At 56.3% G+C, this 55,417-nt stretch carries 60 protein-coding genes (2 of these 60 only partly in view); 28 read left to right on the forward strand and 32 right to left on the reverse strand.

Annotation, left to right across the window (positions count from 1 at the left end):
* The 4 genes from Q0778_RS11565 to Q0778_RS11580 form a co-directional block, all read right to left on the reverse strand.
* Positions 1–1,927, reverse strand: the 5' portion of a protein-coding gene (locus tag Q0778_RS11565; protein WP_298336256.1) for a polysaccharide biosynthesis tyrosine autokinase. It extends 275 nt beyond the left edge of the window; only the first 1,927 of its 2,202 coding nucleotides appear in the window; it begins with the start codon at positions 1,925–1,927; its stop codon lies beyond the left edge, outside the window.
* Positions 1,928–1,933: 6 nt separating this feature from the next.
* Positions 1,934–2,653: a polysaccharide biosynthesis/export family protein gene (locus Q0778_RS11570; RefSeq protein ID WP_298336258.1), complete on the reverse strand. Its 720-nt coding sequence runs from the start codon at positions 2,651–2,653 to the stop codon at positions 1,934–1,936.
* Between the two features lie 543 nt (positions 2,654–3,196).
* Positions 3,197–3,625 carry a glycosyltransferase gene (locus tag Q0778_RS11575; RefSeq protein ID WP_298337627.1) on the reverse strand — a complete coding sequence of 143 codons (429 nt, stop codon included), beginning with the start codon at positions 3,623–3,625 and terminating at the stop codon, positions 3,197–3,199.
* Between the two features lie 50 nt (positions 3,626–3,675).
* On the reverse strand, positions 3,676–4,134 hold the full coding sequence (locus tag Q0778_RS11580; RefSeq protein WP_298300695.1) for a glucuronosyltransferase: 459 nt from the start codon (positions 4,132–4,134) through the stop codon (positions 3,676–3,678).
* 150 nt (positions 4,135–4,284) lie between these two features.
* Between Q0778_RS11580 and Q0778_RS11585 the strand changes: the two genes are divergently transcribed.
* Both Q0778_RS11585 and Q0778_RS11590 read left to right on the forward strand, forming a co-directional pair.
* A complete protein-coding gene (locus tag Q0778_RS11585) occupies positions 4,285–5,364 on the forward strand; it encodes a CaiB/BaiF CoA-transferase family protein (RefSeq protein WP_298336260.1) in 1,080 nt (359 codons plus the stop codon).
* A 3-nt stretch (positions 5,365–5,367) separates the two neighbouring features.
* Entirely contained in the window at positions 5,368–5,820 is a 453-nt protein-coding gene (locus Q0778_RS11590; RefSeq protein ID WP_298336261.1) for a MaoC family dehydratase, read from the forward strand.
* Here Q0778_RS11590 and Q0778_RS11595 read toward each other — a convergent pair.
* Genes Q0778_RS11595 through Q0778_RS11610 form a run of 4 tightly spaced genes read right to left on the reverse strand, consistent with a single transcriptional unit; the run spans position 5,817 to position 10,190 of the window.
* Positions 5,817–7,253 (reverse strand): efflux transporter outer membrane subunit, encoded by a 1,437-nt coding sequence (locus tag Q0778_RS11595; RefSeq protein WP_298336263.1) that lies wholly within the window; start codon positions 7,251–7,253, stop codon positions 5,817–5,819. The two genes, Q0778_RS11590 and Q0778_RS11595, sit on opposite strands and share 4 nt — an antisense overlap.
* A 4-nt stretch (positions 7,254–7,257) precedes the next feature.
* Entirely contained in the window at positions 7,258–8,247 is a 990-nt protein-coding gene (locus Q0778_RS11600; RefSeq protein WP_298336264.1) for an efflux RND transporter periplasmic adaptor subunit, read from the reverse strand.
* Between the two features lie 38 nt (positions 8,248–8,285).
* Positions 8,286–9,041 (reverse strand): ABC transporter ATP-binding protein, encoded by a 756-nt coding sequence (locus Q0778_RS11605; protein WP_298300708.1) that lies wholly within the window; start codon positions 9,039–9,041, stop codon positions 8,286–8,288.
* A gap of 12 nt (positions 9,042–9,053) precedes the next feature.
* Positions 9,054–10,190, reverse strand: coding sequence for an ABC transporter permease (locus Q0778_RS11610; RefSeq protein ID WP_298336266.1), 1,137 nt, complete (start codon positions 10,188–10,190; stop codon positions 9,054–9,056).
* 131 nt (positions 10,191–10,321) lie between these two features.
* Here Q0778_RS11610 and Q0778_RS11615 point away from each other — a divergent pair, with 131 nt between their 5' ends.
* Both Q0778_RS11615 and ftsH read left to right on the forward strand, forming a co-directional pair.
* Positions 10,322–10,960 (forward strand): TetR/AcrR family transcriptional regulator, encoded by a 639-nt coding sequence (locus Q0778_RS11615; protein ID WP_298300713.1) that lies wholly within the window; start codon positions 10,322–10,324, stop codon positions 10,958–10,960.
* Positions 10,961–11,119: 159 nt separating this feature from the next.
* Positions 11,120–13,081: an ATP-dependent zinc metalloprotease FtsH gene (gene ftsH, locus Q0778_RS11620; protein ID WP_298300717.1), complete on the forward strand. Its 1,962-nt coding sequence runs from the start codon at positions 11,120–11,122 to the stop codon at positions 13,079–13,081.
* Positions 13,082–13,143: 62 nt separating this feature from the next.
* Here the strand turns inward: ftsH and Q0778_RS11625 are convergent, their stop codons facing one another.
* A complete protein-coding gene (locus Q0778_RS11625) occupies positions 13,144–14,211 on the reverse strand; it encodes a DUF3667 domain-containing protein (RefSeq protein WP_298300720.1) in 1,068 nt (355 codons plus the stop codon).
* 182 nt (positions 14,212–14,393) lie between these two features.
* Positions 14,394–14,738: a DNA-directed RNA polymerase subunit omega gene (rpoZ, locus tag Q0778_RS11630; protein ID WP_298300724.1), complete on the reverse strand. Its 345-nt coding sequence runs from the start codon at positions 14,736–14,738 to the stop codon at positions 14,394–14,396.
* Positions 14,739–14,848: 110 nt separating this feature from the next.
* Here rpoZ and Q0778_RS11635 point away from each other — a divergent pair, with 110 nt between their 5' ends.
* Positions 14,849–16,039: a phosphatidylserine/phosphatidylglycerophosphate/cardiolipin synthase family protein gene (locus tag Q0778_RS11635; protein WP_298336268.1), complete on the forward strand. Its 1,191-nt coding sequence runs from the start codon at positions 14,849–14,851 to the stop codon at positions 16,037–16,039.
* A gap of 3 nt (positions 16,040–16,042) precedes the next feature.
* On the opposite strand, the gene Q0778_RS11640 is transcribed toward Q0778_RS11635, so the two are convergent.
* Positions 16,043–17,560: a replicative DNA helicase gene (locus tag Q0778_RS11640; protein ID WP_298300731.1), complete on the reverse strand. Its 1,518-nt coding sequence runs from the start codon at positions 17,558–17,560 to the stop codon at positions 16,043–16,045.
* A gap of 175 nt (positions 17,561–17,735) precedes the next feature.
* Between Q0778_RS11640 and Q0778_RS11645 the strand changes: the two genes are divergently transcribed.
* Genes Q0778_RS11645 through Q0778_RS11655 form a run of 3 tightly spaced genes read left to right on the forward strand, consistent with a single transcriptional unit; the run spans position 17,736 to position 19,362 of the window.
* Positions 17,736–18,218 (forward strand): UPF0262 family protein, encoded by a 483-nt coding sequence (locus Q0778_RS11645; RefSeq protein ID WP_298337630.1) that lies wholly within the window; start codon positions 17,736–17,738, stop codon positions 18,216–18,218.
* Between the two features lie 41 nt (positions 18,219–18,259).
* A complete protein-coding gene (locus Q0778_RS11650; RefSeq protein WP_298300736.1) occupies positions 18,260–18,943 on the forward strand; it encodes a glycoside hydrolase family 25 protein in 684 nt (227 codons plus the stop codon).
* On the forward strand, positions 18,940–19,362 hold the full coding sequence (locus Q0778_RS11655; RefSeq protein WP_298300738.1) for a cytidine deaminase: 423 nt from the start codon (positions 18,940–18,942) through the stop codon (positions 19,360–19,362). Before Q0778_RS11650 ends, Q0778_RS11655 begins: the two co-directional genes overlap by 4 nt.
* A gap of 222 nt (positions 19,363–19,584) precedes the next feature.
* Here the strand turns inward: Q0778_RS11655 and Q0778_RS11660 are convergent, their stop codons facing one another.
* The 3 genes from Q0778_RS11660 to Q0778_RS11670 form a co-directional block, all read right to left on the reverse strand.
* On the reverse strand, positions 19,585–20,292 hold the full coding sequence (locus Q0778_RS11660) for a DUF4197 domain-containing protein (RefSeq protein WP_298300742.1): 708 nt from the start codon (positions 20,290–20,292) through the stop codon (positions 19,585–19,587).
* An 82-nt stretch (positions 20,293–20,374) separates the two neighbouring features.
* On the reverse strand, positions 20,375–21,508 hold the full coding sequence (locus tag Q0778_RS11665; RefSeq protein WP_298300748.1) for a M14-type cytosolic carboxypeptidase: 1,134 nt from the start codon (positions 21,506–21,508) through the stop codon (positions 20,375–20,377).
* 2 nt (positions 21,509–21,510) lie between these two features.
* Complete coding sequence (locus Q0778_RS11670; protein ID WP_298300751.1) at positions 21,511–22,155, reverse strand: hypothetical protein; 645 nt, start codon at positions 22,153–22,155, stop codon at positions 21,511–21,513.
* A gap of 59 nt (positions 22,156–22,214) precedes the next feature.
* Here Q0778_RS11670 and galE point away from each other — a divergent pair, with 59 nt between their 5' ends.
* The 3 genes from galE to Q0778_RS11685 all read left to right on the forward strand — a co-directional run bounded on the left by galE (position 22,215) and on the right by Q0778_RS11685 (position 24,208).
* A complete protein-coding gene (gene galE, locus Q0778_RS11675) occupies positions 22,215–23,237 on the forward strand; it encodes a UDP-glucose 4-epimerase GalE (protein ID WP_298300754.1) in 1,023 nt (340 codons plus the stop codon).
* A gap of 119 nt (positions 23,238–23,356) precedes the next feature.
* Positions 23,357–23,482 (forward strand): type B 50S ribosomal protein L36, encoded by a 126-nt coding sequence (gene ykgO, locus Q0778_RS11680; protein ID WP_007165381.1) that lies wholly within the window; start codon positions 23,357–23,359, stop codon positions 23,480–23,482.
* 123 nt (positions 23,483–23,605) lie between these two features.
* The gene (locus tag Q0778_RS11685; RefSeq protein ID WP_298336270.1) at positions 23,606–24,208 is read left to right on the forward strand and encodes an HAD family phosphatase; all 603 of its coding nucleotides are present in this window, start codon (positions 23,606–23,608) and stop codon (positions 24,206–24,208) included.
* A 171-nt stretch (positions 24,209–24,379) separates the two neighbouring features.
* Here the strand turns inward: Q0778_RS11685 and Q0778_RS11690 are convergent, their stop codons facing one another.
* Positions 24,380–24,721 (reverse strand): hypothetical protein, encoded by a 342-nt coding sequence (locus tag Q0778_RS11690; RefSeq protein WP_298300798.1) that lies wholly within the window; start codon positions 24,719–24,721, stop codon positions 24,380–24,382.
* 212 nt (positions 24,722–24,933) lie between these two features.
* Here Q0778_RS11690 and Q0778_RS11695 point away from each other — a divergent pair, with 212 nt between their 5' ends.
* Positions 24,934–25,485: a helix-turn-helix domain-containing protein gene (locus Q0778_RS11695; RefSeq protein WP_298336272.1), complete on the forward strand. Its 552-nt coding sequence runs from the start codon at positions 24,934–24,936 to the stop codon at positions 25,483–25,485.
* 234 nt (positions 25,486–25,719) lie between these two features.
* Positions 25,720–27,498 carry a DNA helicase RecQ gene (gene recQ, locus Q0778_RS11700; protein WP_298337633.1) on the forward strand — a complete coding sequence of 593 codons (1,779 nt, stop codon included), beginning with the start codon at positions 25,720–25,722 and terminating at the stop codon, positions 27,496–27,498.
* Here recQ and Q0778_RS11705 read toward each other — a convergent pair.
* Complete coding sequence (locus Q0778_RS11705) at positions 27,495–28,169, reverse strand: cyclic nucleotide-binding domain-containing protein (RefSeq protein WP_298336275.1); 675 nt, start codon at positions 28,167–28,169, stop codon at positions 27,495–27,497. The genes recQ and Q0778_RS11705 overlap by 4 nt on opposite strands.
* 34 nt (positions 28,170–28,203) lie before the next feature.
* Positions 28,204–29,700 carry a YifB family Mg chelatase-like AAA ATPase gene (locus tag Q0778_RS11710; RefSeq protein ID WP_298336277.1) on the reverse strand — a complete coding sequence of 499 codons (1,497 nt, stop codon included), beginning with the start codon at positions 29,698–29,700 and terminating at the stop codon, positions 28,204–28,206.
* 159 nt (positions 29,701–29,859) lie between these two features.
* Here Q0778_RS11710 and Q0778_RS11715 point away from each other — a divergent pair, with 159 nt between their 5' ends.
* The 6 genes from Q0778_RS11715 (at position 29,860) to yihA (ending at position 34,435) form a co-directional block, all read left to right on the forward strand.
* The gene (locus Q0778_RS11715; RefSeq protein WP_298336279.1) at positions 29,860–30,897 is read left to right on the forward strand and encodes an alpha/beta hydrolase; all 1,038 of its coding nucleotides are present in this window, start codon (positions 29,860–29,862) and stop codon (positions 30,895–30,897) included.
* 124 nt (positions 30,898–31,021) lie between these two features.
* A complete protein-coding gene (gene rpmH / locus Q0778_RS11720; protein WP_142787977.1) occupies positions 31,022–31,156 on the forward strand; it encodes a 50S ribosomal protein L34 in 135 nt (44 codons plus the stop codon).
* Positions 31,157–31,255: 99 nt separating this feature from the next.
* Positions 31,256–31,657: a ribonuclease P protein component gene (gene rnpA, locus Q0778_RS11725; protein ID WP_298336280.1), complete on the forward strand. Its 402-nt coding sequence runs from the start codon at positions 31,256–31,258 to the stop codon at positions 31,655–31,657.
* Positions 31,654–31,863: a membrane protein insertion efficiency factor YidD gene (gene yidD, locus Q0778_RS11730; protein WP_298300814.1), complete on the forward strand. Its 210-nt coding sequence runs from the start codon at positions 31,654–31,656 to the stop codon at positions 31,861–31,863. Before rnpA ends, yidD begins: the two co-directional genes overlap by 4 nt.
* A 70-nt stretch (positions 31,864–31,933) precedes the next feature.
* Positions 31,934–33,721, forward strand: a complete 1,788-nt coding sequence (gene yidC / locus Q0778_RS11735) for a membrane protein insertase YidC (RefSeq protein ID WP_298336282.1) — start codon at positions 31,934–31,936, stop codon at positions 33,719–33,721.
* A 3-nt stretch (positions 33,722–33,724) separates the two neighbouring features.
* Positions 33,725–34,435 carry a ribosome biogenesis GTP-binding protein YihA/YsxC gene (yihA, locus tag Q0778_RS11740; RefSeq protein WP_298300818.1) on the forward strand — a complete coding sequence of 237 codons (711 nt, stop codon included), beginning with the start codon at positions 33,725–33,727 and terminating at the stop codon, positions 34,433–34,435.
* Between the two features lie 425 nt (positions 34,436–34,860).
* Here the strand turns inward: yihA and Q0778_RS11745 are convergent, their stop codons facing one another.
* A complete protein-coding gene (locus Q0778_RS11745) occupies positions 34,861–35,280 on the reverse strand; it encodes a VOC family protein (RefSeq protein ID WP_298336284.1) in 420 nt (139 codons plus the stop codon).
* 115 nt (positions 35,281–35,395) lie between these two features.
* On the opposite strand from Q0778_RS11745, the gene Q0778_RS11750 reads away from it, so the two are divergent.
* On the forward strand, positions 35,396–36,052 hold the full coding sequence (locus Q0778_RS11750; RefSeq protein WP_298300824.1) for a glutathione S-transferase family protein: 657 nt from the start codon (positions 35,396–35,398) through the stop codon (positions 36,050–36,052).
* Here Q0778_RS11750 and Q0778_RS11755 read toward each other — a convergent pair.
* Positions 36,049–36,516: a cupin domain-containing protein gene (locus tag Q0778_RS11755; RefSeq protein ID WP_298300827.1), complete on the reverse strand. Its 468-nt coding sequence runs from the start codon at positions 36,514–36,516 to the stop codon at positions 36,049–36,051. The genes Q0778_RS11750 and Q0778_RS11755 overlap by 4 nt on opposite strands.
* A 29-nt stretch (positions 36,517–36,545) precedes the next feature.
* Here Q0778_RS11755 and dapE point away from each other — a divergent pair, with 29 nt between their 5' ends.
* From dapE to Q0778_RS11770, 3 genes are read left to right on the forward strand one after another with little or no spacing between them, the layout of a single operon-like run.
* On the forward strand, positions 36,546–37,703 hold the full coding sequence (dapE, locus tag Q0778_RS11760) for a succinyl-diaminopimelate desuccinylase (RefSeq protein ID WP_298336286.1): 1,158 nt from the start codon (positions 36,546–36,548) through the stop codon (positions 37,701–37,703).
* 6 nt (positions 37,704–37,709) lie between these two features.
* Entirely contained in the window at positions 37,710–38,966 is a 1,257-nt protein-coding gene (locus tag Q0778_RS11765) for a dicarboxylate/amino acid:cation symporter (protein ID WP_298300831.1), read from the forward strand.
* Complete coding sequence (locus tag Q0778_RS11770; protein WP_298300832.1) at positions 38,966–39,394, forward strand: GNAT family N-acetyltransferase; 429 nt, start codon at positions 38,966–38,968, stop codon at positions 39,392–39,394. Before Q0778_RS11765 ends, Q0778_RS11770 begins: the two co-directional genes overlap by 1 nt.
* On the opposite strand, the gene Q0778_RS11775 is transcribed toward Q0778_RS11770, so the two are convergent.
* The 4 genes from Q0778_RS11775 to dapB all read right to left on the reverse strand — a co-directional run bounded on the left by Q0778_RS11775 (position 39,383) and on the right by dapB (position 42,157).
* The gene (locus tag Q0778_RS11775) at positions 39,383–39,802 is read right to left on the reverse strand and encodes a hypothetical protein (protein ID WP_298336288.1); all 420 of its coding nucleotides are present in this window, start codon (positions 39,800–39,802) and stop codon (positions 39,383–39,385) included. The genes Q0778_RS11770 and Q0778_RS11775 overlap by 12 nt on opposite strands.
* 62 nt (positions 39,803–39,864) lie before the next feature.
* Positions 39,865–40,515, reverse strand: a complete 651-nt coding sequence (nth, locus tag Q0778_RS11780; RefSeq protein ID WP_298336290.1) for an endonuclease III — start codon at positions 40,513–40,515, stop codon at positions 39,865–39,867.
* A 10-nt stretch (positions 40,516–40,525) separates the two neighbouring features.
* Positions 40,526–41,389: an ion transporter gene (locus tag Q0778_RS11785; RefSeq protein ID WP_298336292.1), complete on the reverse strand. Its 864-nt coding sequence runs from the start codon at positions 41,387–41,389 to the stop codon at positions 40,526–40,528.
* A gap of 39 nt (positions 41,390–41,428) precedes the next feature.
* Positions 41,429–42,157, reverse strand: a complete 729-nt coding sequence (gene dapB / locus Q0778_RS11790) for a 4-hydroxy-tetrahydrodipicolinate reductase (RefSeq protein WP_298336294.1) — start codon at positions 42,155–42,157, stop codon at positions 41,429–41,431.
* Between the two features lie 34 nt (positions 42,158–42,191).
* Between dapB and Q0778_RS11795 the strand changes: the two genes are divergently transcribed.
* The gene (locus Q0778_RS11795; RefSeq protein ID WP_298300842.1) at positions 42,192–42,893 is read left to right on the forward strand and encodes an NAD-dependent deacylase; all 702 of its coding nucleotides are present in this window, start codon (positions 42,192–42,194) and stop codon (positions 42,891–42,893) included.
* 6 nt (positions 42,894–42,899) lie between these two features.
* Here Q0778_RS11795 and Q0778_RS11800 read toward each other — a convergent pair whose 3' ends face one another.
* From Q0778_RS11800 to mutM, 6 genes are all read right to left on the reverse strand, one after another.
* Positions 42,900–43,298: a DUF202 domain-containing protein gene (locus Q0778_RS11800; protein ID WP_298300844.1), complete on the reverse strand. Its 399-nt coding sequence runs from the start codon at positions 43,296–43,298 to the stop codon at positions 42,900–42,902.
* A gap of 17 nt (positions 43,299–43,315) precedes the next feature.
* Complete coding sequence (yaaA, locus tag Q0778_RS11805; RefSeq protein WP_298336296.1) at positions 43,316–44,134, reverse strand: peroxide stress protein YaaA; 819 nt, start codon at positions 44,132–44,134, stop codon at positions 43,316–43,318.
* A gap of 330 nt (positions 44,135–44,464) precedes the next feature.
* Positions 44,465–45,229 (reverse strand): HesA/MoeB/ThiF family protein, encoded by a 765-nt coding sequence (locus Q0778_RS11810; protein ID WP_298300848.1) that lies wholly within the window; start codon positions 45,227–45,229, stop codon positions 44,465–44,467.
* A gap of 168 nt (positions 45,230–45,397) precedes the next feature.
* Entirely contained in the window at positions 45,398–46,858 is a 1,461-nt protein-coding gene (gene dnaA / locus Q0778_RS11815) for a chromosomal replication initiator protein DnaA (RefSeq protein ID WP_298336298.1), read from the reverse strand.
* 446 nt (positions 46,859–47,304) lie between these two features.
* Positions 47,305–47,565, reverse strand: a complete 261-nt coding sequence (gene rpsT / locus Q0778_RS11820) for a 30S ribosomal protein S20 (protein ID WP_298336299.1) — start codon at positions 47,563–47,565, stop codon at positions 47,305–47,307.
* Between the two features lie 174 nt (positions 47,566–47,739).
* Positions 47,740–48,555, reverse strand: a complete 816-nt coding sequence (mutM, locus tag Q0778_RS11825) for a bifunctional DNA-formamidopyrimidine glycosylase/DNA-(apurinic or apyrimidinic site) lyase (RefSeq protein ID WP_298336301.1) — start codon at positions 48,553–48,555, stop codon at positions 47,740–47,742.
* A gap of 126 nt (positions 48,556–48,681) precedes the next feature.
* Here mutM and Q0778_RS11830 point away from each other — a divergent pair, with 126 nt between their 5' ends.
* Together Q0778_RS11830 and ubiB are read left to right on the forward strand one after the other, a co-directional pair.
* A complete protein-coding gene (locus Q0778_RS11830) occupies positions 48,682–49,437 on the forward strand; it encodes a class I SAM-dependent methyltransferase (protein WP_298300856.1) in 756 nt (251 codons plus the stop codon).
* Between the two features lie 4 nt (positions 49,438–49,441).
* On the forward strand, positions 49,442–51,013 hold the full coding sequence (gene ubiB, locus Q0778_RS11835; protein ID WP_298336303.1) for a 2-polyprenylphenol 6-hydroxylase: 1,572 nt from the start codon (positions 49,442–49,444) through the stop codon (positions 51,011–51,013).
* Here the strand turns inward: ubiB and Q0778_RS11840 are convergent.
* Complete coding sequence (locus Q0778_RS11840; protein WP_298336305.1) at positions 51,010–51,399, reverse strand: hypothetical protein; 390 nt, start codon at positions 51,397–51,399, stop codon at positions 51,010–51,012. The genes ubiB and Q0778_RS11840 overlap by 4 nt on opposite strands.
* A 149-nt stretch (positions 51,400–51,548) precedes the next feature.
* Here Q0778_RS11840 and Q0778_RS11845 point away from each other — a divergent pair, with 149 nt between their 5' ends.
* Both Q0778_RS11845 and dut read left to right on the forward strand, forming a co-directional pair.
* Positions 51,549–53,270, forward strand: coding sequence for a bifunctional phosphopantothenoylcysteine decarboxylase/phosphopantothenate synthase (locus tag Q0778_RS11845; RefSeq protein ID WP_298336307.1), 1,722 nt, complete (start codon positions 51,549–51,551; stop codon positions 53,268–53,270).
* Positions 53,267–53,725: a dUTP diphosphatase gene (gene dut / locus Q0778_RS11850; protein ID WP_298300864.1), complete on the forward strand. Its 459-nt coding sequence runs from the start codon at positions 53,267–53,269 to the stop codon at positions 53,723–53,725. Before Q0778_RS11845 ends, dut begins: the two co-directional genes overlap by 4 nt.
* A gap of 3 nt (positions 53,726–53,728) precedes the next feature.
* Here the strand turns inward: dut and Q0778_RS11855 are convergent, their stop codons facing one another.
* Positions 53,729–54,697, reverse strand: coding sequence for a TonB family protein (locus Q0778_RS11855; RefSeq protein ID WP_298336309.1), 969 nt, complete (start codon positions 54,695–54,697; stop codon positions 53,729–53,731).
* Between the two features lie 122 nt (positions 54,698–54,819).
* On the reverse strand, positions 54,820–55,417 hold the 3' portion of the coding sequence (locus Q0778_RS11860; RefSeq protein WP_298336311.1) for a DUF4136 domain-containing protein. The gene runs 92 nt beyond the window's last position; the window shows 598 of its 690 coding nt (coding positions 93–690); the start codon falls outside the window, past its right edge; the stop codon is at positions 54,820–54,822.

A 55,417-nucleotide genomic window follows, 5' to 3' on the forward strand; every position in this document is an offset into this window, starting at 1 on the left:
TCGCAATAAGCTCGCCAATATACGACTCAGCTAGCAATTCGGTTGGACTTGCTGGTATTTGGGCGACTGGGAGAATGTCGAGGTTCTCATGAACTCCTTTGATGATTGCATTCGCTAGCTCGGTGTGTCCAAGCAGAACTTCGACCAGACCCAGCTTTGGCTTCTCTAAATCGAGTAATTTTGCGATTGTTGGCCGACGTAAATCAGCGTCTATCAGCAAAGTTTTACGGCCCATGCGTGCGAACAGCTCTGCCAAAATGACCGCCGTTGTCGACTTACCTTCAGAAGCTTCTGTACTTGTGAATTGAAGCACATTGCGATCACGCGAGAGTGAGAAATCAATGCTCGATCGTATGGAGGCGTATGACTCCATAAGGGGGTTGAAGTCGTTACCGAACAATTCAATGTCGCCTTCGTCAACATATGGCGTTTGTCCAAACAACGGCAGACCGATCTTGTCTTCGACTTCTTCAAGCGACCGGATCCGATCATCGAAAGCTTCTCTCAGAAGGGCTAGACCGCCAGCCAAGGCGATGCCAGCAACGAGAGCTAGAGTGAGGTTGACCGAAAGACTGGGTGCGAACGGTGTTGAGGGCACAACCGCGCTATCGAGCTTGTCGAATGCCCCGGCATCCACGGTGGCAGCGCTGCTTACCTGGTTGTAGCGGGTGAGAAGTGACTCAAGCTGACTTTTTAAGGCTTCTGCCTCGCGCTCCAGCACGCTGAGTCGCACTTGGTCATCTTGTTCCCTCAGGGTTGCACCAGTCAGGCTGTTGCGTTCACTTTGAAGAGCCTGTTCTTGATTTCGAGCGACTATGTAGTCATTCCGAATGGAGGCCTTGATCGCTGTGCCACGCTCCTCGATTTGGTTATCCAAGATTGAAATCTGTTGCAGCAAGTTCTGAATCTGAGGGAATTCATCATTGTAACGCTGCCGCAGCTCGACAAGTTCGGTCTGCTTTGAGATCTTTTCTGAAACAAGACCTTGCAAGACAGAATTTGTCTGAACAGCAGGAAGTTGTTCTGCAGGAGCATTCTCAATTGAGCGCCACTTCTGCTCAGCTGCGATCCGATCAGCACGCGCTGCTGAGAAACGGGCATTGGCGGTCGCCAGATTCGTGCTGTTGAGAGTTGTCGGCGCCGCACCGTCACCTTCACCTGGCTGGACTATAATCTGAGCGCTACGCGCGTAATCATTCGCTGCCCCTTCAGCCTCTTCGAGTCGGCCTCGGATCAATGTGATCTGTTCGAGCAAGTACCCCTGCGCATATTCGTTTGTCTCGATCGAACTGCGTGTATCGGATTCCGCGAACGCATCGGCGTAGCCGTTTGCCAGCTCGGCGGCGAGAACGGGGTCGGGGGAACGATAGCTGATCGTAATAATCCAGTTATCGTCCGGGATTGAGGCGATAACGTTTTGCTGGATCGACCCTGCAGCTGCATTGTTCCTTGCCTGAAGCCACTGCTCGTCACTAAAATTGGGTGGACGAGACTGATCGAAGTCTGATCCAAGCAAAGCAGACCGATCACCAAGATTCAGGTTTTGCGCGACTAAGCTGGCAAGATTATGAGATTGAATTACGGCAATTTGCGTCTGCAGGAAATCGAACACCTGATTGCTGGCAATACCACTCTCGATATCCTGCCCTTCGACGATAAACTGTCCAAATGGCTGCACGCGGATGGTGGACCTTGCTTCGTACATCGGCGTTGACAGGATAGTGACAATCAAGCCGACGATCAGTGAGGCAATAACAACGCCTGTCAGAAGCCAGCGCTGACGGTAGAGCATGCCCCGGATAGCGGGAAGATCGAAAAGAGCGCGTGGAGCTTCGAAATGGCCGATTTGGCCATCGGGCATATGAGCGTCAACCCAACCCTGACGCGGATTTTGGCCAGGCGCCGACATGAGTGAGCGGTCATTCATGATGGCTCAGTTGTTATCCAAAGCGACAGTCGCGAACACCGCCAAAGCAGGAAGCGTTCTCAACAACTCCTGATAAAAAACTGCAAGGCCATCGGTGCCCATCACGACGCGATCGCCTGGTGCCAGAATTGGGTCAAGCATGGTGCCTTGACGCATTTGGTCGTAGTCGAACAGGGCGACCATCACACCATCGGGGCTCTCCCGGAAAACAGCTACCTGCTCGGTGTTGGCGGTCCGGGTCGGGCCACCTCCCATGGCTATGGCCGACGACAGTCGCGATCCTGGCTGAAAAGTGTATACGCCCGGGTCCTCAACAGAACCTTCGACTGTAACGAGGTGCGAGGCATAGTTTGCTATGTTTACGCTGACCATCGGAGAGCGCAGTCCAGCGGCAAGCAATCTTTTAGTTATATCCTGCTCAAGCTCACGCGAGGTCATACCGGCTGCGGGAATGGTGCCAAGCAAAGGCAAGGAGACCGCGCCATTGACACCAAGTCTAACCTCCGCAAGCGACAGGTCTGGCTCGCGGAAGACGTTGACGGAGATTTGATCCGAAGGGCGCAGGGCATACGTCGCAAGGCGAGTTTGCGCATAGAGCCCTTGGCCCAAGTCGTTCCGGGGCTGAGAGGCAGCCGCACCAATGATCGGCGCGGGTGTTGAAGCACATGCTGTCACACCGAAGGCCGCAATCGCAATAATTGCGCCAAAGTTTCTTGAGATGTTCATGCCCGCCCTTTCCCCAACTCCCACTTTACATTAGGGATCGCGTGATCTTAGTGCAACTGCTTTGCTAAATATACGACAATGATAAGAAAATATCGAGCAGATCAGCGGTTCGCGTCTTTAATTCAAGGAGCAAGCTACGCAGGCCTGAAGGCTCCCATTGCTTTGTCGTTTGGGTGAAGGGTAATGCTCCACTATCGCTGCGGCGTCGAGTGGCGCTCTTGAAGCTCGCAGACTGCGGGAGCAGGCTTAGCACGTCAGTATGTGGTGCTCAGTTGCGCTCCTCTTTGTCCTATTGGGCCTCACAGCGACTATCAGGCCGCCGAAACATCGCCATCACAATAGCGGTTGGGGCATGCGGGGTCATGATGGCGAATATCTCTATACGAACGGTGTCGTTTCACGCCCTCGACAGGCTGCTGAACGAGCCACTTAAACTGAATTGGGTGGGCGATATTGGTGCAACCCTAACGGTCATTGGCGCTGCAGTGATTTATGTGCGGAGTGTGCGCGGAAAGATGGAGCATCGCAGGTAAAAGGACTCGTTCAAAGCCGCCCTTGTTCGATGAAGCCGACAATCGCTTGGCACAGCTGCTTCGCGGTGGGCGAGAGTTCAGTGCCCACCGAGGTCATTGCCAGTCCTTGGGCGATGCGGTCCACCAATTCAGATTCCTCCATTGCGATGAGAATGCCCGAGCGACCTTGCAGGTGGCGAACGGTTGCAACCTGATGATCGTTTCGGTGTTCGCCTTTGTCGAAGCGTCTGGGAAACAACAAGATCGGCTTCTGAAAGCGCTGTGCGGTAAGAACTGTTCCAATTCCGGCGTGACTTACAATCAGTTTGCTGCGCTCAATCAGGGCTTCGAACTCTGCCGGCGCGAAACTAGCACGCGCTTCCAAGTTCTGTGGCTTGTAGGAGCCTTTTCCGGTTTGTGCGATGACATCCATGCCAAAGCTTGGCGCAATTCGATCCATGGCTTCGATCAGCCTGTCAAAACCAAGTTGCGTTCCTATCGTTAGGAAAATCACAAGACCGCACCTCGATATTTGACTGAATCTTGGTCGGCGAGGTGCCTCCACTGAGTGAGACATTCATGGGCTGTACGTTTTGAGAGCTTTCCGCACATGGAAAGCTCTTCTCCATTGGCAACGCTATCGATCCACAGTGTGCGAGCACCGACCAAGCGCCCGGCAAGAAGGCAGAAGTAGCCCGGTGCAGCACCAGTTGAGAGCACAATGTTGGGGCGGTTTTTGAGTATGACCTTGATTGCAACCAGCGCGCAAAGGAGCGTCCGAAGCGGTGTGTTGCGATTGCAATCTGGCAGTGTTTCCGCGTTCGTTATCCCATGTTGCTGTGCAAAAGTGAGGTCAGTCGTTGCAAATCGCACATCGTAGTTTTCAAGCGTGTCACGCAGCAGCATCAGCTGCTCCCAGTGTCCCCCACCCGAGGCGACAGCCAATACTTTGCGATTCGACTGTTTCATGCGTCGCCGAGCACCCTCCCGATGTATCCTGACTCTCTCCCGGCCTAAGTTGCAGATGCAATCACTGTCAATGTCATCTCCGTCTTGCTCTTGAGGATGGTTGTCGTCAAACAGCAGCGCAAGGCAACATGCGAATGGAGAGACGCTCAAATGACCACTGCAGCGGGACCACTATCTGGATTAAGAGTGATGGAATTTGCCGGGATTGGCCCAGGTCCTCATGTCGGAATGCTACTGGCCGATCTTGGCGCTGAAGTCGTGCGGATCGATCGTCCGGGTAGTGGTGTGATGAATCCTGTGGTTGAACGCGCGCGTCACCGAGTCACAGTCGACCTCAAAAGCGAAGAAGGCCATAGCTTTTGCCGTGACGCTGCCAGCAAAGCGGACGTTCTGATCGAAGGGCTTCGTCCTGGCGTTATGGAGCGACTTGGGCTTGGCCCCGATGAGCTCCTCGCTGCCAATCCAGGTCTTGTCTATGCCCGCATGACAGGTTGGGGCCAGGATGGCCCGCTGGCCAAAGTGGCTGGCCACGACATCAACTACATAGCCATAACCGGGGCATTGGATGCCGTCGGAAAGCGTGGTGAAAAGGCTATTCCCCCTCAAAACCTGATTGGCGATTTTGGCGGTGGTTCGATTTACTGCGCGTTTGGCATCCTAGCGGCGCTTTATGAGCGGGAACGCTCGGGCAAAGGACAGGTAGTCGATGCCGCCATCGTCGATGGAGTTACCAGCCTCATGAGCTTTTTCTTTGGCCAACAGCATGGGATGATCCGCACCAATGAGCGCGGTACAGGGATGCTAGGCGGCGCTGCGCATTTCTATCAGTGCTATGAGTGCAAGGATGGCAAAGAGATATCAATCGGCTCGATCGAGCCGCAGTTCTACGCTGAACTCGTGGCGCGCATCGGCGCATCGGAGCTTGCTGATGGGCAGATGAACCCGGCAAATTGGGTCGAAAATGCTGATAAGCTGGCGGCGTTGTTCAAGACCAAAACCCAAGCCGAGTGGAACGAGATTCTTGAAGGCACAGATGTTTGTTACGGTCCAGTGGTCGGGCTTGATGATGCACACGACCACCCACATATGAAAGCACGGAAGGCTTACGTGGAGCACGAAGGCAAGATGCAGCCCGCCCCTGCGCCACGTTTCAGCCGTACTCCGGGCGAAGTTCGTTCCAGCGATGACAATGGTGCTGAAATCGTCAAGAGCTGGCTTGGGAGTAGCTGAGTTATGGCGGGCAAGTTTTTCGATCAATGGCGGGTAGGGGAGCGGATCAGCCATGACATTCGTCGCACAGTCACCGAGACTGATAACCTACTGTTCTCAACAATGACCCACAACCCCCAGCCGCTTCACCTCGACGTAGAAGCGGCAAAGGAGAGCGGCTTTGGCCAGATTCTGGTGAATTCGACCTTCACCTTCTCACTGCTTGTTGGTCTGTCTGTAGGTGATACGACGCTCGGCACATTGGTCGCAAATTTGGGCTTCGACAAAGTCGTGACACCTAAGCCCGTCTACATCGGCGATACGTTGCGCGCAGAGAGCGAGGTCAAGGAATTGCGACCAAGCAAATCCCGACCGGAGGCAGGTGTCGTCACTTTCACACACGAGTTGATCAATCAGCGCGATGAGGTGGTTTGTCGTTGCGAGCGGTCAGCGCTGCTCAAGAAAAGCAGCGCTTAGGCTGAGTTACTGCGCTCAGTGGTCGAAGCATCGCCGCCAAGTGCTTGCCACAAGACGATCCGTGCACGCTGTGCCGCCCCCATAGCTGCGGCCGCGCGCTCACCGCTTGTATCGGCGGCCCTGCGAGCTTCGAGAACCTCGAGAAAACTCGAAAGTCCTGCTTGGTAACGATCGTTGGCAAGGCTCGCTGCGCGCTCTAACTCGTCGCGTTCTTGGGCTGCAAGTGTCGCTTGCTCGTCTGCTGCCGCAACAAGACCGTAGGCGGCCTCAGCATCACCTAAAGCCTGAAACACAGCGCCGCGGTAGGCTTGGAATGCAACCTTTTTGTTGGCTGCAGCTCCTTCGATCTCTGCTTCGATGCGCCCAAAGTCGAGAAGCGGTGCCGCCACTCCTGCGGTCAAAGTGCGCACGATAGAATCTTCGTCGAAGAAATCGCTGGGGCTGAACGAAAGCAGCCCCAAGACGCCTGAGAGTGTTAGGCGTGGGAACCGCGCTCGGGCCGTGGCTGCAAGCTCTGCATCACTTGCAGCAAGCTCAGCAGATGCAGCTAAAATGTCGGGGCGATTTGTTAGCAATTGCGATGGCAGATTCGCTGGTGTCGCATCCAGTTTTTGCATCGAGCCTGGCCGGGAAAGGGCAGAAACCACGTCAGAGCCATTCAAGCTTGTTAGCGTGACTAAACGTCCGATCAGCCGCGCCCGTTCACTTTTTAGCGCGGCCAGTCGAGAACGTGAGGCGCTGGCTTGTGACTCCGCTCTGACCCGATCAAAGCCGGGGGCGATCCCTGCGTCCTCACGGGTTTTGGCCAGGTCAGCAAGCCTAATGGCGGCTGCTACATCGTTTTCTATCGCTTGCATGCGCGCATCCAGCGCGCGCCAGTCGACAACGCTGCCGGCAATCTCGGCGAGTAATGCAAGACGCACGGCTGATGCAGATGCGCTGGCCGCGTCGACCCTTGCAAGTGCCGCGCGTTCTTGCGCGCGCAGTCTGCCGAATAGATCTGCATCCCAGCGCGCAGTGATGTTTGCGCCATAGGAGATCTGTGTTGTTTCAATTAGCGGCACAAAAGGGTTGTCTTCGCCGAACTGATTGGGGTTAGTTCGGTTCTCGGTAATATTCGCGTCAATTCCAAAATTTGGCAGGCGTTCCGCTCCTGATCGCCTTGCACCTGCTCGAGCGGCATCAATTCGAGCGATTGCCTCTAGGAGAGTCGGAGCGCGCTCAAGAGCTGCTTGCGATAGAGATGCGTACGCCGGATCATCCTGTGGAAGCAGCGCGTCCAATGATGCGGCGCTCGCTTCATCAACTGCGAGTGCATATGCCGCAGGAAGTTCCGGTGCAGGCGTAGCAATCTCTGGCGGTGGACCGGCGACGCATGCACTTAGGGCCGCGGCCAAGCCCAGCGGCAGCAGTCGGGGGAGGAGTGTGGACATAGGTTTACTCTCCCGTGTCGGTCGCAGGGATGAATGCGTCGATTTGCTGCCCAACACGGAAGGCTTCAGAACCTTTGGATCGAGGCAAGGCGTAGATCACCTGCAGTACACGTACGTCAACGCGCTCAGCAGCGCTGTTAGTCAAAGAACGTTTAGGAACGACCTGAGGCTCGACGCGAACAAACTCGGCTTCGGCACGAAGTTCAGCTGCACCGCGCGGTGAGACGATGGCCGGCGCACCAATCTTGACGCGGGCGGCCTCGTTCTCGTCAATGTCCACGCGAATATGAAGTGGATTGGTCTCGCCCATCTGCATAAATGGGTCGCGATTGCCTCCGCCTTGGGTTGCGACAAATTCACCGGGGCGCACATTCACAGAGAGAATCTCACCCGAAATCGGTGCGCGAATTGTCAGCCGCTCGATTTCAGTGCGCACGCTGCTTGCCCTTGCTTGGGCAGCGTTCAACCGAGCGCGGGCCACTGCCAGGCGGCTGGTTGCTGCTTCGGCCTCGCCTTCGACGCGGATTATCTCGGAGCGACTGACGGCGGCTGGGTCGGAAAGCCCATCATAGAGTGCCAATTGCGTCGTGGCGGTTTTGCGTGCGGTCTGTGCCTCAGCAATGGCAGCGCGAGCTTCTTCGATCGACGCATTGGCTTCGCTCAATTGAGCTCGCGCCGAGCGCGCATCGACCAAGAAGAGGGGCTGGCCCTTCTCTACCCGGTCCCCCGGCTTGACCCGCACATCAGTCACAAGCCCAGACAAGGCGGAGCCAATATCGATCACCTCGCTTGCGGGTTCGACAATGCCTGACCCGGCAACACGAGCAGAATCCGCAAGTTCATCAGTCGCCTTCGGCGGCTCTTTGTTCGGGGCCGCAATAGATCGGTCTGGGAGGCCGACGGCGATGTAGAGAACCGCACACGCAATGCCAATCAATGCCAGGACCGGCAGGATTTGACGGGAGAAGCTCACGTTTGAGGGAAAAAGTGCCATGATTATCTCTGGGCTACAGTTGGGTGGAATTGGGCGGGTTAGTGACCATCTGGCATGTCGCTCCCGTCGTGTGTGACAAGGCCATCTTCTAGAACAAGAATGCGGTCAGCGAGGTCAAAAATGCGGTTGTCATGGGTGACGATAATGCAGGCCCGGTCATGTGCGACCGCAACTTCGCGGAGAAGATCCATCACGCGGCGGCCTGAGCTTGCATCAAGTGCCGCCGTTGGCTCGTCGCAAACCACTAGACGCGGTTCGTGGACAAGAGCGCGAGCGATGGCAACACGTTGCTGTTGGCCGCCTGACAGTTGATTAGGAAGCTTCTCGGCCTGATCACCGATATTGAGCTTTTCTAGCAGCTGTTTTGCTTTTTCGCGGGCTTCCTCAACCGCCATTCCTTTTGCAATCAACGGTACGGCCGCATTGGCGGCCGCGTCGATCGACGGGATGAGATTATACTGCTGGAAGATGAAGCCAATGTTCTCGAGACGGAAGTTGACGAGCTGGGTGTCGGAAAGCTTGTAAATGTCGGTGCCAAAGACCTTTACCTCGCCCTCCGTCGGCCAAAGGATGCCGCACATGATCGAAATAAGCGTGGTCTTGCCCGAACCGCTTTCTCCGACGACAAAGGTCATCTCGCCCGGCTTAATATCAGTGTCGATGCCGTGGAGAACCCTGATGGTGGACTGGCCAGCCTGAAAGTCCCGGACAATCCCGCGCGCGCAGATCGCGGCATCAGGCGCGCATCCACCAATCGCCGTGGTATCCATATGCTGAGGTTGCAGATCGCTCATTGTCATAGCTTCTTACCTGAATACCGCTGCAGGTTCGGTTCGCATTACACTCCGCAATGAAAGCCAGCCGGTCAGCGAGAGGATCACGATCACCGCCACCATGCTCACGAACGGGACCTGCCAGGGGATGTAGAAGCCCTTGAAGGTCGGGTTTTCTGAGAAACCAAGAATGAACAAGACGGTGCCGATTACACCCAGCGCATAACCAATGGATCCCACCATTGCCGCTTGCGAGACAACCATGCCGGCAATCTTTCGATTGGTCACACCAATCGCTTTGAGCGCGCCAAACTGTTTAATATTATCGCGTATGAAGAGGCTGAAAGTAAGGCCGACAATGGCCACACCGACGATAAAGCCGAGCGCAACGGTGATCCCGAAGTTCAGTGGAATGCCGGTGTTTTCGATTATGAAGTTGACGCCAGCCTGTGCAAATTCGGCACGGGTTTCGGCCTTGAGGCCGGTCTGATCTTCAATGGCTTGAGCGACAGCTTCGGCGCTCTCACCATCTTTGATGCCAACAAGTACAAAGGTGAGTCGATTGCGGGTGCCCGGCACATAATTGAGCGCCTGAGAATATTTTGTGTAGAGCGTGACCTGGCTGGTGAAGCTTGGAATAGCATCGGCAACCCCGCGAATGATCGCACGTTGGTCATTCAGTTCAAGCCGTTGCCCGATCGGATCTTCGCCCGATTCAAATAGATTGGTGATGCCTACATCATCGATCAAGACTGTGTCGGGTTGTGAAAGGATCGACTTGTTTGCCTCGAGCAACCGTTCCGGCAAACCAATTAAGGTTGCATCATCAACCCCTACGATTTGCACTCCCTCCAAATCCCCAGTGCTGGAACGCACCGAAGCCGGGGCGCGAAGGTGCGGGACGGCCCATTCGACGCCTTTCACAGAGCGCACCTCGTCGAGTGCAGTCGAAGGCATGGCATAGTTGACCTCAGTCGTGCGACTTACTGGATCCATGACCCAAATCTCTGCCTCGGGGGCATTGTAGACCCCACTCGCTCCTCGCTCGATGAGATTAACGAAAATCGTCAGCTGCTGAGTGATCAGCAGCGTTGAAAATGCGATGCCAAACAAAAGTCCGTAGAACTTTTGGGCATCTCCCGTGAGCATTCGGATCGCGATCCAGAGCATTCGGATTGTGTGCTTTCGATCAGAGAGGGGTTGCGGGCGGAGAGGGAATTGCTATTAATGAACGACACCGTTTAATTGAACGCGACCGTTCAGTTTGTCAACCGGCCAATTCGCATCAGGTTCCAGAAAAATTGAACAGCCCCGCTCACACCCCCGAAAAAAGAAAGGTTGGACGTCCTTCGGACGCCGCGAAACGCGAGTCCATCGTTGCAGCTGCATCAGACCGCTTTATGAACGAAGGCTTTGCTGCGACATCGATTGAGCAGGTTGCTGCAGATGCGGGTGTTTCGAAGGTTACAATCTACAATCACTTTGGAGATAAACGGGGCCTATTCACCGCCGCTGTCGAGCGCGAATGCGAAAAAATGCGCGGGTATTTTACCCTCGACCACATGTCCAATGGCTCGATCCGAGAGCGTCTCTTTGAAATTGCAGGTGCAATGGTTGCATTTCTGTCTCGCCCAGAGATGATTCAATTTGAACGCCGGATAGCGGCAGAGACCGAGCATGAGCCGGCAGTGGGGGAAGCGTTCTTGGAAACTGGGCCTTGGCGAATGAAAGCTGCATTTAGCGCTTGGTTGGCGCATGCAGTGGCGCAAGGCGAACTGCAAATCGATGACCCTGACCTGGCCGCAGAACAGCTTGTTTCCCTAGCAAAAGGTATGGGGGATTTGGAGCGCAGGTTCGGTGCGATGCCCTCTGCCGGAGCGACAGAAGCGCGGATCAAGGGCGCCGTTTCGGTATTCCTTGCTGCCTACCAAAGACCCTAGTCTCGTATTGCCTTGCTTGGTGCATTAACAGCATAGTTGCTAGTGATCGAATTTCTGCATCTGAGTGTGCAGGTTTAGAGAGTGGTGCACGGACAGGCATTAGCTTGCGATTCATCGGACCAGTCCTACATTGGTCGAGCAAATAAGGAATCGATGCGAATGAGCGACCAACACGACCCGAATGAGCAACCGCCTGAAGGCCAGAATCCTTGGGTGAAACAACTGATGATCTGGGGCGGCATTTTCATGGCGCTTTTGCTTGTTGTTTCAATGTTCAACGGTGGTGGCCAGCCTGCAGGCGAGCAAATGGCCTATTCTGAATTCCGCGATAAAGTCGCGGAGGGTGCTGTTCAGGATGTTCAGCTTGGTGAAGATGTTATCACCGGCACGCTGAAGAACGGCGAAAGCTTCACTACGGTTCCCGTTGCAAGTGATATGCAGATTACCGGTCTGCTCGAAGAGAACGACGTTCAGTTCACTGGCAAAGCGCGTGAGCAGCAGAGCTTGCTTTTGATCATACTGATCCAGGCACTTCCTTTTATCCTAATCCTAGGCATCGCCTTCTTCGCTCTTCGCCAAGTGCAAAAGGGCGGTGGCGGTGGCGCTATGGGTTTTGGCAAATCCAAGGCCAAAATGCTTACCGAACGCCAGGGACGCGTCACCTTCGATGATGTTGCTGGTATTGATGAGGCCCGCGAAGAGTTGGAAGAAATCGTTGAGTTTTTGAAAGATCCGACGCGCTTTTCTAAACTAGGTGGGCAAATTCCGAAAGGCGCTTTGCTCGTGGGCTCGCCGGGCACAGGTAAAACGCTGCTTGCCCGCGCGATCGCAGGCGAGGCGGGCGTTCCCTTCTTCACCATTTCGGGATCCGACTTTGTTGAGATGTTCGTAGGCGTTGGCGCAAGCCGGGTGCGCGACATGTTTGAGCAGGCGAAAAAGAGCGCTCCTTGTATCGTTTTTATCGACGAAATCGATGCGGTCGGCCGTTCCCGTGGTCATGGCCTCGGGAACTCGAATGATGAGCGCGAGCAGACCCTGAACCAGCTTCTGGTCGAAATGGATGGTTTTGAAGCCAATGAAGGCATCATCATCATCGCGGCGACCAACCGTCCAGACGTGCTTGACCCTGCGCTCTTGCGCCCAGGCCGTTTCGACCGTCAGGTTGTGGTGCCGATCCCTGATATTGATGGCCGTGAGAAAATTCTTGGCGTGCACATGAAGAAGGTTCCTCTCGCACCTGATGTGAATCCGCGCACCATCGCGCGAGGTACGCCAGGCTTCTCGGGTGCAGACCTTGCCAACCTCGTCAATGAAGCTGCACTGCTGGCCGCTCGCCGTAACAAGCGACTTGTGGCCATGCAGGAGTTCGAGGACGCGAAGGACAAGGTCATGATGGGCGCGGAACGTCGCTCCATGGTTATGACCGAGGACGAGAAGAAGATGACAGCTTATCACGAGGCAGGTCACGCGCTTGTTTCGTTGAACGAGCCAGCCTCTGACCCAATCCACAAAGCGACAATAATCCCGCGTGGCCGGGCGCTTGGTATGGTGATGCGTTTGCCGGAGCGGGACAGCTATTCGTACCATCGTGACAAGATGCATGCCAACCTCGCTGTCGCTATGGGTGGCCGTGTCGCTGAAGACATTATCTTTGGACACGATAAAGTCTCGAGCGGGGCATCGGGTGACATCCAATATGCGACAGATCTTGCCCGCAATATGGTGACCAAATGGGGCATGAGTGAGAAACTCGGGCCGCTTCAATATGAGCAAAGCCAGGAAGGCTATCTCGGCATGGGCCAGACGGCGCGTACCATGGGCGGAGCCGAGACCAACAAATTGATCGATGCGGAAATCAAAGGCTTGGTTGAAGGTGGTCTGAAACGAGCGCAGGACATCCTTACCGAGCAAGAAGACAAGCTGCACTTATTGGCCCAAGCTATGCTCGAATATGAGACTCTGACGGGTGATGAGATCGATGCGTTGATGAAAGATGGCAAGATTGATCGCCCGGATGAACCGAAAGGTCCAAATGTGGTCAATCCGACACAAGGCTCCGCAATTCCAAAGGCTGGCAAGCGATTTGGCGGATCCGGAGGGGAAGCTCCTCAAGGGGCGTAAGTCTTCGACCAGAACCGAATAGAGCGGGCGTCAGATCTGATTTGGCGCCCGTTTTTGTTACCCTATAACGCACCCAGGAAAATCAATGACTGGAAGAACAGGCCAACGACGACCCAGATGAAAATGCTCATCACCAAAAGCCGCCAAAGAGCAGAGAAGCGGCTGAGCTCGTAAGTGCCCCGAAGTTGTTTGTAGATGTGCAACGGGGGAACAATCAGAAGAGGAAAAACAACAAATGGGGGCGGTGCGCCAGCCGTGCCCAAAAGCGATACGGCAATAAAGAGCATCGACATGAAAGCGAGTGAATACGTGACGAAAATCGCGTGATCATATGCCTTGAAACGTCGCTTCCAAGCGAAAATCAACCACATAAATGGAATGGATAAGGGGATCAGGAGCCAACTGAACTTATATGCGTTTGACTGAAGCTTGTAGATCATTAGGCCGGGGTTATCCCGCCACTTCTTCACCGCATTATCGATGAACTCGATACCCGATGCTTCTTCATCAACGCTCTGATTGAAGTTAAATGTGAGCTTTTCGATCTCATCGATGCCAGACAAGCTCTCCTTAAGCTGTTCGATCTCCGCCTCAACCTGAACCCGCTCAGGATCATTGGCTGACATGGAAGCCAGCCGTGCTTCGCGATCGTCGAGGCCTTCTTGCGCTTCATCGCGCATCAACTCAGTGGAGCGATTGAGGTCCGTTTCCGACCCAATATCTGAGGGCGCGGAGATTCCCACCATCTGAAAAACAGCAAACATCGCAAAAACGCTGAAAAGAAACATCGCCATCGGGCTAACGAATTTCGCGCGTTCACCATTGATATAGCGGCGTGTCAGTTTGCCTGGTTTGAAGACGAGCAGCGGCAGGGTTTTCCAGAACTTGCCGTCGAGATGCAGGACACCGTGAATAAGGTCATGGCTGATAGCCGCGATTGAGCGGTGGACTTTGCGCTTCTGGCCGCACTGTGGGCAGAAAGCAGTTGAGATTGAGGCGCCGCAATTGGCGCAGTCTTCAGGAGAGGGGTCGGCGATTTCGCAAGATCCCTCTCCCTGCGCTGGTTCGACTGCACGTCCAACCAGCGCCCCTTCGACCACTGCGCCTAGACCTTCGGCAATATCGCTCATTTGCAGCCACCCCTAACTGTGCTGTGCTGCACTATAAGGCTTGCCTGCGAATTGCCAAAGACTGCTTGCTGAGTAGTGGATTGATCTCATCGGCTGCCATCGCGAGCAACTCGAATCTGGTGCGAACAAAAAAGGCCGCCAAATGGCGACCCTTTTGAGAATTGGTGTTTTCGCAATTTAGCTTAGCCGTCGTAATCAGCGCCAATCGAAGTTGAGCGGGTCGGAGCGCTAGCCGTGATGCGCAGAGCTTCCGCGGATTGGCTGAGCGAACCGATCTCATCGGCATCATCTTCATCATCGGGAAGGATCTTTTGCAGACCCGTGACGAGAGATTCACTCAACTCCTTCGGCTTGATCGTCTGTTCTGCAATCTCGCGCAGAGCCACAACCGGGTTTTTATCGCGATCACGCTCAAGAGTCAGCTCGCTGCCGCCTGAGATTTCGCGGGCACGCTGTGCTGCGAGCAGGACGAGGTCGAAGCGGTTTGGAACCTTATCGACGCAATCTTCAACGGTAACGCGTGCCATCTACGGGCCCCTTGTGATAATCAGTTGTGAATGAGAGCGCCGCAACTAGGGTTCAAAGGGGAGAGAGTCAAGAATTTGCAACCATTGGCGGTCTTGTGCATTGCTCTTTAGTGACCTCTGAAAATCTTCTTAATCCAGCGCATACGAGCCTTAGCGATTACAAAGACAGCGCCAGCTTTCGCGTTGATGCCGCCGAGCACGCCTTCACATTCTATCCGGCCGGGTCAGACCGGCTGGCTGCGCTCATCGATCATATCGAATGCGCAAAGCAGTGCCTTGAAGTTTTTTACTATGAATTTCAGGATGATCACGCAGGGGGAAAAGTGTTAGATGCGATGATTAACGCCGCGGAGCGTGGTGTTCACGTGTCGTTGATCGTTGATGCTTTTGGAAGCGACGTGCCTCGCGAATTCTTCAAGCCATTAGAAGATGCTGGAGCCAAGTTCGCGATATTCGCGGCTAGTTGGAACCGGGGGTATCTGGTGCGCAACCATCAGAAATTCGCAGTTGCAGACCAAGCCCGGGTCATGACCGGTGGCGCGAACGTGTCAGAAGACTATTATAACACGCCGAGCGAGAATGGGTGGTGCGATCTGGGGGTTGCAATCGAAGGTGCCATCACAGAGCGTTTTTCGGAATGGTTCAAGTTACTCGAAGAACTGACCAAGCGCCAAAGTCTTGGGTTAACGCAAACTAGGCAAATTATCCGCCAGTGGAAGCCGGGTGCAGGCGAGGTGCAGTTGCTCCTCGGCGGACCGCTTATCCGTCGCTCACATTGGTCTTACCAATTCAAGAAGGAAATCGCCAAAGCCCTCCGGCTCGACATGGTTACCGCGTATTTTGGCCCACCCGCGAGCTTTCGGCGTGCGATGGCAAGGGTCGCTCGCCGCGGTAGTGTTCGGCTGATTGCGGCAGGTAAATCAGATCTGAATGGGACCATCGATGTTGCAAGACTATACTATAAAGGTTTGATCGAAAATGACGCAAAAGTATCGGAGTTTCAACCGTCCAAACTACATATGAAGCTCTTGGTGGTGGACGATTGCAGTTACTTCGGCAGCGCCAACCTTGATCGTCGGTCAATCCGGATGAACATTGAGTTGATGGTTCGTGTTCAAGACAAGGCATTAGCAGACAGATTGCGTGAGCTGATTAACCATCTCGACGAAGCCAGTCTTCCCATTGACCGGGCATGGTATCGACGAAATGCTGGATTTTGGCAGCGGGCCCGCTGGCGATTTTTCCATTGGCTTGGTCTCGCAGATTATCACCTGTCACAAGCGATGACGCGCCCATATTAGAGATTACTCGTCCATGCCCCAGCTAGAGTAATCACGCATATTGGGTGAGGTGAACTTGGTTATCTCGCTTTGGAAATGCAGCGGGACATTGCCGGTTGAGCCATGGCGCTGTTTCGCAACGATAAGCGAGGCCTTGTTCTTGATCTCGAGATACTCAGCTTCCCATTGCGCGTATTTTTCTTGCACCTCGATGGAGCTCGAACCGTCCGGATTGGGCATATCGGGACGCACAGCCTCTTTGTAATAGTCGGCACGGTAGATAAACCAGACCATATCGGCGTCCTGCTCGATCGAGCCCGATTCCCTGAGGTCAGAGAGCATAGGCCGTTTGTCATCGCGCTGCTCAACCGCACGGCTGAGCTGAGAGAGCGCGATGACAGGTACACCGAGCTCTTTCGCCAGCGTCTTCAGGCCCCGGCTGATCTCCGAGATTTCATTGACGCGATTGTCATTTGCTCGGCCAGACCCTTGCAAAAGTTGCAGGTAATCAATGACAATAAGGCCAATGTCGTGTCGCCGCTTTAGTCGCCGGGCTCTGGTGCGCAACGCGCCGATTGTGAGGCCGGGCGTGTCATCAATATAGAGCGGAAGTTCAGCCAAGCGCTGGCTTGCAAAACTCAGTTTTTGGAAATCATCACGACTAAGCTGACCGGAGCGCAATGCCTCGGATGACACCTCTGACTGTTCGGCTAGGATACGTGTTGCCAACTGGTCCGCGCTCATCTCAAGGCTGAAGAAAGCGGTTGGTGCTCCGTAGCAATGTTCGCCGCCCTCGCTTTGCCACTTGAGGTGTTCTTCCGCACAGTTGAAGGCGATATTAGTTGCAAGCGACGTCTTGCCCATGCCCGGACGGCCGGCGAGGATGATAAGGTCGGAATCGTGTAGGCCGGCCGTTTTCTGGTCAAGCGTTTCCAGACCAGAAGTCTTGCCCGACAAACCACCACCTGAGTTCATCGCCGCTTCGACCATCTTGATGGCAGTCAAAGCCGCGTCGCGGAAACTCTCGGCATCTTTTCCGGTCGCGGCGCCTTCCGCCACTCGGTATAGATCCGCTTCTGCCTGGGCTATGCGGTCTACAGGGCTGGTGTCTTCCGAAGTGTCCAGCGCGCCTTCAACAAGGCCGCGGCCAACGCTGACCAACTCACGAAGAAGTGCCAGGTCATAGATCTGTTGAGCCAGCTCGCGCGGTGCCAAAAGACCGGCGCCATTCGCGGTGAGCTGCGCCAAATATTTCGGGCCACCGAGTTCCTTGAGCGCTTCATCGGCTTCAAAGTGCGGACGCAAGGTCACGGGCGAAGCGGTCGCATTGCGTTCGATCAGTGCCAGAATTCGCTCAAAAATCCGCTCATGTAGTGGTTCGAAAAAATGATGTGGGCGGATCGGTGTTTGAAGTTCTTCAATAACGCGGTTGTCAATCAGGACCGCGCCTAAAAACGCTGCCTCCGCTTCCAGATTGGAAGGGAGCTTGCGCGTACCGTCAGCATCATTGTCGACGAGCGAAAGAGGAGTGGGTTCGGCCATTGAGTGCTCAATGCGCCCGCACCTGCCTTCAGGCAAGCGTTGCCTGCGTCAATTTTACAATGAGAGGCTGTGGATAGCGGGGATTGGAGTTGGTTATGCTTGAAGTATGCCCCCTGAATCTGCGAAGGCGGCATCCACTATGTCAGGCCTGCCTTCCGATTCAGCGTCACAACCGATGGGCACACATCGCATTGTCCATATCGCGCTCGATGAAGAGACGATCCTGTGGCGCAATGCCGATGTCGAGCAGGAACGGCGCGTGGCGATCTATGACTTGATTGAGGAAAACACCTTTAAACCGGTTCGCAGTGCCAAGCGCGGGGTCAAGGGGCCGTACCGATTGAAGCTTGCGGTTCAGGATGGCCGATTGGCTATGGATATTGCTGATCAAGAAGAAAACCAGCTTGAAACGCTTCTCATCGGCCTTGCCCGCTTTCGTCGACCGATCCGCGAGTATTTCGCGATTTGCGACAGCTATTATCAGGCAATTCGCAAGGCGACCCCCGCGGAGATCGAAACAATCGATATGGCGCGGCGCGGCATCCACAATGATGCTGCTGAGCTCTTGGTCGAGCGGCTTGACGGTAAGGTCGAGACGGACTTTGCAACTGCACGGCGATTGTTCACGCTCATTTGTGTGCTCCACATCAAAGGCTGAGGCGGACCAGGGTGGCGCGAAAGAATAGAAAGAAATCGGGCTTGGGCCTCTGGGTTTTTCGCGGAGCTGCTTTGGTGGTTCTCTTCGCAGTGAGTTTTGCCGCATGGTTTTGGTGGGACATGCGCGAATGGCGGCCAGATGCAGACCTCTACCCAGAGCAGGGCGCAGTGATTGCCAGCCGGGCACCGACAACACGGTTTGAAACATTGGCTGCGACTGGAGCGGATTTTGTTTATCTTGAACTGGGTGAGGCGAGAGTTAAGCCTGATCCGGGTTTTGCCAAGCGACTCGAAAACGCGCGTAGTGCAGGTCTGAAGGTCGGTATCTCGACGCCGTTTGATCCGTGCCTTCGCGCCGATGAGCAATCCTCGCATTTCACACGCATGGTGCCGCGCGATGGCTCGTTCCTGCCACCCGCGATTGCGCTTCAGCGCCTTGGTTCGGGCTGCAATCCAACGGTGAGCGATGCTGCGGTTGAAAGTGAGCTGATGACGCTTATCAATCAAATCGAGATGCACTCAGGCAAGCCTGTGATCCTGCGGCTCGGGCGAGATTTTGAATTACGACATGACATCGCCCGGATGATTGAGCGTGGCTTATGGCTTGAACGCGATCGAGCGCGGCCCGATTATGCAGGGCGGCCCTGGCTTTTGTGGAGCGCGAATAGTCAGTTCGTAAGCGAGGCCTCAGAAACCCCGATTGAATGGATGGTGGTACAACGATGAGCGATCCAAAGACCACGCTAATCGAAGCAGCGCACGCAGCGGCGGAAGATGCTTATGCGCCCTACTCCGATTATCAGGTAGGGGCAGCGCTCCTATTTGACGACGGGGCGATCATAGTGGGAAGTAATGTCGAGAATGCCAGCTACGGTCTTACCTTATGCGCAGAGACCGTTGCGGTTGCGCGCGCTTTTGGCGAAGGGCGACGCGGAGGATTGAAAGCGGTCGCGGTTGTCGGTCCCAAAGACAAAGGCGACGGCGCGCCGATTACTCCGTGTGGCCGGTGCCGTCAGACCCTGAATGAAATCGCAGGGCTGGGAGGAACCGATCCAACCATTTATTGTGTGGGGAACAAAGAGGTGCGCGAAGTTACGCTGTCCCAGCTATTGCCCCATGCATTTGGGCCTGATCATCTGGCTTGAGCCGTAGCGATCAACAATAGCCAGAACTGTCAATGCAACATCAATGTTGCATTATGCCCTACGGATTCTAGGCGAAGTTCAATAATTTCAGAGATTTGTGAGAGCCGTTAGCGCAACACTCATCCGACCCAATTTCGTGCGTGGATTTGGTATTGAACGAGTCAACGTCACGATGGCGTCCGTTCTTCGGGCAGGAAACACGGTTTAGCGTCTCGATTTGCCCTAGCTCCCTAGCAAACCACTTAGCGGATTCTTGCGGAACTCGCGTTCCTCTGATCCGATATAGGAGAAAATCCCATCGAGGCCCTGATCGGTGACCGAACGGTTGATGCTTTCTCGATTGAGGCCTGCATCACGGATGAAGGAGTGTTCATCTGCTAGCCCATCGAAGGTTTTGTAGACTCCAGCACTTTCCAATGCGCTGTCTACCAGCGGCTCCAGCCGTGAATGCAGCCGATCATTGGCCGAACGGCGCAAGTACTGTGTGCCTCCATCGTCCTCTCGGATAATGCCGGGGGCATCAGAAAACGAAAGATCGTCAATTGCATCGCGGAAGATTGGCTTTGCCTCGCCCGCTGCAACGCCAGCCGCATCGTTGATATTGCGCGTGATACCATCGAGAATACCCAGACGGCTTGCTCCGCCAAGAATGGAGCCGAGTAATCCGCCACTACGCCCACCGAGATTACCAATAATGGGAAGGCCGATGCGCACATTCTCATCGCCATAAAACGCGCCCGGCACAGCAAGTTTATCAAGCGCGCTGTCGGTCGCTTTGCCAAGGATCGAGGAGAGGCCGAGGCCACCCCCTCCGCCGCGACCTAAGAGGTCGCCGAGGCCCTGTGCTTGGAGAGGGAACGAGACCAGGGACGCTAAACCAAATGCACCTGCGCCCGTGATAAACCCACGGCGATTGGCTGAAACTGACATGGCTTTCTCTCCCGATGCATTGCGGTATGAAGGTTTGTACCACAGAAATAGGCCGCTGGGGCCTAGGAGACGTAAAATCCTGTCAGCTCGTCTCGAGCCACTCCAAAAGCGCAGCGAGGCAATCCCGCCCCAGTATCTTACAGCGTTCTGGCGACCAGCCTTGCTCAGGCTCGGGAAAGTCACGCAGATCCTTGTAAGGCATTTCCAGCGTCATCGCGCAGGCACCAAAACGTTCGGCCACCTGATTGGTTGAGATGGTCAAGTTGGCTTTGCCAGCCCAGGCCTTGGGATAGCCGAGCTCGGTCTGGAAGTCGGGTGTTCGGCGATCAAGAATTCTCTCGTAGCGATAGAATTGCTCACCGAGTGCATCGGTCCACGACGGGATGCCTTCGAAGCCAGCGAGAAAGACTGCAGGGATCGCTTCATCTCCGTGAACATCGATGGCAAAGTCCACGCCGGTTTCATCCATCTTATTGCGGATCGCGAGGACTTCGGGAGATTTCTCTGCGCTCGGTGTCTCCCATTCCCGATTGAGATTGGCGCCTACAGCGTTGGTGCGCAGGTGCCCCCGGCGCGATCCGTCAGGATTGCAATTGGGCACGATATGGAACCGACACCGCTTCAATAGGCTGCGTGCGACCGGATCGGCTGGATCTGTGAGGCATTCGAGCGTGCCTTCCATCCACCATTCTGCTTGCGTCTCACCGGGGTGCTGCCGGGCGTAAAGCCAAACTTGGGTTTCCCCTTCGCCCATTTGCAGCATGTCGAGCGGCTGGCCATCAAGTGTCGCGGCAAGGCGGACGAGCTCAACGCCTTCACACGACGCAGCCTCTGCCATCAAGTCGTGGTGACGCTCCATCGAGTAAGGGGCGAAATAGGCGAAATAGCAGGCCCCAGATGCTGGGGTGTAGCGGATGGTAAGGGTGCCACCCTCTTCATCCTTGTCAAAACTGCTTGCCGCGCGAGTCCAATGCTCACGGTCTTCCGAAACGCAGGCATCATATCCAGGCCAACCGCCCGGATAGGCGCTTTCATTCAGGGCAGTGATTTTGAGCTCAACTTCTTCACCGCTCACCCCGCTCACCCGAAAGTGAAACCACTGCTTGAACTCAGACATATGATCGGTGGTCAGGGTGAGCCGAGCGGTTGTGCCTTCGATTGACAAAACCTCAATATTGCCGCTGTCAAAAGCAGCATCGATAGCGATTTGGGGCATGTTTATTCCTGAAGTTCATCCAATTCGATGGAAACGGTCTCGCCTCTAATCGCATCCTCGCCACCAGGAAAGCCCTTGAACAAGGCTGCAGCTAGAGCGCCTGCGCTTGCTTCCACATCAGCGTAGGGAGAGTTGATCGAGATCGCTTGTTGCGCGCGGCCTTCCCATACGCTGTTCCCGCTCGCGTCGGAGATACGCACGGAAAGTTCGCTTAGGGCGTTTGGCCTGCTGGTGTTTCCACCCAGATCAATGCCAATGCCGACACCCAGGCCACTGCCATAGCTACCAGTACTGCCGCCAACGCCTACGCTAACGGGCCCACGAGAGCTCGCCGGTGCAAGCGGGCTGCGCTTGGTCGTAACGCGCGCGGTTTGTGCGCCCAATTGGGATTGTTCCGCGATGGTGTAGCCAAGGCCAACCAACTCAGCAGCCACGGCATCATAGAACGCGTCTTTGGCACGGACGTTGCTCATCTCTTCGGGAAAGGTGATTGCGATTGGATCTTGCCCGATGGACATGTTTGCTTCGCCGACAAATCGGGTCACCTCGACAGGCCCCGAATAGGCTGTCCCTACGCAGGCGCTAAGCGACAGGCCGAGCAATACGGTGGCAAGAGTCTTGCCGTTCAAAAATCTGGAGCCAGGCATTTGTGTCCCTCTCAATTTCCTTCGCGACTTGAAAACCACTTGCTGCTAACGGCGCGCAGATGAATTCAATTGCGACACACACACTAGCGAAACCTTGCGTCCTCGTCACGGGCGGCGCGGGATATATCGGCAGCCATGCGGTTCTGGCTCTTTTGGATGCCGGATGGCCGGTGGCAGTGATTGACAACCTGACAACGGGTTTTCGCTTTGCGGTCCCAGACGATGTCGCCTTTTACGAGGGCGATGTAGAGGATGCAGGGCTGCTTGCGGGGGTCTTCAAAGAGCAAGGTGTGGGTGCGATCATGCATTTTGCAGGCTCAATAGTGGTGCCTGAGAGTGTGGAGAATCCCCTCAAATATTATCACAACAACACTGCCAAAAGCCGCGTTCTGGTTGAGGCAGCGGTCAAGGCTGGCGTGCCACATCTTATCTTCTCATCAACGGCGGCCACCTACGGTATACCGGAGGTCGAGGCTGTGAGCGAAGACACCCCGCAAATGCCGATCAACCCCTATGGCTGGTCGAAGCTGATGACGGAGCAGATGCTCACGGATGTTGCAGCGGCCCATGACCTCAACTTCTGTGCGCTGCGGTACTTCAATGTGGCTGGTGCTGATCCGCAGGCTCGGACAGGGCAATCGACTGCTGGGGCTACGCACCTTATCAAAGTCGCGCTTGAGGCCGCGCTCGGCAAGCGCAGTCATGTAGGGGTTTTTGGCACCGATTTCGACACGGCTGATGGCACCGGTGTGCGGGACTATATCCATGTAAGTGACCTGGCCTCGGCCCATGTCCACGCGCTTGAGGCGCTAATGGCCGAGCCAGATCGATCGCTGACGATGAACTGCGGCTACGGGCGTGGGTTCTCGGTGCTTGAGGTGCTTGATGCGGTAGACCGGGTGACGAACACGCCGATTCAGCGGCGCCTGGAAGGTCGGCGCCCAGGCGACCCTGCCCAGCTGATTTCGGACCCGTCACTGATTCGCTCGACCCTTCCTTGGAAGCCGAGGCATGATGATCTCGACACGATCATTACCCATGCACTCGCTTGGGAGCGCAAGTTGACGGAGCTGCGCGGCTGAGGGGGCAGTGATAGGTGCAGGAATCGGTTGACGAATCTGCCACGCACCCATATGTGCGCGTCTGAAATTTCCGCGCGCCGGGTTGCTTCTGGCGCGCTTTCTTATTCGAAAGACCACTCATGAAGATCCGCAACAGCCTTAAGTCGCTGAAAAACCGTCACCGCGATTGCCGCGTCATCCGCCGTCGTGGTCGCACTTATGTGATCAACAAGACAAACCGTCGTTTTAAAGCGCGCCAGGGCTAACTGGCTGCGCCGGGGCTTTCGCCTCGCGCATGAGCGTTTGAAAGGTAAACAGCGGCCCGCCTCCATCATAGGAGCGCGGGCCGCGTCTGTTTCTAGCTGCCAAGATGATTGAGGGGCGCACACGTGACGAAAGCTGTTGTGTTCGATGTGGGCCGGGTCTTGTTTGGCTGGCAATTGCGTGCGCTGTTTGGGAAGATCATTGATGATCAGGCGGAACTAGATTGGTTTATCGCCAATGTGATCACCGAAGAATGGCACTTTCAGCATGATCGTGGCCGCTCTTTGGACGATATGGTTCCCGAACGGATCGCTGAATTTCCCAGATTTGAAGCAGAAATCCTTGCCTATCGGGATCGCTTCAATGAGACAGTCACAGGCCCGGTTGCAGGCGTGCACGATCTTGTACGCGGCCTGCACCGTGAAGGTGTGCCGCTGTTCTGCCTCACTAATTTTGGGCACGAGTTTTGGGAGGGCTTTCGGCCGACTGAACCGATCTTTGACTTGTTCGAAGACATCATCGTGTCCGGCACAGAGCAAGTCGCGAAGCCTGAGGCGCGGATATATGAGATCGTTGAAGAACGTTCAGGCCTTAATGGCTCTGATTTATTCTTCACCGATGACAACCCTGCCAACATTGAAGCTGCGCGAAAGCGCGGCTGGGACGCGCATTTGTTCACCGACGCTGACGCTCTGAACACACAGTTGAGTAACACCGGGCTCCTTTAATTGCGCGCCATTGATCGCACATAAAAAAGCCCCGGCGCGCAGTTGGGGAATTGCGCTACCGGGGCCTTCAGTTTTGCCCGTGTGGAGAAGCGGGCCCTTGCGATTCAGGTCACACCTGCGGGTACTTTGGGGAAAGGCGTGACCTAAAACTCGATTAAGAGGGTGTCCGGCTTAATTGCCGTTGCAGCGTGCGAGCTTGTCTTCTGGCAGTGCTTCACCGTCAGCAGTAAAGCCTTTGATCTCGCCGAATTCGCGTGAAAGGCCACGGCAAATCCGCGAAGCACGTGACGAGCCTTTATTGGCGACGCAGGTTGTACCCTGACAGGCCCATGCAACACCACCAGCAACAGCACGGTTGTCTTCAGCGGGCTGAGCCAGCTGTGCGGTGTAGTAAGGGCCGCTGTCGGCCATTGCAGGGGTCGCGGAGGTAGCAACACCGAAGGTTAGGCCGGTGTAAACGAGAGCCGAAGCAAATACTGCGAGACGGCCGGTACGCGGGATAGAGAGGGTCATTTCGTTTTCCTTCTGATAGTGCCTGGAAGGTCATCATGTTGCGAAGCACAGTTTCGATTCGAAACCAGTTGCGAATCACTACCTATGTGATTAGGTTTCAGGTTGCAACTAGAAACTGAAATTTTTTTCGAAGCCTTTTTCAGCTTCGTTTCAGTGATGATTTGGCGAATTACGCAAGGTCGGTTAGAAAGGTTGCACGAGAAGGACTGATTATGGGCGAAATTAGAGAACCACTGCGCGAGTTGATCGACTGCGGCCTGCCGCAAGCATTGGAAGTGATGGGCGAACGCTGGGCGTTTATGATCCTGCGGGCGAGCTTTAACGGGCTTCATCACTTTGAAGAGTTCTTGAGTGAACTCGGGATCGCGCGGAACATCCTTTCAAACCGACTCGCAAAGCTGGTTGAACACGGCATCCTTAGGCGCGAGCCTTGCGCCGATGACCGTCGCAAAATCGAGTATCGCCTGACGGAGAAAGGCTTTGACCTCCTGCCTGCGATGATTGCTCTTCGCCAATGGGGCCAGAAATATGCCCACGAGCCAGTGCTCGAAGATCCGGTTCTCGTGGACGAGCAGGACCGCCTGCCGATCGGGCCGGTATCAATGCTATCGCATGATGGCCGCGTGCTTGACCATCAAGGCCTCAATATGATTCGCCGTGCCGACATTGGACGGCGCGCGGATGGCACAATCGCCACATTGGCTGGCGAAATCGGCTACGATGACGTTGTTGATCTGTCTTCTGTCAAAAGGGCCGCCCGATAGTTGTTTGCGTCCTGAATGATGGTGTGCCTTAGGACCGTCTAGGTGCACTGTCGTCATTCATAAGAATTCTGCGGACTTAGCGGTGGCTGCATCTGGCGGCTGACACGCGTCTGATCTAGCGAGAGGGTTCCTTTCTTCGCCCTCCGTTCGCCTTCCTTTTGGACGCCTCCTGCTTTGACCGCGACCCTTGATCCCGCAATTGCCGATACATCCGGCGCGCCTCTGCCCGGCGGCGTGTACGATGTGCTGCGCCGGACCTTTGGCTTTGACGGCTTTAGGGGGATGCAAGAACGGGTAATCGCCCGCATTTTGGATGGTGAGCATACACTTGCTTTGATGCCAACAGGGGCGGGCAAGTCGCTTTGTTATCAGATACCTGCTCTGACACTGAACGGGACGGCGATTGTCATCTCTCCCCTAATCGCGCTTATGCATGATCAAATCAGAGCAGCGCGCGCAGTCGGTATTCGCGCCGCCTCTTTGACTTCGGTTGATGCGGATCAAGCCGAAACAGTTCAAGCTCTGCGAAACGGTGAGCTAGACCTCCTTTATGTTGCCCCAGAGCGAGCGAACACTTCGGGCTTTCAATCGCTCTTATCTCAGGTGCAGATTGGGTTGTTCGCGATTGATGAAGCGCACTGCGTTTCGGAATGGGGGCACGATTTCCGCCCCGACTATCGGGCCTTGCGCGAAATGTTGGACCGGTTTGGCGATGTGCCACGCTTGGCTCTCACCGCGACCGCCGATGAAGTCACACGTGAGGATATCCTCAAACAGCTTGGCATTGCGCCTGAGGGGTTGATCAAAGCCGGCTTCGACCGGCCTAACATCCGATATTCGATTGCACCGCGCGCCAATCAGGCAAAGCAGATCGCCGATGTGATCGTGAAAACGCCCGGCGCTGGGATCGTCTATGCGACCAGTCGCAAAGGTACAGAGGATTTGGCCGCAAAGCTTGCCTCCACTGGCAGGCCTGTTCGCGCTTATCATGCGGGGCTTCCGCCAGAACAGCGTGCCGCAACGCAGGCCGAATTCGTGCAGTCAGAAGACATGGTGATGGTGGCCACAATTGCCTTTGGCATGGGGATCGACAAACCCGATGTACGCTTTGTGATCCACGCAGGACTGCCAAAGTCGATAGAGGCTTACTATCAAGAAACGGGCCGCGCTGGGCGTGATGGCGATCCGGCGGCAGCACATATGTTCTGGGGCGCAAGCGATTTTGCCAAAGCGCGCCTGTGGCTAAGCGATGTCGACGAAGCGCGAATGCCAAGCGAACGAGCGCGTTTGAATGCGCTGGCAGGGCTTGTCGAAAGCGCCCAATGTCGCAGGCAATTGCTGCTGAAGCATTTCGGCGATGATTTGCGAGAACCTTGCGGCAATTGTGATCGGTGTATGGAACCGCCCCAAGTGGTGGACGTGACGGAACTTGCGCAAAAACTGCTCTCGGCCGTTTACCGGACCGGACAGAGTTTTGGCATGGGTCATATTGAACGGGTTCTGCTTGGACGCGATGAGTCCCGCGTCATCCAACGCGGCCATGACAAATTGTCGGTGTTCGGCATCGTCGGAAGCCTTGATGCACCGCTTTTGAAACCGGTGATGCGGTTTTGTACAGCCCACGAAATGCTTGTGACGACTGAACATGGCGGATTGGCGCTAGGGCTGGAGGCAAGGGCGGTTCTCAAAGGCGACAGGGCTGTTGTGATCGCAGAGCCTCCCAAAACGAAGCGGCGCAAAGGTTCTGGCGGGGGCTCACGGGGGGCGGGCGCCATCCCTAACCCGGTTGGCGATCCTTTGTTCGATGCCCTGCGCGCGCGGCGAGGCGAGCTTGCCAAGGAACACGGGGTTCCTGCCTACATTATCTTCCACGACAGCGTTCTTCGTGCCATGGCCGCCTTTGTACCCCAAACCTTAAGTGAAATTGGTGGGCTTCAAGGTGTGGGCGAAAAGAAGCTCGACACTTGGGGGCCGGACTTTCTTGAGGTCCTGCGCGAACACGCCTCGAGTTAGACTGATGTGATAGGTACGCCGGGGCGATACGAAGTGGTAAGCTTTTCCGCCAGATCGCGGGTCAGTCGCATGTTAAGCGCATTGCCAAGATTCGGGTGCTTTACGCTCAATTTGCGCAAGTGATCCCAATCCCAAGCCACATATCGAACACCCGGAGGCGCGGTGACGGTTGCAGAGGCTTTGCTGTCCAAGACGAAGCTGATCTCGCCCACGAAGTTTCCGGCAGGCAGGCCAAATCGCTGGCTCTCCTTCTCGACCACGGCGTCTCCTTCGAAGATGTAGTACAGCGTGCTGGAAGGCGAGTTTTCCTGGGTCAGGAGATTGCCTTCTGCTTTGCTCACAGTAATCCAATCCGCACATTTGAGGGCTCGCCGGAACTGACCTGGTGTCAGTGTCTCGAAAGCCTCGTACAGCGCTTTCTCATCGTCAGACATGCGCATGGTGGTGCGCTCTAGAATGATCTGGCCCAGCACCCAGAAATTGACCGCGATCATCAAAAGGCTCGTGATGATGGCACCCCACAAAGGGCCGACCGCAAAGTAGTAGGCAATGTAAACGAAGGACGAGACTGCGATCAAAACGCGCAACTTCAGCTCATCGCGAATGGCGTAGCCAATCAGCAAAAGGCCAGCGCCCAGATAGATCAGCAGTTCGGGGTCAAAAATACTCATGGTTCAGATATTTACGCGCCATGACCTGGCAATATCAAGGCGCGCGCATCTTTTGCCGGTAAGATAAAGCCTCTGCGATATGAGGGCGTCTGACCGTTTGCGTGCCGGCTAAATCTGCAACCGTGCGTGCGACGCGAAGCACGCGGGTGTAGCTTCTGGCCGATAGGCGCAGCTTTTCCGCTGCTCTCATTAGCAATGCTCGGCCTTCCTCATCTGGTCCTGCATGGGTTTCCAGCGCATCGCCTTCAAGTTCAGCGTTGGAGCGGACACCGCGTGACCCTGCATGGGCTCTTGCCGCGGCAACGCGGGAGGCTACTTCGGCGCTCCCTTCGGCAGGTGGGGGAAGGGTGAGGTCAACCGCGCTCACCGCGGCGACATCGACGTGCAAATCAATCCGGTCGAGCAGCGGTCCAGATAGGCGCGATTGATAATCGCCCATACAGCGCGGATAGCGGTTGCAGTTCTGCATCGGATCGCCTGCATAGCCGCATCGGCATGGGTTCATCGCGGCAATAAGCTGTACCCTCGCCGGGAAGGTCACATGGGCATTGGCCCGTGCGACATCGACCTGGCCGGTCTCCAGTGGTTGCCTCAATGAATCGAGTACTGGGCGTTGAAACTCGGGTAGCTCGTCAAGGAACAATACGCCCAGATGAGCGAGGCTGATTTCTCCGGGCCGAACTTTGAGCCCGCCCCCGGTGAGCGCGGCCATGCTGGCTGAATGATGCGGGGCACGGAACGGTCGTGCGCGGCTGATCTGGCCCGCTTCTAAAGTTCCCGCCACCGATTGTACCATGGAGACTTCCAGAGCTTCGGTCGGTGTAAGGTCGGGCAATATCCCTGGCAAGCAAGACGCAAGCAAGCTTTTGCCTGATCCCGGCGGCCCCGCCATCAGCAGATTGTGCCCACCTGCCGCCGCGATTTCCAAAGCGCGCTTGGCAGTCTCTTGTCCTTTCACTTGCCGGAGGTCAGTAGCAAATGGGGTCTCATCGACCTCGCCACGAGGAGGTTCATCGAGAACGACATCGCCTTTGAGATGGTCCAATAGAGTGCTCAGGTCGCGCGGAGCCAACACTGGTACGCCGCTTGCCCACTTTGCTTCGGACCCTTGCGCGGCGGGGCAAATCAATCCGGTTTCCTCACCGCTCGCGTAAAGCGCCGCGATTAATACTCCGGGCGAGGGTACAATCCTACCATCAAGCGACAGCTCACCCACCGCAATCCAGTCATTGAGTTGTTCCGAATCGGTCACCCCCATTGCGGCAAGCAGTGCCAAAGCGATTGGCAAATCGTAATGCGAGCCGTCTTTGGGCAGGTCGGCGGGCGATAAGTTAATGGTGATCCGCTTGGGCGGCATCGCAAGGCCCATCGCGGAAAGTGCTGCCTGCACCCTCTCGCGGCTTTCGCTCACCGCTTTGTCCGGCAAACCCACTATGGTGAAGCGCGGTAAGCCCGGGGCCACCTGGCATTGAACTTCAACGCCCCGCGCCTCTAGGCCCAGGTAAGCAACCGTGCGAATGAGTGCGACCAACGCGCAATCCCCCCAACAATTTGCACCCGGCGTAACCCGATGGGGTCTTTACTGAAGGGTAAACACTTTCTTGTCGAGTGACTTGGTGCGACTACGCAAGGAATTTGCAAGCATAAACGTTGGCGGTTCGTGAACGAGCCACGGCATAATTTTGCAGGCATGAAAAGAATTGCCGCATTCCTGGCTGCTATGCAGCTTGCCCTCGTTTCCAGCCCGCTTTTGGCGCAGGGTTTTGCAACCCTAGGCATGGAAAACAACTCGGGTAGCTATCGCACGGTAACTACCCAAAGCTGGGTCGAGGAATGGGATCCGGTTCAAGGGCGATGGGTCAAAGTTGCCGATGATGAAGTGCGAGTAAGTGATGAAACACTGCCTACCGTCGTAACTACAATCGTCGATGGCAAGAAGGTGTCCGAAATTCGCAGCGCTGCGCGTTATGCACGGCCTGCCCCCAGAAATCGGCCTTCGATGGCGCGAGCGCAATTCGGGCCGTTTGTTGTCGTCAGCCCAAGTGTTGCCCAGATGGTCGGCTCGACTAACGACCGCTCGCCGCACGATTTCGAGGCCATGCTTCGCGAGTTTCCGGGCATCGAAACGCTCGAAATGGTCGAAGCACCGGGCACCAGCAATGACATCGCCAATCTCGCTGTAGGCCGGAAGATACGCGAGGCTGGCATCAGCACGCATGTCCCGCGTCGCGGTTCTGTGCGTTCGGGCGCTGTGGAGCTGTTCCTTGCGGGCGAATCTCGTTCGATTGAAGATGGTGCGACATTCGCAGTGCATTCCTGGCTCGACAATCACGGGCGCGAGGCGGATGATTTTGCCGCCAACCACCCAGCGCATCGACTGTATCTCGACTATTATGTCGAAATGGGAATGAGCGAGAACCAAGCGCACGCCTTTTATGCGATGACCAATTCCGTACCCCATGCAAGCGCCCGTTGGCTTGATGCCGTTGAGATGCGCGGCTGGATTGCCCCCCAGACCGTGGCACCCAATCGGTACGCGGTGCGCAAAATGCCCAGAATTTGCGCGTTTTGTGAGAATGTTCGTGCCAGTCTGGCCGAGACCAACGCTCGTATTGCAGAGATGAATTGGGAGCCTATTTCGGTTGAAACGACGAATCCTGCCATCAACTACGGTGATCTAACGAAGGTGCGGCTCTCTTGGTCAGGCATGTCTTTGCTTGACTCATGACGCGCTTTTCCATAGTTGCGCGGCGCTAATCGGACCGCTTGTTTCTAAGGGGTCAAATCCGGTTGCTTTCACTTCTCCTCATTGAGAACTTTGTGAAGGTGCCAAGCAATTATTCGAGGACGAAATGAAGCGGACTTTCCAGCCTAGCAATCTTGTGCGTGCCCGTCGCCACGGCTTCTTTGCACGCAAAGCAACTCCGGGTGGCCGCAAGGTCATCCGTGCGCGTCGCAAGCGCGGCCGCAAAAGCCTTTCGGCTTAACCCTTTCCCCGCGTGTGCGATTGAGGGCACGCGACAAGCAAATAGCCATGCGGCTAAGCGGGCTCCCAATGGGGGCCCGTATGCGTTATTGGGCCAGCCATGATCCAGCAGCCATTGCCTAGAGTTCTGACCAAGCGGGCGGACTTTGTTGCTGCCAATAAGGGGTTGAGAAACGCGCGCGCCGGCTTTGTCTTGCTAACCCGCCCCAATGAAGGCTTCGGCATGCGTTATGGCATCACTGTTACCAAGAAGATCGGCAATGCAGTGGTTCGCAACCGCATGAAGCGCCGGCTTCGTGAGCTATTGCGTGCCGCGCTCCCCAAGTCAGGACTCGCGAATCACGATCATGTTTTGATCGGTCGCGCTGGTGGAGTTGAGCGCGATTTCACCACATTGGCCGAGGAACTTGGCAAGGCGCTCACTCGCGCACGAGCAGGTCAGGGTGACCGACCAAGGCATCGACGCCCCCGTCGAAACAGCGGCGAAAAACCGAGAAAATGAAATACATCCTCATCTTTTTGGCCAAAGCTTGGCAGCTCGGGCCCTCGCTGATCCTGCCACCCACATGCCGCTATTCGCCTTCTTGCAGCCAGTACATGATTGAGGCGGTCCAGAAACATGGGGCCATCAAGGGTGGATGGTTGGGAATAAAGCGTATAGGGCGCTGCCATCCTTGGGGTGGTCATGGCCATGACCCGGTGCCGTAGAGGCACTTGGTTTGGGCGGTGTCATACCTATATAACACACTTCGGATAGCAATCACTTAAGGCGTAACTCTTGGACAATCAGCGTAATCTTCTGCTCGCCGTCGTGCTTTCAGGCTTGCTCATCCTGGGTTGGGATGTGGGAATGCGGTATTTCTATCCCGCTCCACCAGAGCCCGTTATGGCCGAAGCTGAAGTGGATGCAACTGCACCCGCTGGCACGACCAGTGCGAGCAGCCCTGGCAGTGTGAGTGAGGTTGGCGAGGCTGCTGTGGCCGATGCAGCAACCGGGCCTGTCGAGATCGAAGCTGCGCTTGCAGAGCCGACTCGCGTTGTCATCGATGCACCGCGTGTCGCCGGATCGATCAATCTGGTGGGCGCACGTCTTGATGACCTCGTGCTCAAAGACTACAACGCCACCACCGATGATGAGAGCGGCGCAGTCCGTTTCCTTTCACCTGATCGCACAGATGTTGAGCACTTTGCCGAATTCGGTTTTGTGGTTGCAGGCGAACGCATGTCGAGCAGTGCCATCTGGGAGGCCGATGCGCAGACGCTCACCCCCGCAACACCGGTCACACTTTCGCGCACGGATGAGAATGGCATCACCTTCAAGATCCAATTTGCGATTGACGACAATTACATGATTGCGGCCGAGCAGGTGGTGGAGAACGCGAGTGGAGCAGCGGCGATCGTCCAACCGTTCGCCTATATTAAGCGCACCAGCACCACCGCATCTCCCGATCAGTTTATCGCCCACGCGGGCCCCACGGGCGTCTTTGGAGGTTCGCTTTATGACCCCAATTCCTACGAAGATTTGGCTGAGCTTGGCCGCGATTCACCAGCAGGTGCGGCCTCATGGCTTGGGTTTACCGATACATATTGGGCAAGCCTTTTGATTCCGGGTGAGGGAGAGACTGATACGGCGGGCTGGCGTTCGCTTGGAGACAAGCTGTTCCGCGCTGACCTTATCTATGATGCTCAAACCGTGCCTGCCGGCGGTACCCTGTCGCAAACCACTCAGCTGTTTGCCGGTGCAAAGGTGAGCGAAGTCCTTGATGCCTATCAGGACACCGGCATCACCTATTTTGGCAAAGCAATCAGCTGGGGTTGGTTTGAGTGGTTTGAAAAGCCGCTTCTTTGGCTGCTTCGCACGCTTAACGGACTTGTCGGCAATTTTGGTGTCGCGATCATTCTTCTCACAGTCATCATTCGCGGGTTGCTCTTCCCGATTGCGCAAAAGCAGTTTGCTTCGATGGCGGCGATGAAGGCTATCCAGCCTAAGATGAAAGCGCTGCAAGAGCGCTATAAAGACGACAAGCAAACGCAGCAGCAAAAGATTGCCGAGCTCTTCAAGGAAGAGAAGGTAAATCCGCTCGCAGGTTGTTTGCCGCTTATCATCCAGATCCCAATCTTCTTTGCGCTTTATAAGGTTCTCTATCTCGCGATTGAAATGCGTCACGAGCCGTTCCTTTACATCAAGGATTTGTCCGGCCCCGATCCCGCAACGATCCTCAACGCATTTGGCCTTCTGCCATATGACGTGCCCGGCTTCCTTGGCATTGGTGTATTGGCGGTTCTCATGGGCTTCACCATGTGGCTGACGTTCCGTTTGAACCCGAGCGCGATGGACCCGATGCAGCAGCAGATCTTCAATCTGATGCCGTGGGTGCTCATGTTCGTTATGGCACCGTTTGCAGCTGGCCTTCTCTTGTACTGGGTAACCTCAAATATTCTGACGGTGGCTCAGCAAAGCTATCTCTATTCCAAGCACCCGCAATTGCGGGCCGCTGCGGAGAAGGAAAAGGCCGAGAAAGCTCAGAAAAAGGCCCGCGAAGAGGCGGAAAAGAGCGGGACCTAGGCTTTGACAAGGTCAACCGAGCAAGAACTGGAACGGCGCGCTAAGGAGCGCCGTGAACGCCAAGCGTCGCGCCTGTTTTCAGGCCGCGTGGACTTCCTCTTGTCTGCGCCTCAGCTCAAATTCCTGCCCGAGCCTATCGTGCCAGAGATCGCCTTTTGCGGGCGCAGCAATGTTGGCAAGAGCTCGCTCCTGAATGCGCTCACCGGCCGTAGGGCTATTGCGCGTGCATCCGTGACACCGGGTCGCACGCAGGAATTAAACTTCTTCGAGGTTGGTCTTCAAGACCCAAACATCCCTGATGGAAAACCTCTGTTCCGCCTCGTTGACATGCCGGGATATGGCTTTGCCAAAGCCCCGGTCAAAGTGGTTGAGCGCTGGAAGAACCTCGTGCGGACATACCTTCGCGGCCGTCAGGTGCTCGCACGCAATCTCGTTCTGGTCGACAGCCGCCACGGCCTCAAAGAAGTCGATCGCGAGATGATGAAGATGCTTGATGAGGCGGCAGTTGGATATCGCATCGTCCTCACCAAGACTGACAAAGTGAAAGCCAGCGAACTTGAGCGGGTGGCTAGTAAAATTGCCGACGAAGCGCGGAAACATCCAGCTGCTTTTCCCGATCTGCACTTAACCAGCAGCGAGAAGGGAATGGGTATTGAAGCCCTGCGCGCTGCCGTTGTCGCCGACGCTTTGGGCGATGAGTGGTTCTCAAACTAAAAACGACGCAGGAAACCCCGCGAGTTAGACTGCTGACTCCTCGCAAGAGGATGGTCGGGAAGCAGAAGCAGCTCGGTTGCTTGCGATGTTCACCTGAGAGCGAACGATCACCGCGCCGCGTTCGCTCTCTGTGGTCTTTGTATCGCAAATGGGGTCACACGAGACATGAGCACAGCGAACTCTGGAAGCTCTTGGCCCTGACGAACGCATCTTCGCTCGCATCCGGGCAATTCGCTCGGCCCTGCTCTCTCTTGCAGTATCTGCACGAAGATCCACCCCGGATTCTGAATGCACATCAGCCACAGCTTCTGACGCAACATTGCCTGTCGCGAACACAAGAACAGTGGCTAATAGAGCTTGCAACATTCTCGCATTGATACACCTGGCGTGCTAAGGAGTTTCTTAGAAGTAGCGTTAATTTCGTCTTAGCTTGCAAACAGCTGTGCTTGATCCGCAAAGGCTTTGAATTCAAGCGCATTGCCCGCGGGGTCGCGCAGAAACATTGTTGCTTGCTCACCCGATTGGCCTTTGAACCGAACCGTTGGTTCGATTACGAAATCAACGCTGGCAGCGCGCAATTTGCCCACCAGCGCCTTCCAATCTTCCACGTTTAGGACCAAACCAAAGTGCGGAACAGGAACACCGTGCCCATCTACATGGTTGGTGGCGGCATCGCGTTCCCTTTCAGGTGCCAGATGAGCGACGATCTGGTGACCATGGAAGTCGAAGTCGATCCACTCTTCAGAACTGCGCCCCTCTTCGCATCCCAGAAGCTCACCATAAAAACTGCGCGCTGCTGCGAGGTCATCGACCGGGAAGGCAAGGTGAAATGGGGGAAGGGACATTGGGTACTCTCCAGCGTTATCGACACTGTCCTGTAACCCGTTCAGGCTCGACAGCGAAAGCCTGAATATCTACGCTAGTGCAAACTCAGGCCCGCAAGGTGGAACAGGCTCTCTTATGAAACTCATCATCGGCAATAAGAACTATTCAAGCTGGTCCTTGCGCGGATGGCTTTCTGCCAAGCAATCGGGGCTGCAGTTTGAAGAGATCACCGTGCCACTTATGGGTGAGCATTGGGAAAGCCAAAAGCAGGGCGAAGAGTTTCAGCCATCCTCGGGTAAGGTGCCGATCCTGTGGGATGGTGATACTGTCATTTGGGACAGCCTCGCGATCATGGAATATTTGGCTGACAAGGTCGGGCGGGATCGCTTCTGGCCAAAGGATGAAGCGGCGCGCGGGATGGCGCGCGCAATGGTTGCTGAGATGCATTCATCCTACGGCGCGCTGCGCAACGAAATGCCGATGAATGTGCGAGCCAGAGTGCCGCTCGACAATCTATCGGAGATCGCGAAATCAGAAATCGTGCGTATTCTCCAGCTATGGGCTGAAGCGCGCGCTCGGCATGGGTCAGCAGGTCCCTTCCTGTTCGGCACTTTTGGAGCTGCTGACATTTTCTACGCGCCGGTCGTCTCTCGATTCATCACTTATGGCATTGGTGTGCCCGGCTTTGCGCAAAGCTATATGCAGGCGATCTGGGAACATGATTGGATGGCTCAATGGATCGCCGCGTCTGACGATGAGGAATGGGTAATCGAGCAGTTTGAGACGGCTTAAGGGATACGCTGGGTTTCGTATTGAGTGCCATCCTTGCGGAAATAGCCTTCTGAATTGAACACCATATCGATATCCGGATACTCTCCGCCGTCTGTTTGATAGTCGCCCGCAGCCGCCACCACAAAGACACAAGGGGCATTGCTGCGGTTTTGCAAGTGGTGACCGTTTTCCTGACCAGCGGGCCAAGCCACAACGTCCCCGGCAGTGACGAGGCTCTCACCAGTGTCGTCGATGAGCACGGCCTCGCCGAAGATCATCACCAAGAGTTCGTCAATATCGCGGTGCCAATGCCGCTGTGAGGACCACGCCCCAGGCTCTAGCACGACATGGCTTGCCCGCAGCTTTTCCATCCCCGTTTCCGGTGCAAGTCTTCGATAGAAACGCCCTTGAACCGGCTCGTCGAAGGGTGCCGGATAGCCTGTCGCATTGGTTTGCGGGATAGAGGCGAGATCAAGCTTGGGCATTGGGCAGGCTCCTGCTAGCGGTGGGGGGTATGAGTATTGCCCTAGAATACGCCAAGCGTCTAATCTCGCATTCTTCAGTCACGCCTGCGACAGGTCCCGTGTTCGACGAGATGGAGGCCATATTGAAACCGCTCGGTTTCGACATCCACCGCTTCATGCGCGGCGATGGGGAAGAAGGGTCGGACGAGGCTCCGGTTGAAAACCTTTTTGCCATTCGCAAAGGGCCTGAAGGATCAAAGCACTTCGCTTTTGCAGGGCATCTCGATGTCGTGCCTCCGGGTGATGGCTGGCATTGCGACCCATTTGTGCCGACAGAAGAAGGCGAGCTTCTCTATGGCCGCGGCGCGGTCGATATGAAGAGTGCAATTGCCTGTTTCGCCACCGCTTTGCACGATATTCCTGAGGACGCCGGCACGATCAGCATGATCATCACTGGCGATGAAGAAGGGCCGGCGCTCCACGGCACGCGGGCTCTCATCGACTATATGCGTGCTCAGGACATTCAGCCTGATCTTTGCCTTGTGGGGGAGCCGACGAGCGTCAACCGGCTTGGCGATATGATGAAAATCGGGCGGCGCGGTTCGGTCAATATTTGGCTCACTGTTGAGGGTACACAAGGCCATGTTGCTTACCCGCACCTTGCCGATAACCCGCTTCCAAAGCTTGTCGCGATGCTCAAGGAACTCGATGAACTGGTGCTCGATACTGGCACCGATTGGTTCCAGTCTTCCAACCTTGAGATCACCGATATCGAGGTCGGCAACAAGGCGCACAATGTTATCCCGGCGCAGGCGAAGGCGCGGATTTCTATCCGCTTTAATGACCTGCATTCTGGCGCGTCGCTTTCCGAACGGGTCGCAGCGATTGCTGAAAAGCACGGCGGGCGGGCTTTGCCGATTATCTCTGGCGAGCCGTTCCTGACCGCGCCTGGGGAATTCTCCAATATGCTGGCCAAGGCGGTTGAGGAAGAAACCGGCGTTAAGCCAGACGCCTCCACCACTGGCGGCACTTCGGATGCGCGCTTCCTTCGCGCGGTATGCCCAGTGATTGAATTTGGCCTGTGCAATGCAACCATGCATAAACGCAACGAAGCGGTGGCTATTCCAGATCTGGATGCGCTAGCCCGGATCTACACAAAAGCAGCGCTCGGGGCGCTCGCTCTCGAGATAACGCAAGAAGAGGCGTAGAAACTCATGAAAGCTTGGTTCCAGATTCCGCTGTGGCAGCGGGTTATCGGCGCTCTCATTCTGGGCATTATCGTTGGCTATATCTGGGGACCGGGAGCAGCGAGCATCAAGATTATTGGCGATATCTTCATCGCCTTTATCAAGATGCTGGTGGTTCCGCTGATCTTCTTCAGCCTTGTCGCAGGCGTTGCGAGCATCGGGGATTTGCGCAAACTTGGGAGTGTCGGCTGGCGAGCGCTTTTGCTGTTTGTTGTGACGGGGCAAATGGCGGTTTGGCTTGGCCTAGCAATCGGCACGATCGTTCAGCCGGGTGCGGGGCTCGACGCAAGTGCCATGAACCTTGATGCGGCCGCGCTTGAACGCGCTCAGGCCCGTCAGGAAGACGGCGTTACCGTTCAACAGATGATCCTTGAAATGGTGCCCTCAAGCCCGGTTCAAGTCATGGCAGACGTCAACGTCCTCCCGCTCATCATCTTCTCGCTCCTGATCGGGATCGGTATCCTGATGGCAAAGGAAGAGGGCGAGCCTGTCCTCAAGATCTTTGAGAGCGGCTCTGTCGTGATGCAAAAGGTCACGATGGTGGTGATGGAGCTCACGCCGTTTGGCGTCTTTGCTCTCATGGCATGGGTTGCAGGGACCCTGGGCGTTGATGCGCTTCAGGCGCTTGGGATCGTCGTCGTGCTCAACTATGTGGGCTGTTTGCTCATTATTGGCCTCATCTATGGCGGCATGATCAAGTTCATCGCCAAGCTGCCAGTGATCGACTTCTTCCGCGGCATTATCGATGCGATTGCGGTGAGCTATTCGACGGCGAGCTCCAATGCGACCTTGCCGGTGACCTTGCGCTGTGCGCGGCGGAACCTTGGTGTTTCCAATTCGGTTGCAAGCTTTGTCATCAGCCTAGGCGCAACGATCAATATGAACGGCACGGCCATGTATCTGGGCCTTGCGACATTGTTCGGGGCGCAGGTGTTCGGGGTTCAGCTCGACATGGGCGATTATGTCCTGATCTCGATCCTTGGCACATTGGGAGCCATTGGCGCAGCGGGCATTCCGGGCGCGGGTCTCATTATGATGGTTCTGGTGTTCGGCGCAGTTGGCGTGCCGCTTGAAACAATTGCTCTGGTCGCCGGCATCGACCGGATCATGGACATGATGCGCACCACCACCAATGTTTCAGGCGATGCAGCGGTAGCGACGACCGTCGCGAGCCTGACGGGTGAGATCGACAAGGCTGAGATGATCTCAGCCGACGATGTCTAATGTCCATTACTGTTGAGCGCGAAGCGGCAGCCGAGGACGCCGCCGCGCTTAGCGAGGGCATTGTCGCCTTTAACAAAGCGCACGTACCCGACCTAGAGGACGTCGCCGACGAGGTGCGCTTCTTCGTGCTCGCCAAAGATGATGCAGGCGCCCTTCAAGGCGGTATTCGGGCAGTGTGTTATTGGAGCACGCTGCATATCGAGCTGGTTTGGCTGGATGAGACTGCGCGCGGTTCAGGGATCGGCGCTAAGCTGATGAGCGAGGCAGAAGACTACGCTCAGGCGCACAATTGCGAAAAGGCCTTGGTAGAAACCACCAGCTGGCAGGCAAAGCCGTTCTACGAAAAGCTCGGCTACACCCTAATGGCGACACTGCCCGGTCGTCCCAAGGGGCATGCTTCGCACTATCTGAGTAAGTCACTCGTCTAGCTCAATATACTCTACTGGCACAAATTCGCCGAGGCTACAGCCAGCGCCCACGTCCAGTTGGCCAGCAACCGGCGTGATAACTCGAATGATCTCTTGCTTGCATAGCTGGTTGATCGAAGTGGAATAGGTAAATGCTTGTTCGAATCCGAGCCGGGGGCAGCGGTTCGGCAGCATCGAACGGAACACCCGGCCACCAGCCATTTCGAAGTCGATCACCTGATCGCTGCGTACCAGTGATTGGCGGATCGCCTGTGTCCGGATACAGGTTTCAGCCTCCCCCACCACTTTGACCGTTGGACCGGCGAGCCTCGGATCAGCAAGGCTGGAGCCAGGATCCATCAGAGTACAAGCTCCCGTAGCGAGCGCTGCTCCGATTGCAGGGACAAACAATAGCGTATTGAGGTTCATACGAGTTCTCCTGTTGAGCCCTTGGCTGAAAGGTGAACTACGCAAGCTGAACCCTCGGTGAGTTACCGCCCCTTAGGCTTATCCGTCACCTTCTTGCGGAAGCTGCACAGGTCCACCTGACCACAGCGCCAACATTCCGGCGTGCGCGCTTTGCACACGTATCGGCCATGCAAGATCAACCAATGGTGCGCATGCAGGCGGAAGGGCCCCGGCACACGCTTCTCAAGCTTGGCTTCAACGCTTTCGGGCGTTTTGCCTTTGGCGAGCCCCGTGCGATTGCCGACGCGCAAGATGTGCGTGTCGACCGCGAATGTCTCTTGTTTGAACCAGCAATTGAGAACCACATTGGCGGTCTTGCGGCCCACTCCGGGTAGGCGCACCAGATCGTCGCGCGTGTCGGGAACCTCTCCGCCATATTCGTCAATCAACAGCTGCGACAAAGCGATCACGTTCTTGGCCTTAGAGTTGAACAGGCCAATGGTCTTGATGTGCTCGATCAGTCTCTCAAGCCCCAGATCAAGCATCTCTTGCGGCGTCTTCACCTTGGCAAACAGTGCACGCGTTGCCTTGTTCACCCCAACATCGGTCGCCTGCGCCGACAGAGCCACAGCCACGACCAGCTGATAGGCATTGCCATATTCCAGCTCAGTCTCAGGCTCTGGATTGTCTTCCGCCAACCGCCGGAAGAACTCGAAAATCTGGTCTTTGGTCATGCCTTACATTTCATTCTGGAGGCTTCTGATTGGCTCGCTCGAGTTTCTCAAGCTTCGCCACCACATTCTCGTCAATCTCATCGAGCCGTGCCAAATGGTCACGCATTTCCTGAATCTTTTGGTCGCGGCGCGCTTGCATCGCATCGGAGAAGGCGGCGGCTATGATGCCTGTTGGCATCGCCACAAAAGCAACGCCCGACATGGCCAGAGTGCCGCCGATGATCTTGCCCATGATCGTAACCGGATAGGCATCGCCGTACCCTACCGTGGTGAGAGTGATGACCGCCCACCAAAGAGCGCGGGGGATTGAGCCAAAGGCATCGGGCTGAATATCGCCTTCGACCACATGCAGCAGCGTTGCCCCGGTCAGTACAAAGATGAACGCAAGAGCGGCGGTCACGATCAAGTCATCACCTCGGTCTGCGGTTGCTCTCCAAACCGATTGGATGGCCTCGTTGAAACGGCCAAATTTCATCACCGCAATCACACGGAAGAGCCGGATGACCCGCAGCACAGCCGCATCGCCAGCGATCAATGGTGCCAGCGTTGCGACCACCACGATGAGGTCAACAAGGCCTAGCCAGCTGCGCATAAAGGCCCAGCGTTTTTGCCATGCTGACCCTTCCCCCGGAGCCTCCGCTGCGGCGTAAACCCGCGCGACATACTCACCCAGGAATATCGTCCCGAATATCATTTCACCCACAAGCAAGGCGTAGTGCATCTCGTCAGATAGCTTTGGCTCCGTGCCCAGAGCCGCGCCGATGACTGCGAGCACAATTGTCACTATCAGCAGGCGATTGAGTATTGTTAGGCGTCCGTCAGGATGCGCGCCGACAAATAGCTGCTCGTAAAGTGTTGTTCGCAAAGCTGCCAACGCGTTTCCCCCTGATCTGCGAAGCGGCGAGCCGGGCCTTTAAAGATCCAGCACATTCTCCATGGTGTAGCGGCCTTGAGGCTTGCCGATCAACCATTGGGCGCCGCGCACCGCACCCCTAGCAAAAATCATCCGGTTTTCGGCTGAATGCGAAAAGGTCAGGCGCTCTTCTGCGCCGGCAAAGATCACCGAGTGATCGCCTGCCACGGTCCCACCGCGTAGAGTGGCGAAACCGATGTCCCCGACCTTGCGTGCACCGGTCTGACCGTGCCGCCCGCTGTCCATCGTGTCAGCAAGATTAACTCTGCGTCCGGCTGCTGCTGCCTCGCCAAGCAATTTCGCAGTTCCCGACGGGGCATCCACCTTCATGCGGTGGTGCATCTCCAGGACCTCGATATCCCAGTCATCGCCCAGCCGCTCAGCCGCCTGACGCACAAGCGCACTTAGCAGCGTAACCCCAAGCGACGTGTTGCCGGTTTGCAAGACGGGGATGACCTTGGCCGACTCTTCAATCGCTGCAAAGCTCGTCTCCTCAAGACCGGTCGTGCCGATAAGGATCGGAATTCCAGCGACGCGCGCGGCTTTCAGATTGCCCGCCAATGCATCGGGAGATGAGAAATCGACCACGACATCGCACTGACCGATCACTGGTGCGGGGTCACCGCCCAGATCAACGCCAACGCAAAACTCGTGCCCTGCCTCTTCGATGGCGGTGGCCAATGCCTGGCCCATCCGGCCTTTGTGTCCGATGACTGCAAATTTCGCCATTGCTTCCCTCGTGCGCGCAGTGTTTCATACGGTCATGGCAGACTTCAACAGCATCGTCATCCTAACAGGGGCCGGAATTTCCGCAGAAAGCGGGATCGACACCTTTCGCGATCATGGCGGTTTGTGGGAAAAACACTCGATTGAGGACGTTGCAACGCCCCAAGGTTTTGCACGCGATCCTGATCTTGTGCTTGGCTTTTACGATGCGAGGTGTGCAGCTTTGGCGAATGTGGAGCCCAATGCAGCGCACATTGCCCTGGCGAAGTTGGAGCGGGAATTTGCTGACAGTCTTCTCCTTGTTACTCAAAATGTTGACGACTTGCATGAGCGTGGCGGCTCTATCAATGTTTGTCATATGCACGGGCAATTGAAGTCGGCGCTGTGCACCTCGTGCGAGACCCGTTCTGCGTGGGACGCTCCACTGTCGAGCCGCCCGCCATGCCCCGTCTGCCAAGCGCCCACTTTGCGCCCGGACGTTGTGTGGTTTGGCGAGGCTCCGTACCAAATGCGCCGGATCGAAGAGGCGATAATGGAGTGCGACCTGTTTGTTTCCATCGGCACCAGCGGCGCGGTGTACCCGGCGGCGGGCTTTGTCCAACAGGCCAAGCGCCTTGGCGCGAGGACCCTGGAACTGAACCTTGAACCCAGCGAGGGAACGCCAATTTTCCACGAAGCCCGCCACGGCCCGGCGACACAAGTTGTGCCGCAATGGGTGGATGAATTGCTGGCGGGTTGACGCCCCTCAAAATTTCATCAACCAAATCCCAAACACAAGGCCGACACTGCCAAGCGTCATGCACGCAGCGATCAGCCGCATATTCACCGTGTCGAGCGGATCGGCTTTGTGCGCTTCAAGCCGGGTGGTCACAGCGCAGGCGTTACGCTGGGCTGCGTAGAAGATGAAAATGCCGATCAGGATGAAAACGGTCGCAATCGCCTTGGGCACATAAGCGGGTTCCATCTTGCTAAACAGAGCGTTGAAGCCGAGCCCGATCCCCACCGCCGCAAGCCCCGTCCGCATCCAACCAGCAAAGGTGCGCTCATTGGCCATAAGCGTCCGATCCTCGGCCCAATCGGTCCGGTCTTCGGCAAGGTCGGTGCGATCTTCTGCAAGATCGTTGGAGGATTTATCGTCGCTCATATCGGTCCTGCGCGCTCCTACTTTTTCTTCGTCGCTGGCTTTTTGACAGCCGGCTTTTTGACTGCGGGTTGGGGCCGGGTGAACACCAGCTGCGTCTCGCTCGAAGCGCTGGCATCCAGCGTATACCCTTCCGCATCAAAGCCGCGCAGATCATCCGCTTTTTCGATCCGGTTTTCCATGATCCAGCGCGCCATCAGGCCCCGCCCAAACTTCACGTGATACATCAGGCGGCGCGCTTCGCCGTCTTTCACATTCAGGAAGGTCGCCTCGATCACTTTGCCCGGAAGTGCACCAGTATCGACCGCCTTGAAATACTCGTTGGAGGCTAGGTTCACGACCGTGTTGTCGCCATGCCCTTCAAGGTCGCCCGCCAATTGCTCACCAATGCGGCTGCCCCAGAAATCATAGAGCGATTTTCCGCGCTTGTTCTTCATCTTGGTGCCCATCTCGAGCCGGTAAGGCTGGATCGCATCCATGGGGCGCAGCACGCCGTAAAGCCCCGACAAAATGCGCAAATGATCCTGCGCGTAAGCCAAGCTCTCATCACCCAGCGACTTCGCCTCAAGCCCCCAATAGACATCGCCGTCAAAGGTGAGCCCGGCTGGCTTTGCAGAATTGGAACGCCCTTCAAGGTCGAACGCCTTGAACCGCTCTGCATTGAGCTCAGCCAAATTGTCCGAAATGTGCATGAGCTTGGCGAGGGACTTCGCCGACTGCTTCTTCGCAACGCCAGCGATCTCCCGGGTGTCGTCCTTGAGCCGTGGGCGCGTGATCTCAAGCGAGGTCTTGGGCTCGTCAAAATTGAGTTTCTTAGCTGGCGAGAGGAGGGTGATCATGAGGCAAAGGTCCTGAGGCGGAAGTCAATTTAGCGTGGGTTAGGGGCAACAGTGCTCTTTTGTAAACATGCCACCCTCGTGCAGGTTCCGCTTCGCTCGATTCGAAAGAAAAGTCGCAGGCCAACCAACGCCACTAATGTAACAGTAGTGTTGCGTTGTTCCCTACCAGTATTCGCACAAGTGTCTCATATCAGGAGGGATTTTGGACTTTTCTAACGCAACACTTCTCCATCAAGACTTATTGGTGTTCGGAAATTCCGATGACGGATTTCGAGAAAATCCTGTGCCCGAAACAGGTCCTGTTGGAAAAAGGGACGAGCTGGTCCCCGTCTAACCACACCCATTGCATGCTGGATCTTTAGCAATGGTCAGCGTGCGCATGTCCGGCGTCATCCCATCGAGGATGTGAAGCTTACCCCACATGGGTTGACCAAAGCGGCTCACCCCGGCGAGCAAGACTCGCACCGCTTGCATCGCCGCAAAGCTTCCGGTCCATCCGGCCATCGCGCCCAGGATGCCGTCTTCGGCGCAAGTGTCGCAGTCCTCGGCATCAAAAGCATCACCGACAAAGCAACGGTAACAGGCCTGGCCGACGAGATGCCCCGCGAACGCTCCAACCTGGCCCTGAAAACGGCCTACAGCAGCCGAGAGCAGGGGCACACGTTCTGCGACACAGGCATCGGAAACCGCGAGGCGCGTTGCGAAATTATCGGTGCCATCGAGCACAAGATCAGCGCCAGCGATCAAGTCGCCGACGTTTTCCGATGAGATGCGACAGTCTGAAATGTCCACATTCAGCGCATCGTCAAAATTGGCGAGCCATCGGCGCGCGCTGGTGGCTTTGCCGTGGCCAACGTCGCGAGCGGTGAAGATCGTCTGACGTTGAAGATTGCTCGCGTCGACAACATCATCATCAACAAGGGTAAAGCGCCCAATACCAGCCCCTGCGAGATATTGTAGGGCGGGGGAACCAATCCCGCCAAGCCCGATAACCGCGATATGCTTGCTCGCCAATGTAACCTGCCCCGCGCCACCGATCTCGGGCAGCACAATGTGGCGGGCAAAGCGGTCGAGGCGTGCCGGGGATAAGCTCATGGAGAACCTGTTGGCAGGATGTGTATAGCCTGTCGACAGGGCTGTGGATGGCCCTGTCGATTAGCTGTTGGCCAGAAGTGCAAACACTGGGGAGCGCGGCTGCGGACAACCCTGTGGGCATCCAGTGCGCAAACTGTGTAAGCTTTGTGGAAGTTACCCTTTCAGCGCTTAGCTTTCCAGCTGGCGCAGAAGGCTGCGAACGTCCCCGTCCATATCGGCATCACGTGTACGCAGATCCTCGATCAGGCGTACGGCGTGGATAACCGTTGAGTGATCGCGTCCACCGAATTTGCGGCCAATCTCTGGATAGGACCGGGGGGTGAGCACTTTGGACAAGTACATCGCCACTTGCCGGGGACGCACCACCGCACGCGCGCGGCGCTTGGAGGACATTTCCGACCGGTCGATCCGGTAGAATTGGCACACGGTGCGCTGGATCTCATCAATAGTGATCCGGCGGCGGTTGGCGCTAAGGATATCGGTGAGCTGCTCTTCAGCGAGCTGCAATGATACCTCTTGGCCCGTGAGCTGAGCGTAAGCGATGAGCTTGTTGAGCCCGCCGATCAGTTCACGAACATTGCGCGTGATGGTGCGCGCGAGGAATTCGATCACGTCTTCTGGCACGCTAAGCGGTGCAAAGCGCGCAAGCTTGGAGTGCAGGACCTTCTTGCGAAGCTCGATGTCAGCGGCTTGAATGTCGGCCACAAGGCCCATCGAAAGACGGCTAAGCAGACGTGGTTCAACCCCGTCCAATGCTTGCGGCGCGCGGTCGGCGGCAAACACAAGGCGTTTGCCTTCAGCCAGGAGCGCATCAATCGTGTAAAGCAGCTCTTCTTGAGCTGAGGCCTTGCCGATGATGAACTGGATATCGTCAACCAGAAGCAGGTCAAAGCTGCGCAGGCGTGCTTTGAACTCGATCATCTGGTTGGCTTTGAGAGCCTGCACGAATTCCACCATGAACCGCTCAGCCGAACAGTAGAAGATGCGAGCACGGGGGTGAGAAGCCAAGAACCCATGACCGATGGCGTGCAATAAGTGAGTTTTCCCCTGGCCCGTCGCAGCCTTGAGGTAGAGCGGTGAAAACTGCGGCTGCTCGGTCGCGGCCATGCGCTGGGCCGCGTTGCAGGCTAGCACATTGGCCTCACCGGTGATGAAGGCTGCAAATGTCAGCGATGGGTCCAGGCCCACGCTTGATGTGAAACCCGCATCGCTGATCGTGCCCGCAGCAACCGCAATCGCGCTCGCACCGTCATTGGCAGGGCGACGGCCATCGTCAATGCGCAGATCTGGAAGTTGGCGGCGGCCGGGATGCACTTGAATGTTCACCGAGCGCACGTCGCTGCGCATAATTTTCCAAGCGAGTTGCAGGCGATCATGGAAGCGATCCTTGACCCAATTGGCCGAAAATTCCGTAGGCAAGAACAGGTCAAGCGTGCCCGTTTCTTTTGTGATCCCGCCAACCTGGATCGGCTTGATCCACTGGCTGTGCAATTGGTGGCCCAGGTCCTTTTTGAGACCCTGGCTAATGTCAGCCCAATCTGCGGCCAGGTTCACTGCCTCTGCGTCTTCCATTAAATCGTCATCAGCCTTACGGCGCGTGGACCGCGCCTTATCAATGTTATAGCCCATGGTTTCCCCACTGTTTTTTATCCTCGGAAGTCGCTCTCCAAGGTTGAACGCATGTAACTTCGACCCGGTAAAGTTTCCCTCTCCCCGCGAGGCACCCCTCACAGGCTAACCTGTCGACTAAATTGTATGGACCCGGACTGTCCCGCGCCGGGTGAGATGCAAATAAACGCATTCTCGGCGCTGAGTGCAAGCGATCAATTGCAATAAATCTTAAATATTTGTGTTGACTCGGCTCAAGCCCGCAGCCCTGCGTTTAACGTTCTGTTTTCACGAGGGTTTCGCCTCCGACCATGCGCGAATCGTAGGGTTTCTGCGCATTCTGCTTGTAACATCGAAGGCAAAATAAAAGGGCCGCCCCATCCGGCACGACCCTCAGCTCTTTTATGCAGGCTGCACTATGTAAAATCACCCTACGGGATTTTACATATGAGCACCCAAACAGCGAATCAGAGTGCAGCGACTCGCTTTGTCAGGCGCGACATTTTGCGCGCGACGGTGTTCTTATGCATCACGCCGCGAGCAACGCCGCGAGCCAGTTCTGGCTGAGCTGCCTTAAGAGCTGCTGCTGCTCCGTCCTTGTCGCCAGCTTCGCATGCCATTTCGACTTTTTTGACGAAGCTGCGGATGCGGCTCATGCGTGCAGTGTTCACTTCAGCACGGCGGTTATTGCGACGGATGCGCTTACGGGCTTGCGGCGTGTTTGCCATAGGTCTGTCTGTCTCGCGTTTGGTATGGGCCGCAAAAGAAGCAGCCGGAAAATCTGAATCGGATATACGAAAGGCGGCGATTCACCGCCGGAAAGCGGCGCATCTAGTGCGAAATGGGGTGAAAGGCAAGCCATTTGGAGCCCACTAACGCTTGCGGCCATGCCGCCCGCGTCCTTACCTCTGACACACAGGGCAATACCATGTGCTGCGACCGCCTTGGACAATGCGTTTGATCACGCCGCCGTCCTCGTGGTGGCAGGCCTCGCCCTCGCGGCCATAAACGTCAAAGCGTGTGGCAAAGTAACCGAGCTCTCCATCTGGAGCGGCATAGTCGCGCAAGGAAGAGCCCCCGTCCTGGATTGACGCTTCGAGCACTTCTTTGATTGTGGGCACCAACCGCTCCAGCTGGGGCGTGGTCACTTTTCCGCCTTGCTTGGTCGGGCGGATGCCAGAGCGCCACAACGCCTCGCACACATATATGTTGCCAAGACCCGCAACGATCCGCTGATCTAGGAGGCACACCTTTATGTTCTGAATTTTCCCTTTGAGCGCGGCCTTTAGATAGCCAGGCGTTAAGTCTGGGCCCAGTGGCTCAGGTCCAAGCGCTGCAAATGGGCCCCACTGATCGAGTTCGGCGGTTGCCACCATATCGACCGATCCGAATCGTCTTGGGTCGCAGAGGGCAAAGCGGTTGTGAGTGGTTTCAACCACCATATGGTCGTGCTTGTCGGATTCCTCCGGATCGATCCGCCAGCGCCCGCTCATGCCCAGGTGAAATATCACGCTTTGCTCGCGGTCGAGATGGAAGAGACCATATTTCGCCCGGCGAGACAGGCTGGTTATGGTTGCTCCAGTCATCACCTGAACCAGATCTTCGGGGAAGGGGCGGCGCAGATCGGGGCGGTTAAGCGTCACGCGCTCAATCCGTGTGCCATCGAGGAACTTTGCAAGTCCTCGGACCGTTGTTTCGACTTCTGGTAGTTCAGGCATTTCTCTCGATTTCATCACCCCAGCGAACGCTGGGGTTTAGGGTGGCTTAATATGCCAGCTTTCGCTGGCATGACGGGGAGATTCAAGTCTTTGCGACAACCGCAAACTTCACTAAGGCGCTTTGCTATGACTGACCAAGCTTCCGACACCGTCTCTTTTGGCTATGAAGATGTGAGCCCTGAGGAAAAGACTCGCCGCGTGGGTCAGGTCTTCTCCAGCGTCGCCAAGAAATACGACATCATGAATGATGCGATGAGCTTCGGCATGCACCGCGGATGGAAGGACCGATTCGTCAAGCGCGTGAAGCCGCAGGCGGGTGAGAACATTCTCGATATGGCGGGCGGCACCGGTGACATTGCCTTTCGCATGGCCGATCGCGGCGCGAATGTAACGGTTGCCGACATCAATCAAGAAATGTTGGACGTGGGCGCAGAGCGGGCAATGGAGCGTGATGAAGCGGAAGGCGCGGGCAGTCTCGTATTCTCCAACCAGAACGCTGAAGAGGTGACCTTTGCCTCCAACAGGTTCGATGCCTACACAATCGTTTTTGGCATCCGCAATGTGACTCATAAAGAGAATGCCTTGGAAGAAGCATTGCGTGTCCTCCGCCCCGGCGGGCGGTTCTATTGCATGGAGTTTTCGGTCACCGATTGGTCCGGTTTTCGCGAGATTTACGATCTCTATTCGATGCATATTATGCCGCGCATGGGCCAGGTCATCGCTGGCGACACCGAAAGCTATCGCTACCTCGCTGAATCGATCCGCAAGTTTCCGCGTGCGGCTGAATTTGAAGCGATGATCAGAGGTGCCGGCTTTGTGAACACCAAGGCCGAGATAATTCTGGGCGGCGCGGTGGCTATTCATTCCGGGTGGAAGATCTAAACGGGTGACCTCTCCTGCAACGCATCTTTTCCGTCTTGCACGATGGGGTGTCACCCTTGCCCGCCGCCGCGCACTACTGGGGATTGAGGAAGATCCCAATGCCCCGTCTCCGGTAAAGCGTTTGGCACGCTTAGCCCGGCTTGCAACACTGACTGGTAAGAGGGGTGAGCGGGACTATGCGGGGGCTTTCCGCGCGATTGGTCCTGCGGCGATCAAACTGGGGCAGTCGCTGGCCACGAGGCCCGATCTCGTGGGCGAAGAAGCCGCACACAATTTGCTGAGCCTTCAAGATAATCTGCCGCCGGTTGATTTTGCGCTGATCAAAGAATCGATTGAGTCGAGCTTTGACCAACCGATGGAAGCGCTGTTTTCCGAAGTTGCCCCCGAGCCTGTCGGTGCTGCATCTATCGCTCAGGTGCATAAGGGTATCACGAGCGATGGACGTGATGTCGCGATCAAAGTGCTTCGCCCCGGCATTCGCGAAAAATTTGCCAAGGACATTCAAACTTACGAATGGGCGGCTGCTCACGTTGAAGTCATGGGTGAGGAGGCAAAGCGCCTGCGTCCGCGCGCGACCATCGCCAATTTCAAGCGCTGGACCAATTCAGAGCTCGACCTGCGCCGTGAGGCGGCTTCTGCGAGTGAGCTTGCCGAAGATATGTCGGGCGTCGACGGCTACAAAATCCCTGCCGTCGATTGGGACCGTACCAATGGCCGGGTGATGACCATCGAATGGGTCGATGGAATCAAGATTTCGAAGCGCGATGAGTTGTTGGCGGCTGGCCACGACCTTCACGCGCTCTCCGAAAAGCTCGTCATCAGCTTTCTGACCCAGGCGATCAGCGCCGGTTTCTTTCATGCCGACATGCACCAGGGGAACCTATTCGTGCAAAGCGACGGCACTATCGTCGCCATCGACTTTGGCATTATGGGGCGGATTGACCGGCGTGCGCGTCAGTGGCTTGCAGAAATCCTCTACGGTCTCACGACGGGCAATTACAAACGTGTCGCCGAGATACACTTTGAGGCGCAATATGTGCCCAGCCATCACTCGGTCCACGAGTTTGCAACCGCGCTGCGGGCGGTCGGTGAGCCGATGCGCGGCAAGCCGGTGAAGGAGCTGAGCGTCGGGCAAATGCTCGACGGGCTCTTCGCCATCACGCGCGATTTCGACATGCAGACTCAGCCGCACCTACTGCTGCTGCAAAAGACCATGGTGATGGTCGAAGGGATCGCGACGCAGCTTAATCCCGACCTCAATATGTGGGACACTGCCGCGCCTTATGTGCGTGATTGGATCCGCGATGAGTTGGGCCCGGAGGCGGCGGTGGCCGAGCGGCTTAAGGAAGACGCGCAGACATTTATGCGCTTGCCCGATCTTATCCGCCGGATTGAAGACAGGTTCCCACCAAGAGGCGGTGCACCCGAGCAAGCGCCTTTGCCAGAAATCAAGCTTATGACCGATTTCGGTCAGGATGCCGCGCCCAAGTCAGGCGGTGGCTGGGTTGGTTACTTTGTGGCCGGGCTTGTGGGCGCAGGCGCGGTCTTGGCTGCGAGTATTGCTGGGGTAGTCTAGTCGGAATTTGGCAGTGCCCGCGCGGCGGCGAGCGCCAAGACAGCTGTAAGCAGCTCAACCGCCATTGGCATCATCCAGCCTTCATAGTTGCCATCGACCAATAGACTGTAGCCGCGGATCAAGAACACCAAGCCCATAAGCGCGGCGCCTGTGTTCAGCAGGCTCGCATTGGCTTTCCATACGCCGATAATCAGGCACCCTGCGGTCACCCAAAAGAATGACGTGAAATCGGCTCTGATTGTAGAGAACCCTTGGGCCCCGGCGCTATCAACTTTGGCGATGCCAAAGTCTGCACCCGTCGCGACCGGATCGGTCAGAAACGAATAGCCGACAAAGATATAAAGCACACCCAGCAGAAAGAGCGACACACGCAAGATTACAGCCAAAATTGATCCCCTTGTTTCCACCCCATTGAGGGCTTCACATAAGTGCAATCTTAACCATCGAAGCGCAAGGCTTTCAGGAGGCTTGGCGTAAGGGGCCAAGGCGGTTAGACGTGTGGCCAGCTTTGGAGTGTTAGGGAGTTGGAAGAGCTGTGAGCGGTGAGGGACCAAAGATTTTGCTGGTCGTGGGCGGCGGTATCGCAGCTTACAAATCGCTCGAGCTTGTGCGCCTTATTCGCAAGGCGGGCGGCGATGTGACTTGTGTGGTCACCAAGGGTGGTCAGCAATTCGTGACCCCGATGTCGCTCGCGGCCTTGTCTGAGAACCAAGTCTACACGTCACTGTTTGATCTCAAAAATGAAGTCGAGATGGGGCATATCGAATTGTCGCGCGAGGCCGATCTTTTGGTTGTATGTCCCGCGACGGCTGATTTGATGGCCAAGATGGCAGCCGGCGTTGCGGACGATCTGGCGACGACTTTGCTGCTCGCCACCAACAAACAAGTAATGGCGGTGCCAGCCATGAATGTGAAAATGTGGGAGCACGCCTCCACTGTGCGCAATGTCGAGAAACTGCGCGAGAATGGCGTTACCGTCCTGCATCCGGATGAGGGCGCTATGGCTTGCGGTGAGTTTGGTTATGGCCGCTTGCCTGAGCCTCCTGCGATCTGGCGCGCGATTGCCGAACACTTCGGTATTGAAGTCGAAGAAGAAGCGCCAGTTTCTCCAACACTTCCACCCGCCGAAGTTGAAGCCATCGAGCCAGAGGACGACATTGAGGCTGTCACGATGGGCGGACTTGGCGGGCTGCTGTCACGTATTATCCCGCGCTCAACCGAGAAACGCAGCGCTGAAGACATTGAAGCTGAGCTCGATGCGCTTGGCGAAGAAGAGGTCCCAGAGGAGTTCCTCGAAGAACTTCCCGAAGAGAATATCGAATTCAACCCAGAGCTAGATGGGTCTCCGCTGGCGAAAAAAGGTGCTGGCAAGGCAGCGCCGCCGGTCGACCAGAATGCTATCAATCACGAGTTTGATGATCGCCGACTGGCTCCTGATGAGGCTGAAGAGGGCCTGGCTGATAAAGCGTCTGATCTTGAAGAAGATGTGGACGACCTGCCCCCAGCCAGGATTGCGGCGAAGAAAGCTGCGCCTGCCAAGGTGGAGAGCATTGAGGCCGGTGAAGAGGAGATTGCCGGGATCATCGCCGATGCATCCTTCCAGCCTCTCAAAGGTCGCCACGTTCTTGTGACGGCTGGTCCTACCTGGGAATCGATCGATCCGGTGCGGTACATTGCCAACCGATCGAGCGGAAAGCAGGGTTTTGCGATTGCCGCCGCTGCCGCCGCTTTGGGCGCTGATGTGACGCTTGTTGCTGGACCTGTTTTCCTCAAGACACCGGCAGGTGTGAAGCGCGTTGACGTTGAAAGCGCGGAAGAAATGGCAAGTGCTGTCAAGCGGGCACTTCCTTGTGATGCGGCCGTCATGGTGGCTGCCGTCGCCGATTGGCGGCCCAAGGAGTATCGGGATGAGAAGATCAAGAAGCGCGGCTCCGCGCCGCCTGCGCTTATGCTCACTGAGAACCCCGATATCCTCACCAATTTGGCAGCTGGAAAGAACCGTCCTGCTCTGGTTGTCGGCTTTGCTGCCGAAACCGAGGCCGTGATCGATCACGCCAAGCAGAAGCGCAAGCGTAAGGCGGCAGACTGGATTGTTGCCAATGACGTTTCGGGCGAAGTCATGGGCGGCGATGCCAATGCGGTGCATATTATCACCGGTGATGGGGTCGAGAGCCTCAAGGAAATGCCCAAGGGCGAGGTGGCTATGGCGCTGATGCAGCGCGTGGCCGACACATTCCAGGCGAAAGCGGCTGAATGACCAAGACAATTGAGATTGAAGTGAAACGCCTGCCTCATGGTGAGGGGCTTCCCTTGCCTGCCTACGCAACTTCAGGCGCGGCAGGCATGGATGTGGTCTCGGCGGAGGATATCACGATTGCTCCTGGAGCACGCCATCCAGTCGCGACCGGGCTCTCTGTCGCGATCCCGTATGGCTATGAGATACAGGTACGCCCGCGTTCGGGCCTTGCCTTCAAGTACGGCATAACCGTTCCAAACACGCCGGGTACCATCGACAGCGATTATCGCGGTGAGCTCAAGGTGCTGCTGATCAACCACGGATCGGACGACTTCGCGATTGCGCGGGGAGATCGCGTTGCACAACTTGTCGTTTCACCCGTGACCCAAGGTATTTGGCAGGAAGTGAGCGAGCTTGATGCCACTGAGCGCGGTACAGGTGGTTTCGGTTCAACGGGCGGACACGCAAAGCTCTAAAGGCTATTCTTCAGCAAATCGCAGAGTGGACGAATAACGGCTTTGAACCACTTCGCCATCGCTTCCGCGCGCGGGTTCAAACCGCGCTCGGTCGATCAGCAGACGGCAAGCCTGGCGGTCGAAACGGCGGGAGCCTGTGCTTCCGTCGACTTCGCAACTCTCAGCTCGACCTTCTTCATCGACCAGTAGAGTGAAGCGCAATAGGCCTTGCCCGGAGCGGAATCCACGCGAGGGCCAAGGGAGCGAGTCGCTACTGCTTATCCATTGGCCCGGATTGATCGGACGGGCGGCCAAAGGCGTTGTAAGAGAGGGTGCTTCGACAGGTGGCGCAACGCTATTCTCTCTTATCCCTGGACGGGTGCGGGGCGAGGGCGTGGAAGGGGAAGAGGCAGTGGAAGACGCATCGGCCACGGGTCGCGTCCGAGGCCTTTCCAGCTCGCGAGTATTTGTGCTGGCTAGTCGACGATACCAGGGGATATAACGCCATTGCTCGGCGCACTGCTTGAGAAGGCGAAAGCCTGCGGAGCTGGTCTTCAAGTCAATGCGCGCGACTTGGCTCCCACCGTGCAGGACACTCAAGAATTTGGCAGAACGGAACACCGCTTCTACATCTCTCGAGCCCGCCGACAAGGCGTAGCGATCTCCAGAGAGATAACCGGCAAAGCGCGTGTCATCGAACGCCCATTCCACATCGCCAACCATGCCGGTGAAAAACCGGCCAGAGCGGCGCTCGATTGCCAAAAGGCCAGCTCGGCCATCTTCCATACGGTACCGCAGCACGAACCGGGGGTCACCTGAAAGCCGCAACTCGCACGCGCGCGCGCCTTCATCCTGCACAATGATCCAGCGTCCTAGATTGACGAAGACCTCTTCCCGGCTTTGCTCGCGGCCTTGTTGCATGGCGCTGACTGGGGTGGCGGACAAGCCGCATACAGCTGCGCCGAGAGTGCAAAGAAGGGAGAGAGTTTTCATACGCCCTTATGCCTAACAAGAATCATAATGGACCCCACGCGAAAGCTTTCCACAATACAAAAAGGCGGCGCTGATCCCTTCCGCCGCCTTTCCGTCCCGTCCAAGGGTATGATCCGCATCTATCAGTTGACCGGCTTTACGCTCTTTCCATCTTCACGAATGGTAATGCTCAAGGTCTCGCCCGAGTTCCCTGGGAAATCGGTGAAAATGGCATCAACCAGATTGGGCACAAGCGATTGTAAGCGATTAGAGCGCGAGGCGGCTTGAGCCTGACCTTCGAACAGTCGCTCTCCGGTTGCGGCATTGTCGATCTTCAATTCGATATCGCTTGTATAAACGGTAAAGCTGCGGACTTCAGGGCCCGCGAGGAACGGATCGTAAAAGCCGAAAGCAAAGCCGCGTCGCAGACCAAATCCGCCAAACCTTCCAAATCGGCCGTAAGGACCAAAGTGTGAGAAACCTGCATTGGTGGTGCGTACGCGTTCGCGTCCGTTGTCGACACCATAGTCAAACCGCACAAGCAGGTTGGCTATTTCTGGCGTGGCGGCTTCTACATAGCCAAGCTTTGCCATTTCGGCGGCGACCAAATCGGCGTAAAGTGCAAACTCTAGCCCACCGGCCAATGCCGGATCATCCGCTACAACTGCAAAGGTTTGTCCTTCCGGAGCAGGCAGTTGTGCCTGGAAGCGCGAGACATCGGCTTTGAAAGAGGACGCACAG

The sequence above is a fragment of the uncultured Erythrobacter sp. genome (assembly GCF_947502395.1).
Classification (GTDB): domain Bacteria; phylum Pseudomonadota; class Alphaproteobacteria; order Sphingomonadales; family Sphingomonadaceae; genus Erythrobacter.

Excerpts from the sequence above, each read along its gene's own strand:
- Q0778_RS11570 (WP_298336258.1), bottom strand. The coding sequence starts at position 2,653 with ATGAACATCTCAAGAAACTTTGGCGCAATTATTGCGATTGCGGCCTTC.
- Q0778_RS11575 (WP_298337627.1), bottom strand. The coding sequence starts at position 3,625 with ATGGATCGAATTGCGCCAAGCTTTGGCATGGATGTCATCGCACAAACC.
- Q0778_RS11580 (WP_298300695.1), bottom strand. The coding sequence starts at position 4,134 with ATGAAACAGTCGAATCGCAAAGTATTGGCTGTCGCCTCGGGTGGGGGA.
- Q0778_RS11585 (WP_298336260.1), top strand. The coding sequence starts at position 4,285 with ATGACCACTGCAGCGGGACCACTATCTGGATTAAGAGTGATGGAATTT.
- Q0778_RS11590 (WP_298336261.1), top strand. The coding sequence starts at position 5,368 with ATGGCGGGCAAGTTTTTCGATCAATGGCGGGTAGGGGAGCGGATCAGC.
- Q0778_RS11595 (WP_298336263.1), bottom strand. The coding sequence starts at position 7,253 with ATGTCCACACTCCTCCCCCGACTGCTGCCGCTGGGCTTGGCCGCGGCC.
- Q0778_RS11600 (WP_298336264.1), bottom strand. The coding sequence starts at position 8,247 with ATGGCACTTTTTCCCTCAAACGTGAGCTTCTCCCGTCAAATCCTGCCG.
- Q0778_RS11605 (WP_298300708.1), bottom strand. The coding sequence starts at position 9,041 with ATGAGCGATCTGCAACCTCAGCATATGGATACCACGGCGATTGGTGGA.
- Q0778_RS11610 (WP_298336266.1), bottom strand. The coding sequence starts at position 10,190 with ATGCTCTGGATCGCGATCCGAATGCTCACGGGAGATGCCCAAAAGTTC.
- ftsH (WP_298300717.1), top strand. The coding sequence starts at position 11,120 with ATGAGCGACCAACACGACCCGAATGAGCAACCGCCTGAAGGCCAGAAT.
- Q0778_RS11625 (WP_298300720.1), bottom strand. The coding sequence starts at position 14,211 with ATGAGCGATATTGCCGAAGGTCTAGGCGCAGTGGTCGAAGGGGCGCTG.
- rpoZ (WP_298300724.1), bottom strand. The coding sequence starts at position 14,738 with ATGGCACGCGTTACCGTTGAAGATTGCGTCGATAAGGTTCCAAACCGC.
- Q0778_RS11640 (WP_298300731.1), bottom strand. The coding sequence starts at position 17,560 with ATGGCCGAACCCACTCCTCTTTCGCTCGTCGACAATGATGCTGACGGT.
- Q0778_RS11645 (WP_298337630.1), top strand. The coding sequence starts at position 17,736 with ATGGGCACACATCGCATTGTCCATATCGCGCTCGATGAAGAGACGATC.
- Q0778_RS11655 (WP_298300738.1), top strand. The coding sequence starts at position 18,940 with ATGAGCGATCCAAAGACCACGCTAATCGAAGCAGCGCACGCAGCGGCG.
- Q0778_RS11660 (WP_298300742.1), bottom strand. The coding sequence starts at position 20,292 with ATGTCAGTTTCAGCCAATCGCCGTGGGTTTATCACGGGCGCAGGTGCA.
- Q0778_RS11665 (WP_298300748.1), bottom strand. The coding sequence starts at position 21,508 with ATGCCCCAAATCGCTATCGATGCTGCTTTTGACAGCGGCAATATTGAG.
- Q0778_RS11670 (WP_298300751.1), bottom strand. The coding sequence starts at position 22,155 with ATGCCTGGCTCCAGATTTTTGAACGGCAAGACTCTTGCCACCGTATTG.
- galE (WP_298300754.1), top strand. The coding sequence starts at position 22,215 with ATGAATTCAATTGCGACACACACACTAGCGAAACCTTGCGTCCTCGTC.
- ykgO (WP_007165381.1), top strand. The coding sequence starts at position 23,357 with ATGAAGATCCGCAACAGCCTTAAGTCGCTGAAAAACCGTCACCGCGAT.
- Q0778_RS11690 (WP_298300798.1), bottom strand. The coding sequence starts at position 24,721 with ATGACCCTCTCTATCCCGCGTACCGGCCGTCTCGCAGTATTTGCTTCG.
- Q0778_RS11695 (WP_298336272.1), top strand. The coding sequence starts at position 24,934 with ATGGGCGAAATTAGAGAACCACTGCGCGAGTTGATCGACTGCGGCCTG.
- Q0778_RS11705 (WP_298336275.1), bottom strand. The coding sequence starts at position 28,169 with ATGAGTATTTTTGACCCCGAACTGCTGATCTATCTGGGCGCTGGCCTT.
- Q0778_RS11715 (WP_298336279.1), top strand. The coding sequence starts at position 29,860 with ATGAAAAGAATTGCCGCATTCCTGGCTGCTATGCAGCTTGCCCTCGTT.
- rpmH (WP_142787977.1), top strand. The coding sequence starts at position 31,022 with ATGAAGCGGACTTTCCAGCCTAGCAATCTTGTGCGTGCCCGTCGCCAC.
- rnpA (WP_298336280.1), top strand. The coding sequence starts at position 31,256 with ATGATCCAGCAGCCATTGCCTAGAGTTCTGACCAAGCGGGCGGACTTT.
- yidD (WP_298300814.1), top strand. The coding sequence starts at position 31,654 with ATGAAATACATCCTCATCTTTTTGGCCAAAGCTTGGCAGCTCGGGCCC.
- Q0778_RS11745 (WP_298336284.1), bottom strand. The coding sequence starts at position 35,280 with ATGTCCCTTCCCCCATTTCACCTTGCCTTCCCGGTCGATGACCTCGCA.
- Q0778_RS11750 (WP_298300824.1), top strand. The coding sequence starts at position 35,396 with ATGAAACTCATCATCGGCAATAAGAACTATTCAAGCTGGTCCTTGCGC.
- Q0778_RS11755 (WP_298300827.1), bottom strand. The coding sequence starts at position 36,516 with ATGCCCAAGCTTGATCTCGCCTCTATCCCGCAAACCAATGCGACAGGC.
- dapE (WP_298336286.1), top strand. The coding sequence starts at position 36,546 with ATGAGTATTGCCCTAGAATACGCCAAGCGTCTAATCTCGCATTCTTCA.
- Q0778_RS11765 (WP_298300831.1), top strand. The coding sequence starts at position 37,710 with ATGAAAGCTTGGTTCCAGATTCCGCTGTGGCAGCGGGTTATCGGCGCT.
- Q0778_RS11770 (WP_298300832.1), top strand. The coding sequence starts at position 38,966 with ATGTCCATTACTGTTGAGCGCGAAGCGGCAGCCGAGGACGCCGCCGCG.
- Q0778_RS11775 (WP_298336288.1), bottom strand. The coding sequence starts at position 39,802 with ATGAACCTCAATACGCTATTGTTTGTCCCTGCAATCGGAGCAGCGCTC.
- nth (WP_298336290.1), bottom strand. The coding sequence starts at position 40,515 with ATGACCAAAGACCAGATTTTCGAGTTCTTCCGGCGGTTGGCGGAAGAC.
- dapB (WP_298336294.1), bottom strand. The coding sequence starts at position 42,157 with ATGGCGAAATTTGCAGTCATCGGACACAAAGGCCGGATGGGCCAGGCA.
- Q0778_RS11795 (WP_298300842.1), top strand. The coding sequence starts at position 42,192 with ATGGCAGACTTCAACAGCATCGTCATCCTAACAGGGGCCGGAATTTCC.
- Q0778_RS11800 (WP_298300844.1), bottom strand. The coding sequence starts at position 43,298 with ATGAGCGACGATAAATCCTCCAACGATCTTGCAGAAGATCGCACCGAC.
- yaaA (WP_298336296.1), bottom strand. The coding sequence starts at position 44,134 with ATGATCACCCTCCTCTCGCCAGCTAAGAAACTCAATTTTGACGAGCCC.
- Q0778_RS11810 (WP_298300848.1), bottom strand. The coding sequence starts at position 45,229 with ATGAGCTTATCCCCGGCACGCCTCGACCGCTTTGCCCGCCACATTGTG.
- dnaA (WP_298336298.1), bottom strand. The coding sequence starts at position 46,858 with ATGGGCTATAACATTGATAAGGCGCGGTCCACGCGCCGTAAGGCTGAT.
- rpsT (WP_298336299.1), bottom strand. The coding sequence starts at position 47,565 with ATGGCAAACACGCCGCAAGCCCGTAAGCGCATCCGTCGCAATAACCGC.
- mutM (WP_298336301.1), bottom strand. The coding sequence starts at position 48,555 with ATGCCTGAACTACCAGAAGTCGAAACAACGGTCCGAGGACTTGCAAAG.
- Q0778_RS11830 (WP_298300856.1), top strand. The coding sequence starts at position 48,682 with ATGACTGACCAAGCTTCCGACACCGTCTCTTTTGGCTATGAAGATGTG.
- dut (WP_298300864.1), top strand. The coding sequence starts at position 53,267 with ATGACCAAGACAATTGAGATTGAAGTGAAACGCCTGCCTCATGGTGAG.
- Q0778_RS11855 (WP_298336309.1), bottom strand. The coding sequence starts at position 54,697 with ATGAAAACTCTCTCCCTTCTTTGCACTCTCGGCGCAGCTGTATGCGGC.